37 protein-coding genes (1 of these 37 only partly in view) are annotated in these 43,801 nt (G+C 62.0%); 17 read left to right on the top strand and 20 right to left on the bottom strand.

All coding sequences use genetic code 11. The features are described 5' to 3' along the window. Nucleotides 1–1,753: 1,753 nt before the first annotated feature. The gene (locus tag AC0L25_RS16285) at nucleotides 1,754–2,452 is read right to left on the bottom strand and encodes a corrinoid protein (RefSeq protein WP_095494578.1); all 699 of its coding nucleotides are present in this window, start codon (nucleotides 2,450–2,452) and stop codon (nucleotides 1,754–1,756) included. Between the two features lie 269 nt (nucleotides 2,453–2,721). On the opposite strand from AC0L25_RS16285, the gene AC0L25_RS16280 reads away from it, so the two are divergent. The 6 genes from AC0L25_RS16280 to AC0L25_RS16255 all read left to right on the top strand — a co-directional run bounded on the left by AC0L25_RS16280 (nucleotide 2,722) and on the right by AC0L25_RS16255 (nucleotide 9,909). Beyond that, on the top strand, nucleotides 2,722–4,296 hold the full coding sequence (locus AC0L25_RS16280) for a trimethylamine methyltransferase family protein (protein WP_473596434.1): 1,575 nt from the start codon (nucleotides 2,722–2,724) through the stop codon (nucleotides 4,294–4,296). 137 nt (nucleotides 4,297–4,433) lie between these two features. Beyond that, nucleotides 4,434–5,216, top strand: coding sequence for a hypothetical protein (locus AC0L25_RS16275; RefSeq protein WP_473596433.1), 783 nt, complete (start codon nucleotides 4,434–4,436; stop codon nucleotides 5,214–5,216). 20 nt (nucleotides 5,217–5,236) lie between these two features. Next, nucleotides 5,237–5,908 (top strand): hypothetical protein, encoded by a 672-nt coding sequence (locus AC0L25_RS16270; RefSeq protein WP_473596440.1) that lies wholly within the window; start codon nucleotides 5,237–5,239, stop codon nucleotides 5,906–5,908. Between the two features lie 200 nt (nucleotides 5,909–6,108). After that, nucleotides 6,109–7,200, top strand: coding sequence for a hypothetical protein (locus AC0L25_RS16265; protein WP_473596432.1), 1,092 nt, complete (start codon nucleotides 6,109–6,111; stop codon nucleotides 7,198–7,200). Between the two features lie 94 nt (nucleotides 7,201–7,294). Further along, a complete protein-coding gene (locus tag AC0L25_RS16260; RefSeq protein WP_473596431.1) occupies nucleotides 7,295–7,855 on the top strand; it encodes an RNA polymerase sigma factor in 561 nt (186 codons plus the stop codon). Nucleotides 7,856–7,857: 2 nt separating this feature from the next. Then, nucleotides 7,858–9,909, top strand: coding sequence for a vWA domain-containing protein (locus AC0L25_RS16255; RefSeq protein WP_473596430.1), 2,052 nt, complete (start codon nucleotides 7,858–7,860; stop codon nucleotides 9,907–9,909). Between the two features lie 148 nt (nucleotides 9,910–10,057). Here the strand turns inward: AC0L25_RS16255 and bmt are convergent, their stop codons facing one another. Continuing rightward, the gene (bmt, locus tag AC0L25_RS16250) at nucleotides 10,058–11,074 is read right to left on the bottom strand and encodes a betaine--homocysteine S-methyltransferase (protein WP_473596429.1); all 1,017 of its coding nucleotides are present in this window, start codon (nucleotides 11,072–11,074) and stop codon (nucleotides 10,058–10,060) included. Nucleotides 11,075–11,256: 182 nt separating this feature from the next. Next, entirely contained in the window at nucleotides 11,257–12,099 is an 843-nt protein-coding gene (locus AC0L25_RS16245; protein ID WP_473596428.1) for a helix-turn-helix domain-containing protein, read from the bottom strand. Between the two features lie 241 nt (nucleotides 12,100–12,340). On the opposite strand from AC0L25_RS16245, the gene AC0L25_RS16240 reads away from it, so the two are divergent. The 3 genes from AC0L25_RS16240 (at nucleotide 12,341) to AC0L25_RS16230 (ending at nucleotide 16,175) form a co-directional block, all read left to right on the top strand. Then, nucleotides 12,341–13,342, top strand: coding sequence for a fatty acid desaturase (locus tag AC0L25_RS16240; protein WP_473596439.1), 1,002 nt, complete (start codon nucleotides 12,341–12,343; stop codon nucleotides 13,340–13,342). An 85-nt stretch (nucleotides 13,343–13,427) separates the two neighbouring features. Beyond that, a complete protein-coding gene (locus AC0L25_RS16235; protein ID WP_473596427.1) occupies nucleotides 13,428–14,249 on the top strand; it encodes a phosphate/phosphite/phosphonate ABC transporter substrate-binding protein in 822 nt (273 codons plus the stop codon). Nucleotides 14,250–14,342: 93 nt separating this feature from the next. Then, the gene (locus tag AC0L25_RS16230) at nucleotides 14,343–16,175 is read left to right on the top strand and encodes a hypothetical protein (RefSeq protein ID WP_473596426.1); all 1,833 of its coding nucleotides are present in this window, start codon (nucleotides 14,343–14,345) and stop codon (nucleotides 16,173–16,175) included. A 12-nt stretch (nucleotides 16,176–16,187) separates the two neighbouring features. Here the strand turns inward: AC0L25_RS16230 and AC0L25_RS16225 are convergent, their stop codons facing one another. The 5 genes from AC0L25_RS16225 to AC0L25_RS16205 all read right to left on the bottom strand — a co-directional run bounded on the left by AC0L25_RS16225 (nucleotide 16,188) and on the right by AC0L25_RS16205 (nucleotide 24,127). After that, entirely contained in the window at nucleotides 16,188–17,507 is a 1,320-nt protein-coding gene (locus AC0L25_RS16225) for a M24 family metallopeptidase (RefSeq protein ID WP_473596438.1), read from the bottom strand. 25 nt (nucleotides 17,508–17,532) lie between these two features. Next, a complete protein-coding gene (locus tag AC0L25_RS16220; protein ID WP_473596425.1) occupies nucleotides 17,533–19,098 on the bottom strand; it encodes an ArnT family glycosyltransferase in 1,566 nt (521 codons plus the stop codon). A gap of 220 nt (nucleotides 19,099–19,318) precedes the next feature. Next, on the bottom strand, nucleotides 19,319–21,904 hold the full coding sequence (locus AC0L25_RS16215) for a GcvT family protein (protein WP_473596424.1): 2,586 nt from the start codon (nucleotides 21,902–21,904) through the stop codon (nucleotides 19,319–19,321). After that, entirely contained in the window at nucleotides 21,901–22,386 is a 486-nt protein-coding gene (locus AC0L25_RS16210) for an endonuclease domain-containing protein (RefSeq protein WP_473596423.1), read from the bottom strand. Before AC0L25_RS16210 ends, AC0L25_RS16215 begins: the two co-directional genes overlap by 4 nt. Nucleotides 22,387–22,549: 163 nt before the next feature. Beyond that, nucleotides 22,550–24,127, bottom strand: coding sequence for a trimethylamine methyltransferase family protein (locus AC0L25_RS16205; RefSeq protein WP_473596422.1), 1,578 nt, complete (start codon nucleotides 24,125–24,127; stop codon nucleotides 22,550–22,552). Nucleotides 24,128–24,365: 238 nt separating this feature from the next. Here AC0L25_RS16205 and AC0L25_RS16200 point away from each other — a divergent pair, with 238 nt between their 5' ends. Then, complete coding sequence (locus tag AC0L25_RS16200) at nucleotides 24,366–25,526, top strand: MFS transporter (RefSeq protein ID WP_473596421.1); 1,161 nt, start codon at nucleotides 24,366–24,368, stop codon at nucleotides 25,524–25,526. A gap of 25 nt (nucleotides 25,527–25,551) precedes the next feature. Here the strand turns inward: AC0L25_RS16200 and AC0L25_RS16195 are convergent, their stop codons facing one another. After that, complete coding sequence (locus tag AC0L25_RS16195; RefSeq protein ID WP_473596420.1) at nucleotides 25,552–26,088, bottom strand: hypothetical protein; 537 nt, start codon at nucleotides 26,086–26,088, stop codon at nucleotides 25,552–25,554. A gap of 136 nt (nucleotides 26,089–26,224) precedes the next feature. Here AC0L25_RS16195 and AC0L25_RS16190 point away from each other — a divergent pair, with 136 nt between their 5' ends. Both AC0L25_RS16190 and AC0L25_RS16185 read left to right on the top strand, forming a co-directional pair. Further along, nucleotides 26,225–28,294, top strand: coding sequence for a prolyl oligopeptidase family serine peptidase (locus AC0L25_RS16190; RefSeq protein WP_473596419.1), 2,070 nt, complete (start codon nucleotides 26,225–26,227; stop codon nucleotides 28,292–28,294). Nucleotides 28,295–28,502: 208 nt separating this feature from the next. Further along, entirely contained in the window at nucleotides 28,503–29,882 is a 1,380-nt protein-coding gene (locus AC0L25_RS16185) for an aspartate aminotransferase family protein (protein WP_473596418.1), read from the top strand. 199 nt (nucleotides 29,883–30,081) lie between these two features. On the opposite strand, the gene AC0L25_RS16180 is transcribed toward AC0L25_RS16185, so the two are convergent. Beyond that, nucleotides 30,082–30,387 (bottom strand): hypothetical protein, encoded by a 306-nt coding sequence (locus AC0L25_RS16180; RefSeq protein WP_473596417.1) that lies wholly within the window; start codon nucleotides 30,385–30,387, stop codon nucleotides 30,082–30,084. Nucleotides 30,388–30,459: 72 nt separating this feature from the next. On the opposite strand from AC0L25_RS16180, the gene AC0L25_RS16175 reads away from it, so the two are divergent. Together AC0L25_RS16175 and AC0L25_RS16170 are read left to right on the top strand one after the other, a co-directional pair. Beyond that, nucleotides 30,460–30,609, top strand: coding sequence for a hypothetical protein (locus tag AC0L25_RS16175; protein WP_473596416.1), 150 nt, complete (start codon nucleotides 30,460–30,462; stop codon nucleotides 30,607–30,609). A gap of 278 nt (nucleotides 30,610–30,887) precedes the next feature. After that, nucleotides 30,888–31,763, top strand: coding sequence for an SMP-30/gluconolactonase/LRE family protein (locus AC0L25_RS16170; RefSeq protein ID WP_473596415.1), 876 nt, complete (start codon nucleotides 30,888–30,890; stop codon nucleotides 31,761–31,763). Nucleotides 31,764–32,131: 368 nt separating this feature from the next. Here the strand turns inward: AC0L25_RS16170 and mmsB are convergent, their stop codons facing one another. Both mmsB and AC0L25_RS16160 read right to left on the bottom strand, forming a co-directional pair. Next, complete coding sequence (gene mmsB, locus AC0L25_RS16165) at nucleotides 32,132–33,016, bottom strand: 3-hydroxyisobutyrate dehydrogenase (RefSeq protein WP_473596414.1); 885 nt, start codon at nucleotides 33,014–33,016, stop codon at nucleotides 32,132–32,134. 21 nt (nucleotides 33,017–33,037) lie between these two features. Beyond that, the gene (locus tag AC0L25_RS16160) at nucleotides 33,038–34,204 is read right to left on the bottom strand and encodes an isobutyryl-CoA dehydrogenase (RefSeq protein WP_473596413.1); all 1,167 of its coding nucleotides are present in this window, start codon (nucleotides 34,202–34,204) and stop codon (nucleotides 33,038–33,040) included. Nucleotides 34,205–34,356: 152 nt separating this feature from the next. Here AC0L25_RS16160 and AC0L25_RS16155 point away from each other — a divergent pair, with 152 nt between their 5' ends. Together AC0L25_RS16155 and AC0L25_RS16150 are read left to right on the top strand one after the other, a co-directional pair. Then, a complete protein-coding gene (locus AC0L25_RS16155) occupies nucleotides 34,357–34,971 on the top strand; it encodes a dimethylsulfonioproprionate lyase family protein (RefSeq protein ID WP_473596412.1) in 615 nt (204 codons plus the stop codon). Beyond that, nucleotides 34,971–36,440 (top strand): cobyric acid synthase, encoded by a 1,470-nt coding sequence (locus AC0L25_RS16150; RefSeq protein WP_473596411.1) that lies wholly within the window; start codon nucleotides 34,971–34,973, stop codon nucleotides 36,438–36,440. The genes AC0L25_RS16155 and AC0L25_RS16150 overlap by 1 nt, the downstream gene beginning before the upstream one ends. Here AC0L25_RS16150 and AC0L25_RS16145 read toward each other — a convergent pair. The 4 genes from AC0L25_RS16145 to AC0L25_RS16130 form a co-directional block, all read right to left on the bottom strand. Beyond that, nucleotides 36,437–36,859 (bottom strand): VOC family protein, encoded by a 423-nt coding sequence (locus AC0L25_RS16145; protein ID WP_473596410.1) that lies wholly within the window; start codon nucleotides 36,857–36,859, stop codon nucleotides 36,437–36,439. The genes AC0L25_RS16150 and AC0L25_RS16145 overlap by 4 nt on opposite strands. A 116-nt stretch (nucleotides 36,860–36,975) precedes the next feature. Beyond that, a complete protein-coding gene (locus AC0L25_RS16140) occupies nucleotides 36,976–37,809 on the bottom strand; it encodes a helix-turn-helix domain-containing protein (protein WP_473596409.1) in 834 nt (277 codons plus the stop codon). 98 nt (nucleotides 37,810–37,907) lie between these two features. Beyond that, nucleotides 37,908–38,078, bottom strand: a complete 171-nt coding sequence (locus AC0L25_RS16135) for a hypothetical protein (RefSeq protein WP_084831397.1) — start codon at nucleotides 38,076–38,078, stop codon at nucleotides 37,908–37,910. Between the two features lie 52 nt (nucleotides 38,079–38,130). Then, complete coding sequence (locus AC0L25_RS16130; RefSeq protein WP_473596437.1) at nucleotides 38,131–38,916, bottom strand: TSUP family transporter; 786 nt, start codon at nucleotides 38,914–38,916, stop codon at nucleotides 38,131–38,133. A gap of 206 nt (nucleotides 38,917–39,122) precedes the next feature. On the opposite strand from AC0L25_RS16130, the gene AC0L25_RS16125 reads away from it, so the two are divergent. Next, nucleotides 39,123–39,554 carry a TerB family tellurite resistance protein gene (locus AC0L25_RS16125; RefSeq protein WP_473596408.1) on the top strand — a complete coding sequence of 144 codons (432 nt, stop codon included), beginning with the start codon at nucleotides 39,123–39,125 and terminating at the stop codon, nucleotides 39,552–39,554. 22 nt (nucleotides 39,555–39,576) lie between these two features. Here AC0L25_RS16125 and AC0L25_RS16120 read toward each other — a convergent pair whose 3' ends face one another. The 4 genes in view from AC0L25_RS16120 to AC0L25_RS16105 are tightly spaced (at most 21 nt apart) and all read right to left on the bottom strand, a layout consistent with a single transcriptional unit that may run on beyond the window. Next, nucleotides 39,577–41,220: an ABC transporter ATP-binding protein gene (locus AC0L25_RS16120; protein ID WP_473596407.1), complete on the bottom strand. Its 1,644-nt coding sequence runs from the start codon at nucleotides 41,218–41,220 to the stop codon at nucleotides 39,577–39,579. Further along, nucleotides 41,217–42,086, bottom strand: a complete 870-nt coding sequence (locus tag AC0L25_RS16115) for an ABC transporter permease (RefSeq protein ID WP_473596406.1) — start codon at nucleotides 42,084–42,086, stop codon at nucleotides 41,217–41,219. Before AC0L25_RS16115 ends, AC0L25_RS16120 begins: the two co-directional genes overlap by 4 nt. Beyond that, nucleotides 42,083–43,030: an ABC transporter permease gene (locus tag AC0L25_RS16110; protein WP_473596405.1), complete on the bottom strand. Its 948-nt coding sequence runs from the start codon at nucleotides 43,028–43,030 to the stop codon at nucleotides 42,083–42,085. The genes AC0L25_RS16115 and AC0L25_RS16110 overlap by 4 nt, the downstream gene beginning before the upstream one ends. Before the next feature lie 21 nt (nucleotides 43,031–43,051). Then, on the bottom strand, nucleotides 43,052–43,801 hold the 3' portion of the coding sequence (locus AC0L25_RS16105) for an ABC transporter substrate-binding protein (protein ID WP_473596404.1). Its footprint extends 729 nt past the window's final position; the window shows 750 of its 1,479 coding nt (coding positions 730–1,479); the start codon falls outside the window, past its right edge; the stop codon is at nucleotides 43,052–43,054.

The following is a 43,801-nucleotide window of genomic DNA, read 5'->3' as shown; positions in this document are numbered from 1 at the left end:
CGATCCACCGAGGCGACGAAAAAGCCAATCCGCCGCAGCAAGGATAACGCTCGTGCCCTAAGTTAGCGCCTATGGGACTAGAGCCCGCCTACAACCCAATTCTGATAAACTGCGGGCAGCCAGTCACCGCATAGCTTGGCGTCGTCAACGTCCCTACGCCCGTGAAATAATGGCAGATGAACCCGTCCGTTGGATCCTTTTCATCGTGGTAGAGAACTGCGGTTGACGTAATCAGCAACCCGCCAATGGTCACCGCTGCAGTTAAAACTATCAGTATAGCCAGACCGGCGATTGCTCTGCCCATTTTAGCCCGACACCCACCTAAAGCCGATCGGCCCGCGCATGGCGGGAGTGCAGGTTTTAACCTCACCGATCGAAACCGACTTCATCACAATGAACGGCGACAATCTCAACAAGTCAGTGCATGACCGGCGCATCGGAATTCTGCTGGATCGAATAGATGTGTTGGCTGGGAAATAGCACAATTAGGCGCTCCGCGAAGGTAATCGCTGAGGCTGAGTGCGCCGAACGCGCCGCAAAGACGGCAAGATTGAAATCGCTTCGCATGGCAACTCAGGGTGACCTGAAGGTTTCGTTCCCGGAGGAGCTCGATTGCTCGCTGCTTGTCGCGGCACTGACTCGATGCGAATCATTGGGGCCAGCCTTTCAACCGTCTCAATGATGGCTTTGGCAAGGGCTTCGCTTTCATGGACAGGCTCGGAACCGAATAGCAACAAAACTGCTTCCTCGCTCGGCAACACGCCGGCTGGGCGGACCTGTTCAATAGCCCATGCGAACCAGTTTGAAGGCCGCCCAGGCGCTGCGGATGTTCTCTTGGACTCCATGCTAGCCCACCATGTCACGCAGCGGCTTCTTGCGGGTCTCAGCCAAGATGTTGCTAATATGCGGGACAACGCTCTTCGCTCTAGCGGGGCCGGCCCAGCGGCTTGGTTGCGAGGGGGACTGGCAGCTGGAGGCCGCTGGGCCTTGACCACCAGCGAGCTTAAGAGGAGGCGCTGTGCTGGCTGACCAAAACTTGCGCTCAAGGCAACGGAATAGCATCATTCGAACGAACACTGTTCGTCAGTATGTTCCTCATGCCGAACATCCGGAGGGCGGTCAATCTGCTCAACGGCAGGCCAGCGACTAAATGGAGCCGCATTTTGCCGCCATGTCGAGAGGCTGACGAACCTATTGTTTCGGTCGGCAGGGGCTCATGGTCGGGGAGATGATGATGCAGCACCTCGCCAAGGTTCCGCTTGTCGAACGTCTGGCCACAACGGGGCAGGTAGGACGGCCCGACAGCCAATCGGGGGTGACCAGCGGGCGCCGGGCTAACCAGCGGGCAATTGGGTCCGTTCGGCGTGAGCTGTGGGCCTATCCCCCCGCTTAGCCCCTGCAGATCGGACCGATCGGCTCCGCTCAGAGGAGGAGCGCGGGCTTCTCCTTGTCAGTACGATGCGCCAGATAAGGGGAGGCCGGCACCGCTTGGGGGGCGTTGGGGTAGATTGCCTTGTAGGGCGCCGGCCGGGCGGCGTTGGGGTCCGCCGCACGAATAAGCTAACAGAGGTTGGGACCTTGGGTATGGCGTGATCGCGGAAGTACCGTGCTTCCAATAGCTAGCCGGCCAGCGCCATGCCGACGGCAATGCCGATGCCGATCGAGAAATCCAGTGGCGAGCTTGCCGCCGAGGTCAATGGGACAAAGGCGCCGAGGGCACCGCGCCAGTTCCCTCGGGAAATTGGCTAAAAGCTCAGGCCGACGCGCGGACGTTGTGCTTGCGCTTCATGAAGTCCTTGGCGGTCTCGACCGCCACGGCCGCGTCGCGGCAGTAGGCGTCGGCGCCGACGGCTTTGCCGAATTCCTCGTTGAGCGGTGCGCCGCCGACCAGCACGACATAGTCGTCGCGGATGCCCTTTTCCTTCATCGTGTCGATGACGACCTTCATGTAGGGCATGGTCGTGGTCAGCAGCGCCGACATGCCGATGATGTCGGGCTGGTGCTGTTCGATGGCGTCGAGATATTTTTCCACCGCATTGTTAATGCCGAGGTCGATGACATCGAAGCCTGCGCCCTCCATCATCATGCCGACAAGGTTTTTGCCGATGTCGTGGATGTCGCCCTTGACGGTGCCGATCACCATCTTGCCCTGCTTAGGCGCGCCGGTGGCGACGAGCAGCGGACGCAGGATGAACATGCCCGCCTTCATCGCATTGGCGGACAACAGCACTTCCGGCACGAACAGGATGCCGTCGCGAAAATCCTCGCCGACGATGCGCATGCCTTCGACCAGTGCCTCGGTCAGCACCTTGTAGGGCGCCCAGCCGCGCTCGAGAAGGATGTTGGTGCCTTCCTCGATCTCTTCCTTCAGCCCGTCATAAAGATCATCGTGCATCTGCTGCACGAGTTCGTCGTCGGAAAGCTCGGAAAGGATGATCTCGTCGTCGGCCATTTTTAATCCAGCTCCTTGCCGCAGATGCAATTGCGGGGCCTCAAATATCACGTCAATACCTAACCCGCTACAGGCTTGCGTCCATAGCTGATTTGCGACTTCCCGCAAAAGGAAAGCGACTGCAAATCTATTGGAATTCTTGTCGATTTTGCGACAGGCGTTGGCGCTGGCGAGCCGTTTCGAATAGGGTGCATGGCTACGATCCGGCCAGAAGCCGCGATATGCGGCCGTAATAATTGCGCCAGAACAAAAGTCAGGGAAGAACGATCATGAGTGAGAACGCGCCGGTCGACCAGGAAGCGTCAAACGCGCGGCGCGGACGCGCCGCCAGCGGTGGTGCCGCTGCCCGGCGGGCAGCGCGCTCGGGTGGCGGCCCCGGCACCCAGCTCACCTACATCAAGCGCAAGATCAACGTCTATGAGGTGCTGGACGAGGAAGGGCTGGCGCTGATCGAGAAGAACACCGACACGGTGCTCGAGGAGATCGGCATCATCTTTCGCGACGACGCGGAGGCGCTGCAGCTGTGGAAGGAGGCCGGCGCCGATGTCAAGGGCGAGCGCGTGCATTTCCCGAAGGGGCTCTGCCGCTCACTTTTGAAAACCGCGCCGTCCATCTATACCCAACATGCCCGCAATGCCGAACGTTCGGTGCAGATCGGTGGCAACGCCACCGTCTTCGCCCCGGTCTACGGCCCGCCCTTCGTGCGCGACCTCGATGGCGTCAGGCGCTATGCGACGATCGAGGATTTCCGGAATTTCGTAAAGCTCGCCTATATGGCGCCGTCGATCCATCATTCGGGCGGCACAGTGTGTGAGCCGGTCGACGTGCCGGTCAACAAGCGCCATCTCGACATGATCTACAGCCACATCAAATATTCGGACAAGCCGTTCATGGGCTCGGTCACTGCGCCGGAGCGCGCCGAAGACACGGTTGCGATGGCCAAGATCGTGTTCGGCGACGATTTCGTCGAGAACAACACGGTGCTGACCAGCCTGATCAACGCCAATTCGCCGATGGTGTTCGACGAGACCATGCTGGGTGCGCTGAAAGTCTATTCGCGCCACAACCAGGCCTGCATCGTCACGCCGTTCATTCTCGCCGGCGCGATGAGCCCGGTGACGGTCGCCGGCACGCTGACGCAGGTTCTAGCCGAAGTGCTGGCCGGCGCGTCGTTCACGCAGCTGATCCGGCCGGGCGCACCGGTGCTGTTTGGCACCTTCGCCTCGTCGATTTCGATGCAGTCGGGCGCGCCGACCTTCGGCACGCCGGAGCCGTCGCTGGTCTCTTATGGTGCGGCGCAGCTCGCCCGCCGGCTTGGCCTGCCGTTCCGCACCGGCGGCTCGCTGTGTGCTTCGAAGATACCGGACGCGCAGGCGGCTTATGAGAGCGCTAACACGCTGAACTCAACGATCCTCGCCGGCACCAATTTCGTGCTGCACTCGGCCGGCTGGCTCGAGGGCGGGCTCGCCTCCTGCTACGAAAAGTTCATGATGGATATCGACCAGCTCGGCATGACGCAGAAGTTCTCGGAAGGCGTCGACCTGTCGGAAAACGGCCAGGCGATGGATGCCATCCGCCAGGTCGGTCCGGGCAGCCACTATCTCGGCTGTGACCACACCCAGGCCAATTTCCAGACCGCCTTCTACCGTTCCAACATTGCCGACAACAATTCCTACGAGCAGTGGCTGGCCGAAGGCGAAAAAACCGCACCGCAGCGCGCCAACGAACTCGCTCGCCGCTGGCTGGAAAGCTATGAGGCGCCGCATCTCGATCAGGGCATCGACGATGGGCTAAAGGACTTCATCGGCAGGAAGAAGGCGTCGATGGCCGACGCCTTCACCTGAAAGGAGCCCGAGTCAGGCGGGGCTAAAGTCGCCAACATCATCCACAAGGAAGTCTGGCGGAGCGCCTTCTCCGACCCGGACAGGAAGCGATGATTTGCGCGTCGCGGGTGAGGACGAGCGGCGAGGGAACGGTGCCAATGCCTTTCAATCCAACCAGGCGAAACCGGAACATTGGCACGCCGAAGCAGGGCCATGGGCAAAACAACTGCATGATCGTTCCCCGACCGTGGACATCGGCTGGATGGTGTGCGGCGCAGCTCAATCCTGGCCAGACGCTGCGCAGGACGGTGAATGGCAGGGACGTAACGCTCATTGTCGAAAAGACGAGCGGTGGGTGTGTTCACGCATGCTCGGTCGAAGATGTTGTCTTCCTTCTCTCTCATGTTCCTCTCGCTGACTGGGCCGGGCTGGAAACATTTGTCTTGCGCCAACCGACGCGAAAAGCGCGGGTACTCAGACCGGCGTGGGGGCGGATGTTTTGTTATGCCGATCTTGGTTTCCGCGGATCCTCGATCGAAAAAAGTGGTCCGGCCTTATTTTTGGAAGCCTGTAATGTAGGCGACACCATCAAATGGTCCACATCGCTGGACCCTGAGGATGCGGCAGAGTTGGACAGACTTCGTTTGGACGGTCACAAAATCAGCCGGGTTGGGAAGAAGCATCTCGTTTCCACCTCACTCGATTCAGTGCGAGCCACGCAGCTCTATCGCACCCTTCTGCATGAGATCGGCCACTGGGTTGATTGGCTTGGAAAAGTGGAAGCGCCGTTCGCCCAAGGTGAGGACTACTCAACACTTTATGACCGCTATTTTGCCCGGCCCAAAGGTGAAGTAGAGGCGTTTGCGCACCGCTACGCCGATAATTTGCGTGAGACGCTTGAGAAAAGGGGAGTAATCCCGTTTTCAAGGATCGAAGGGTGACAGAGTTCCTTGAGCGCAGCATGGTCGAAACCATCGCGGCAGCGCTTTCGGCCTCCGGCCTCATGCTTCGCGGCGGCTTCAATTTTGCAGGTGGTGAAGAAACACCCTCCGGTCTCTCCGGCGCTGCCGCCAAATCCGTGCTGCTGGTGGGGCAGGCAGGCGCCGCGCCATGGCCGCATTTGCTGCGCTGGAAGGAAAGCCAATCGCGGACTATCGCCAATCCGGTCGACACATGGTCGCGCGAAGTGATCGACGCAGTGGCGAACGACTTCGGCGCGCGTGCCGTGTCACCGTCCGACAGGCCGTATCTGCCGTTCCAGCAATGGGCGATGCGGGCGGAAGGGCTGAAGCCGTCGCCGCTCGGCATCCTCATGCATCCCCAATACGGGCTCTGGCACGCCTATCGCGGCGCGCTGCTGTTCGAGGTCGAAATAGCGCTTCACGAACCCCGCGGCGTGATTCACCTTTGCGACACATGTGTCGACAAGCCTTGCCTGAAATCCTGTCCCGTCAACGCGTATTCTGCGGATGGTTTCGCGTATGAAACTTGCCTGGCGCATGTGCGTGGGCAAAACGGCGCGCCTTGCCGAACCGGCGGCTGTCTCGACCGCAACGCCTGTCCCTACGGCACGGCCTATCGCTATCCCCCAGAGGTTCAGGCTTTTCATATGGCGGCGTTCGCGCGTCTGTAGCGTCGCCAAATGCCGCACAAATGTTGAATGAGGCTGCCTCATTACGACTTGCCCTGTTGGCCTGCGCGGATATGAGCGCCACTGGAAGCGATTGGCGACGCTGTTCAGTGAAACGTTGGGCTAGCTCGCCGGAGCCGGCGACATAGTCTCGAAACATAGCTCCTGAATACCGGCGGCAGTCGTTTTGATCAGGGGGCATGATGCGGGTTTCTCTCACGAGCAAGGTTCTAGGCTTTTGCCTGTTGACCGGCGCCATGGTCCTGCCAGCCTCCGCCGATCAAGCAAGATGTTCCTGCCGGAACCTGCGCAGCGTTCAGGAAGAACTTAAGAACGCCGAGTATGAAGCGATGTTCTTCGCCGATATGGCGGCGAAGCTCAAGGCGGTTGAGGATCCGCTGATCGAGGCGCACAAGAACCCGACCCATCCCGATTCAGACGTTAACATCCAGGACCGATCGTCCAGGGCGCGCGCCGAAATCATGCGCACGTTCAAGCTTCCTCACAACCCGGCCTACGGCTACTCGGGTCCTTTGACTGTGGACATGAAGTTTGGCAGCTGCGAGCAGAAGCCGGCCGATCTCGAGGCACTGCGCGCCGGCTCGCAGTGCAAGGAAATCGCCGACATCACGCTGGCTCACGAGGCCGCGCACAGGGAGAGATGCGCAAGGGAAACCGCTGCGGTCTATTGGGACAGATTGCCCAGTCAGATCGCCGCCGAAGAAGCCGAACGCTATCGGGCGCAGGCCAACGCCATGCGGGCGCAACTCAAGCGCATCGTGGATGAGGGGACAATCACCGTGGAAGCGAAAATGGAGCCCCGGGTCAAGGGTCCACAGTTCGATGTCACTTATTCCTATGTGATGCCGTCGATCGAGATGGAGGGCAAGAGCTCGCCTGGGTCGGACAGTTGGACGGTGAACGGAAAGGGCAAACAATCCGGCAAGATCAAAAACATGAAGATTGGCGGCATGACCTGCAAATCGAGCGGACAGCTCAACGACGACATCGATATGGCGCTGGATACGGATGGCCTTGTTATGAACCTCAAGAGCAAGTCGACAGGCCGACCCGGCGACATAAAGGTTAACTGCAGGGGCGGTTACGGCATGTCGATGCGTCCTCAAGGCGAAGTCGGCAGCGGCGAGGTGTTTGCAGCAGAACGCTTCGAGAGCGAGGCGGATATCTCGCAAGATGTCAGCACAATGCCGTTTGCCAACATCGTGACACAGGGCGGCATGTCGGTCAGCGGCAAGCACACAGTCATCGTGCGCCTGGTCTGTCCCGGAGAGTGAGGAGCACCCATGGTTGGTGTTCTCGAAGGCGGTTTGTCTTTTTCTTTCGACCACCCCAAGGAATCGCCGCTAGCCTTCGTCCAACAGGCAAATGATGGCGATGATGCTGGATGAAAGCGAAGCCTCCGACGCCGAGTTGATCGGGCGGGCGAAGGGCGGAGACAGGCGGGCTTTCGGCAAATTGCTCGAAAGGCACTATGATTTCGTCTATCGCGCCGCATATCGCTGGTGCGGGAAGAAGGCCGACGCCGAGGATATCGCCCAGGAAGTCTGCGTCCGGCTCGGCCGGGCGATCCGCGACTATCATGGCAGCGGCGCCTTCACCACCTGGCTCTACACCATGACGCTGAATGCGGCACGCGACATGATGCGCAAGACCGTCCGCGAGACGATCAAGACCGAAGCCTACGGAGCTTACGAGCTGATCTCGGGAGAAGCCCCGGCCGAGCCCGAAGATCCAGCTGAGGCGCTTTGGGCGGCGGTGCGGACGCTACCGGGCAAGCAGCGCGACGCGGTGCTGCTCGTCTATGGCGAAGGGCTGAGCCACGCACTCGCTTCCGAGGCGATGGGGATCTCGGAGACGACGGTTTCCTGGCACATCCATGAAGCTAAGAAACGGTTGAAGACGCTCATGCTTTCAGCCGGGGAAGTGTGATCATGGTCGACGACAATGAACTTAACAGGCTGCGCGACATTGCAGCACCGGCACCGGGTACCGACGCGAAGGCGCGTGCCTTAGAGGCCGCCATGCGGGCTTACGACCTGGACGAAAAAACTTCACCTGCCGCCCAAGGATCGGCGAAAGGGCTTCGTCTCACAGAGCGAGCACAAAAGCTCTGGAGCGAAATCATGCAAAAGAAACTCTTCGCCACGCCGGCCATTGCCGGGCTCGTCGCCCTGCCGATAGCCGGATACGCCACCATCTATCTGCTGCAGGAACAGCCGTTCCCTTCCGGTGGCGACGAGAAGATCGCCGAAACGCTGGCCGACAAACCAGTGGCTAGGAAGAAAGCCGATGTCGACGCCGAAAGCCGCGTCGCAGTCGAGGCGCTTGAGCCGGCATCGCCGCCGAAGTCAGAATCGGCTGCCGCCGGCGGCCTGGCAAGGCAAGGTGCGCTGACCAGCAATGCGCCTCCGCCGGCGTCGAGCGGCGAGTTCGCACAGGACGGCGGCGCAAGCGCCCCCGCGCTCAATGGAATGGCCGGCACAACGGCCGAGTCCAAACTGATGGTGCAACCGCCTGCCGCTATGCCGGCCGACCAGATGCTGCCGCAGGAGCAAAACCGCGACCGCATCGAGGATTTTAGGACCAATCCGGTGCGTGCCGCGCTCGAAGACCCCGTGTCGACCTTCTCGATCGATGTCGATACTGCCTCCTATTCCTTCGTGCGGCGTTCGCTCAGGGAAGGTATTGTGCCGCAAGCCGACACGGTCCGCGTCGAGGAGATGATCAACTACTTCCCCTATGACTGGAAAGGTCCGGACGTTGCCTCGACGCCGTTCAACTCAACCGTCAGCGTCATGCCGACGCCGTGGAACGAGCACACCAGGCTGATGCATGTCGCCGTCAAAGGTTTCGACGTGAAGCCGGCCGAGCAGCCCAAGGCCAACCTGGTCTTCCTGATCGACGTTTCGGGCTCGATGAACGAGCAGGACAAGCTGCCGCTCCTGCAGTCGGCATTCCGGCTTCTGGTCAACAAATTGGGGCCCGACGACACGGTTTCGATTGTCACCTATGCGGGTGACGCCGGCACTGTCCTCGAGCCAACCAAGGTCTCGGAGAAGGACAAGATCCTCAATGCCATCGACACTTTGACGCCCGGCGGCAGCACGGCCGGCGAGGCGGGCATCAGGCAAGCCTACTGGATGGCGCAAAAGTCCTTCGTCAAGGATGGCGTCAACCGGGTGATGCTGGCCACGGACGGCGACTTCAATGTCGGCCAGACCGACGACGAGGATCTGAAGCGATTGATCGAAAAGGAGCGTAAGACCGGCGTGTTCCTGTCGGTGTTCGGTTTCGGTCGCGGCAATCTGAACGATCAGATGATGCAGACCATCGCTCAGAACGGCAACGGCACCGCCGCCTATATCGACACTTTGGCCGAGGCGGAGAAGGTGCTGGTCGAGGATGCGTCCTCGACGCTGTTCACCATCGCCAAGGACGTGAAGATCCAGGTCGAGTTCAACCCGCAAAAAGTCTCCGAATACCGGCTGATCGGCTACGAGACCCGCGCCTTGAACCGCGAGGATTTCAACAACGACCGCGTCGATGCCGGCGAGATCGGCTCCGGCCATTCGGTCACTGCGATCTACGAGATCACGCCGAAGGACAGCGGCGGCGAGCAGATCGATCCGCTGCGCTACGGCCAGGCGTCGGTGAACAATGGCGGCGTCGCCAATGCCGACGAATATGCCTTCGTCAAAATCCGCTACAAGCTGCCGAACGAGGAAGCCTCGAAGCTGATCACGACGCCGGTGACATCAGCCAACGAAGTGGCTGATTTCGACCAGGCCAGCACCGACCAGCGTTTCTCCGTTGCCGTCGCGGCCTTCGGCCAGAAGCTGCGCGACGAGGATGCGACCGCAAAGTTCGGCTACGGCAAGATCCTGGAGATTGCCACTGCCGCCCGGGGAGCCGACCCGTTTGGGTACCGGTCGGAGTTCCTCTCGCTTGTGCGCCTTGCCTCTGCGCTTGGCGGTAACCGGTAGTGACGATACGGCCGGTTTTCTTCAGATGGGATCGTTCTGGTAGGGGAAACCGACCCACGGGCGGTGAGGCAGGCCGGCGAGGGAAACCTTGCCGGCCTTTCATTATTTGCAATTTCGATATCGATTGTGACGAGTAGCCGATAGACCGTCAGGCGCGGCTGCGCCGGCGCTCGCGGCGGGCTTCGCTGGTCTCGACTGGGTTGACTGTCGCCTGCTTGTTGCGCATCGGGCCGATGCGCTCGACGATTTTCTCGACGGTCGGGCGATCCGACCTGGTGTGCGCGTCGAGCGCCTTGCGCATTGCGGCCAGGTGGGCGAACGAGGTGCCACAGCAGCCACCGACGATTTTGGCGCCGGCATCGACGGCCAGCCTGACATAGTCGGCCATCAGTTCGGGCGTGCCGGAATAGTGGATTTCGGCGCCGCGAAATTCCGGAATGCCGCAATTGCCCTTGACGATCACCGTCGCCTCCGGCTTCGCCTCGGTCATGTCGAGCAGTGAAGCGAGAATGTCGGAGGCGCCGACGCCGCAATTGGCGCCGACACCGAGCGGCGCCTGCGGCAGCCCGTGGGCGACGCCGTGGATGTCCTTCGGCAATAGCCCCATCATGGTGCGGCCAGCGGTGTCGAAGGAGCCGGTGTAGGTATAGGGCAGGCCGACGCGGATCGCTGCTTCGGCTGCGGCGCGGATTTCGTCCGGCGCCGACATGGTCTCGATCCAGGCGACTTCGGCGCCGCCGGCCTTCAGGCCCTCGATCTGTTCGGCAAAGGCCTCGACCGCCTCGTCATAGGTCATGGCGCCGAGCGGCACCAGCAACTCGCCGGTCGGGCCGACCGAGCCCGCCACGATGACCTTGCGGCCGGCTTTATCGGCGACAGCGCGGGCGATCTCGGCGGCGCGCTTGTTCAGCGCATGCACGCGGTCCTGCGCATGGTGCAGCTTCAGCCGGTGGCGGGTGCCGCCGAAGGAGTTGGTGAGAATGATGTCGGCGCCGGCATCGACGAAGTTCTGGTGCAGGCTGGTGATGGTGTCGGGAGCCGTCTCGTTCAGCAACTCTGGAGCCTCGCCGGCCTCGAGCCCCATAGCGAACAGATTGGTGCCGGTGGCGCCATCGGCAAGCAGAACGCCCTTTTCGGCAAGCAGCGCGTCAATTAGATTGGTCATTGAAAATACGCCTTCCGGGGATTCCAAGCAGACTTCGCTCCCGCTACGTCTGCTTACGTTGTTGTATTGCCGCAGGTTCTCGTCGCAAAACCGCGAGGCACTTTTGCGGAACCTGTTTAGTTGAGATAAGGATATAAAGAAATCTTTATATGGCGTCAATGTTCGGCGCGGTAAACAAGCCGTCAAAATCGCATCTCCGCCAGCTTTTGCGTGAACCTGGCCGCCTCATGCGCGTTGATGTCGGCGGCGCGGATCAGATTGTCGAAATGGCTGGTCAGCGTGCGGACCGGCTGGGTCGCGTTCAGCACAAGATACATGTCGCCGACATAGATGGCGGCGCGATAAGGCCCAAAAATGGTGTAGGGGATCGAATAGCGCATCCGCCCGTCATAGAGAAACAGGCGGAAGGTGGGATAAAGGTCGTCGAGCAGCGTCGCCATGTGAAGAAGCTGCTGGTGGCGGTCGGCCTCAGGGAAACGGTCCCAGACGCCCAGTCCGCGCGCAAAGATCTCCAGCGTGTGGCGCGGCATGCAGACTTCCATGTCGGTTTCCGGCCGCCGGTTGTAATCGATGCGGTACTGCGTCTCGCCGGCCTGGGCCTCACGGCTCTTGTTGGCGATACCGGCCTCGTAGTCGACGAGCGCTTCGGTGCGCAGAAGATCGGGAATGCCGGCTGGCACGTAACGGATTTTCGTGCCGGCGGCCTCGGCATGCCATCTGGCCAGCAGCGTGCGGTCGAAGCCGTCGGGCGCTTCCTCGATCTCCAGGCTCTCGCGGATTTCACCGGTGACGCCTTCGTCCTGGCTGAGGCCGAGCAGCCAGTCGAGCGACACCTTGAATTCGGCGGCTATGTTGAGCAGCGTTTCGGCGCGGGGAAGGCGTGTCGAGGCGCCGGACAGCAGCTGCGAAAGCGCCGAACGATCGATGCCCACCGCCGTCGCGAAGGCGGACTGGTTCAAGTCGGATCTTGTCAGGAGCATTTTCAGGCGCTCCCGAAAGATCGTCGATAGGTCGCGTTTGTCCAAATCGCCATTCCGGCCGTTGGGAGGAAAAGATTTCGCCGAACCCGCTAAAGCGGCGCTTTAGGCGTAAATGAATCCTCGAGTTCGTTTACAATAGATAACACCTGCGAATGAAAATGCGCAATCGCAACATTTTGTGCGCTTTGTCGCGTTGCAGCATCTCAATGCTCCTGACACAATACTGTCAGGAATCAAAAACGATTCCGGCGACTGGAAGGGGCAGTGGTCGATCCCCATGACGAGCATGAATGACAGACGACGCAATGCACCGGCCATCGAGTGGCCGACCGTGTTTCTCGCGTTTTTCTGTTACGGCACCTGGCTCGCAGCCGGCCTGTTCCTGTGGCCGTCCTATCCGCTGCTGGCGCTCGTCGTTCTGGCCTTGATGGCCGCGCTGCAATCCTCGCTGGCGCACGAAGTCCTGCACGGCCATCCGACCCGCAATGCACAGCTCAACGAAGCTTTCGTCTTCCTGCCGATCGGTCTCGTCTGGCCGTTCCGTCGGTTCAAGACCATCCATCTGCGCCATCATGCCGACGAACGGCTGACCGATCCGCTTGACGATCCTGAAAGCTACTACAAGGCGCTATGGCACCATGACGAATTGCCGCCGGCGATGAAGTTCCTGCTGAAGATCAACAACACCATGATCGGCCGCCTCGTGCTTGGCCCGTGGCTGTCGTGCACCGGCTTCTTCATCGACGATGCCAAGCAGATGCTTGCCGGCGACAAGGTGATCCGCAAGGCATGGCTGCTGCACGCCATCGGCCTCGCCGTGGTGCTGCCGGTCGTGCAGTTTGGTTTCGGCATTCCGCTGTGGCTCTACGTCCTGGTGCCGGTGTGGCTCGGCCAGTCGCTGATTTCGATCCGCACCTTCGCCGAGCACCAGTGGTCGGAGCATCCGGAAGGCCGCACGGTGATCGTCGAGCGTTCGCCGCTGTCCTTCCTGTTCCTCAACAACAATCTGCATTTCGTCCATCACAAGAGCCCGACGGTGGCCTGGTACCGGCTGCCGAAGCTGTTTGCCGACCGCCGTGACGAGTGGTTGCGGATGAACAATGGCTACGCCTATCCGAACTATTTCGCGCTGCTCAAGGCATATGCGTTCAAGGCGAAGGAGCCGATCGTCCACCCGGTGCTGCGGCGCACGCCGGAACCGGGACGGGCGTTCAAGCCACGCGTCAGGGCGCGCAGCCTCAATGGGCTTGGCAGCGCGCCGGTACCCGCCGAGCCGCCGAAGGAATGAATTTGCGACGGTGCAAAGCGGCGCTGTTCAGTCGCCCGGCGTTCATGATCTTGTCAAGCTCCAGGCATAACGGTCAAATCCCGGCATGAGCGAGTTCGTTGCCGCCTTGCCGATGTATGACTGGCCGGAAATGCGGGACGAGGTCGATGCCCAATGGGCGCGGCTGCGCGACGCTTTTCGGCAAAAAGGCATCGACGCGCCGGAGACCATCGCCCGCCTCAATGGCGACCTGCCGCCAGTGCCAGGCGGTATCCGCGATGCCGCTGGAAAGGTGATCGCGCCCGATCCTGCAACATTGCCGCCGGACGAACTGGATTTTTACGGGGTTTGGCTGCATCCGGCGCTGCTGTTCGCGCAGACCTGCTGGGGACCGATGGAACTCGGGCTGGCGACGCATGTTCAACTGATCGGCCAGCCGCGTTACGATGCACTCGAGGGCGGGCAGGGTGAACTTTATTCAAGCGTGCTCGTGATGCGGGCAGGTGAAGCGCCAACGGTCGGCTCACCGTCCGATGGCAGCCCTCTCATCCCGCTCGATATCCTGCGTGGCAAGCACTTCACCTTCAACAGCCTCGATTCCATGTCGGGGATCATCGCGCTAACGCGTGACCTGGGGGCGCTGGGCGAAAGCCTGGACATCTTCTCAGAGCGCAGTGAAAGCGGAGGCCACCGGGCCTCGATCGTCGCCATTGCCGAGGGCAAGGCCGATGTCGCGGCCATTGACTGCCAGAGCTGGGCGCTGGCGCGGCGCTTCGAGCCTGCGGCGGACGCGGTGGCGGTCGTCGGTTGGACAAGGCGGCGCAAGGGCCTGCCGTTCATCACCGCCAGAACGACGCCGGAGCCGGTCAGGAACATCCTGGTCGACCTGCTGACCTCTCCCGGAGCCGTCGGCACAACCGTTCGCTAACTCTGATTGGCAATGGACCCGGGCCGGGGCTGATCTTTACGCGACCGTCACCATGTGCGTGCAACCTGCGCGCGACTTCGCGAGGACAGCACCATGGCCGTGGCAATCATTCAGCGATGGACATTTCGGACAGTGCTGCTGGTCCTGGGGCTGGCGGCACTGCCATGCCTGCTCCTGCCGCAGATCGCCATCGTCGCGGCGATCAGCATCGTCGGCATCCCGCTCGCCCTGCTGATGGCGCTGATCCCGCCGGTGTTCCTGTTCCTGCTGTTGACATGGGCAATCAGCTTCGGGGTTCCGGCCCGATTAACCTGGTTTACGAGCCCGCTGATCACGGTGGCACTGCTTGCGGTGCCACCTTTCATGATCAACAGGTCAATGGACCGGACCACGATGGCGCTGGTATCGGGCGACAACGACCGGATCGTGCGGCCGTTCCGGTCCGAGACGCTGGCGGTTCGCTCCGACCGGACAGCCTTCTGGACAAAGACCCAGACCCGCTGTGACGATTTCTGCATGCGTGCGCTGCTGACACGCAGCGCCCGGCGTATCATGGTATTGAATTATCCCGCGGAGATGCCGGAGCCGGACTTTTCCTCCATCGCCCGAACCTTCCACATAGAGCGCCGGGCGTCATGTCCGCCAGTCGAGCTTGCCGATGTCCGCCTCCTTGATCTCGAAAAGAGTCCCGCGGCGGGGAACGCACCCAAGGCTTCGGAGCGCATGCGGCTCGAAATCGCCAAGGGCAATTGCCTGATCGAATCCGAGGCGCCACTTGCCGAAGCCGACACGGTGATCAGCGCCGGGCAGATCAAGCGTGGGGTGAACGACTACCAGGCGGGGCTCAATCCGACCGCCGACACGATGTCGGTCTACCGCATCTCTGTGCACAACAAGGACGGAGCAACCTTCTCCGAGGTATACCGATGGACGGGCGTTGCTTCCTACCGGCTGCTGCCGCTGCTTTTACCAAGCTATGTGACCGGCTATCAGTTCGATATTCGCATCGGCTTCCCGAGAATGCTCGACCTCACCCACATCGTCCAATTCGCCGACCGGCCCGATTGGAGCGCGTTCGTAACTGGCACGCTTGGCATGGACCTTACCCTGCCAGCAGTCGACGACTCGAACGATGCAGCCGCGGTCCTTGCCGTAAAGCTCAGTCAGCCAGGCCCCGTCGACGCCGTCACCAACTCGCTTGCCAATGATTTCTTCGACAGGCTGCGCGGCAGGCGGACTGCGTCGCAGGCCGCTGTCGACCTCGCCACAGCAGCCCTAAACGACCGCAGGCTGGGCGTTCCGGACAGCGTCTTCGCAGCAGCGAAATATGCGAAGGACGTGGCGCCCGAGAGCATGGCGCGGCTTGCCGACGCGCTTTTCGCGCGGCTTTTCGAACTGGATATCAAGGTCAGCAAGTTCGGTAACATCGAAGCACCGCAAGCTGGGCGCCTGGCCATAGCTATCCAGTACCTGCCCGATCAAGTGATCCCGGAGCATCGTGCCGATCTCGAAAGGCTGGCAAAGGATACACCCCGGCGCGTCGCCGCTTTTCAGGCTTTGACCAGGCTTTCCGTGTTCGGCGCCGATGCCATCCCGACAATGCTCTATCTGATCGACGACGCGGCGTTGCAGCCGCTCGACAACGGTAATTTCTGGCAGCATTCCTATCTGGCCGGAGTGCAAAGCCTCTGCCAACTCGGCGAGCGAGGCGCTCCCGCCATCGAGCCATTTCTGGAGCGTATCCGGGCGGGGATCATCCCGCTGCATGCCAGCTATGGCGACCTGGCTATCAACACGTTGGCCGGCATGGGCGCCGACAAGGGTACGCTCCTGCAAGCCTTTCCGGCCAAGGATCGGAACTCCAATCGGGCGCGGTTCGACCGCGTTTTCGACAAGGCCAGGCGGAAAATCGACTGCGGCTACTGAGCCTTCCGCCCTTCAGCCGCCGAGCAGCCGCTCGTCGAGTGGATAGGTCGAAAGCTGCTCGTTGCCGGTTTCGGTGATCAGGATCTGCTCCTCGATCTTGACGCCCTCGCGTCCGCCAAGCCGGCCGATATAGCTCTCGACGCAAAGCACCATGCCTGACACGAGCACGCCGTCGGGCGTGTCTTCAGTCCAGTCGATCGCATGCGGCAGCGTCGGGTATTCGTCGGCCAGGCCGACGCCGTGATAGAGCACGCCGTAGCGCGTCGGGAAACAATCTCCGGGCGGCACCGCCGAGCGTTCGACAAGGTCGCGGAAGGACATGCCCGGCTGCATCAGGCGCGTGTTGTGGGCGATCTGGTCGGCGGCGATGCGAAACAGGTCGCGTTGCTCGTTGGACGGCTCGGTGTCGCCGCAGAGCCAGGTGCGCGACAGGTCGGCGCAGAAACCGTAAGGGCCGATCAGGTCGGTATCGAAGGCGACGAGATCGCCGGCTTCGATCGTTCTCGACGAGCATTCCTGGAACCAGGGATTGGTGCGCGGGCCTGACGTCAAGAGCCGGGTTTCGACCCATTCGCCGCCACGTGCAATGTTGCCGCGGTGGAGTTCGGCCCACAATTCGTTTTCGGAAATTCCTGGCGTCAACGCTGCTTCCATCTCGCCCATCGCCGCCTGGCAAGCGACGATCGACCGGCGCATGGCCAGGATTTCGTCGGGCGATTTGATCAGACGTGCATTTTCCATCAGCGCTTCGCCATTGCCGATCGAGATGCCGAGGCGGGCGAGTTCTTCGACGCCCTCGGGATTGATGTGATCGACGGCGATGCGGCTGATACCGCCGCCATGCTCCCTCACCAGATCGGCGATGCCGGCCGCCCAGCGGCGGACTTTTTGTTCGGTCAGTTCGCCGCTGTAGAGATACATCCACGACACTGCCGGCCGCACCTCGTCGACGACGCCGGAGTGGTCGGAAAGGTGCTCGCAGGAAAAATAATCGAACAGCACCACCGGGCCTTCGGTGGCAACGAAACAATGTCTTGTCGGATTGTGCGCGACCCAGAGCTGCATATTGGTCGAGTCGGTCGCATAGCGGATGTTGATCGGATCGTAGAGCAGGGCTCCCGCATAGCCGCGGCGCTTCAGCTCGGCGCGGACGCGGTCGAGCCGATACTGACGCATAGTGGGCAGGTTGGGGGCAGCAATGCCGGCGGCTTGCCACTCGGCTTCGGCCAGTGCGCCGTAGCCAAGCACATGCTGGTTAAGTTCAGCGGCCTTCCGCCGCGACTTCAGGCGCAACGCATCGATGGAGCCTGCTTCGTCCGGCTCGAACGGCATGATCCTGCGGTGACGAGGAGGCCGATCAGTCGGGTTCCTGTCCACCCTCGGCTCCTTTGCTAACGCCTTCCTCGGGCGCTGTGGCTTTTTCCGCAGCCATTCTCTTCAGTCTTATATACGCGCCGGGCTGGGCAGACTTGTCGGTGCTGGGCAATAGCGGAACCATGATTTGCTTTGGCTGGCCGTCTGGTTCATAGCCCGCTTTTTTGAGCTGCTCCAAAATGACCGGCCGCGGATCGTCGCGGTCAAGCCAGACGAGTACGGCCGGCTGTTGCACCAGCCTGTCGAAATTCGGCACTTCCTGGTCAAGCGCGACTAATTTTTCGTCGACCAGCCGCAGATTTCCGACCCATGCACCGTCGGATATTGCGGTTTTCACCGGCCCGTCGGCAGTCAGCTGGCGATAGAGGGCCGGGTAATCCACCCGGATCATCCGCGAGAGACCACTGGTCCCGTTTATCTGGAAGTACCAAGTGGCGGGCGCGAGCAGAGCGGCGATGATCGCTCCGGCCGCGATCACCAGGAGCTGGGCGTCCCTGCCACGTGGTGAGAGCCGTTCCATATAGGCGGCCATCGCCAGCGGCAAGATGACCAGGACGGGGACCAGCCAACGGGCCTTGACCTCGGTCACGCCGGTGGCCAGCACAAGTATCGCCAGCATGGCCAAACCGAGCGCCAAGGTACGCCACAAGAGAACTTCCCTGGCCGGAGCTTTCGGTTGACGATCGGAGAAACGAAATCCCGTCAGCGCGAAAGCCAGCGCGGAAACGAGCACCGGCAAGACAGCGAAATTGAAGGTCCCCATGATAAACTTGCCGGCGCCGGTGGCCGCGGCCGTCATGCGCCCCTGCTGTAGGTCTATTCCGAACTTCTCGCCTCTCGCCAGCAAATCAGCAGGATGCATGAGGCTCCAATATGTGGTTGGCGCCAGCACCAATATCGCGACGGCAACGCTGATTGCGAATTTCGGATCGAGGATCGCGCCGCGCAACTCGCGCAGCGACAACACCGCCGCAACAAGCGCTGCCACCAGGAATACGTCGTTGTATTTGGCAAGAATTGCCGCAGCCGTTGCCAAGCCAAACACCGCATAGGCGATCACGCTTCGCCGCTCGATCAGATAAGCCATCGCGAGCAGGAGCAGCGCGCAAAAGCCGACAACGGCGACCGAATGCGACAAGGCCCGCTGCGATTCCCAGGCGATTTGCGGGATTGTGAAAAGTCCCAGCATGGCCGCCGCTGCCGTCGCTTTCGTGTAGCCGAACCGCCGCATGGCGGCGAACACACTGCAGGCGGCGAGGAACAGCACGGAGTATTTGACGAGCTTCAGCGTGAAAATATTGGTGCCGAAAATTTGCGCGGCCAGCCAGTTGATCCATGTGTAGAGAGGCGGTTGCGAGCCACCATATCCAGCCCAAAGATATGGAAGATAAATCAGTTGCTCCGCGTCATCGACGCCGACGCCAGTTCCTGCCCACGTGGCCAGAACGGACAGTATGACGGTTTGCAAGGCCAAATAAGCGGCGACCATGACGATCGCCGCCGGGAAGGGGCCTATCCTGCTCTCGGCAAGCCATTCGTCCCATTTCATCGAATACTTCAACGAGTTCTCATCGCCCGTGCCAGTTGCCGCCGGCTCCGCTAGCACGAAGACCATGCCCCGCACAATGTGGCAGCCCTGATCGCTTCCGGGGCGGCGGGCTTCAAGTCGAATCGTACCGCCGCTCTAGCTTTTTGTCTGGGCATCGGATTTCTCCAAAGTCGGTCGCACCCCGGGCCCTGCCCGCGGCAAGGCCTTTGCGTCCGGTGCTCTAGGTCCGCATCTTCTCGCCGCTCGGGTCGAAAGGCGGCTCGACATTGATGCGGGCCGGGCGCCGGCTTCCGAGGATTTCGATCTCGAACAGTCCGGCGCTCTCGTCCCCGGCTAACGCGGCTGGCACATAGCCTTGCGCCATCGATTTCTGGACGTAATGGGCATAGCCGCCGGAGGTGACCCAGCCGACCACGCGCCAGTCGCCATCGACGATGCCGCGCACGGCCGAGGCGCCTTCAGCGGCCTTGGAGCCGCGCACTTCCTTGCCGGCTGTATCGAAACGCGGCGCGCCATAGCCGTGCGGCTTTTCCACCGTGCCGTAGTCCTTGCCGCCGACCTTGGCCCAGATCGGTTCGTCGCCCATGACATCGGCGTCCGCGGCATCGACGATGAAGGAGACGCGGCGCAGTTTTGGCCCTTCTGCCTGCTCCCTGGCTGCCGCTTCGCGTCCGATGAAGTCGTTCTTCTCCAGCTTGACGAAGCGGTCCATCGCGCCTTCGAACGGTCCGTAGATCGGGCGCAGTTCGCGGAACCAGGTTGGGAAATTCTTTTCCAGTCGCATCGAGAGCAGGGCGCGCATGCCGAAATCGAGAAGACCAAACTCTTCGCCGGCGTCCTTGATCGCCTTGTAGACCAGGCGCTGGTAGGCCGGCGCCATCCAGATCTCGTAGCCGAGGTCGCCGGTATAGGTGATGCGATTGACCATGCAGGGCGCGCCGCCGACCGCCATCTCGCGGAAATCCATGAAGCGGAAAGCCTTGGTCGAGATGTCGACATCGACCAGCTTCTGCAGCAGGTCGCGTGATTTCGGCCCGGCGATCGACAAGCCGACCAGCGTCTGGTCGAAGCGGTGAATGCGGACCTGTGACGCCCTTGGACCATCCTTCGGCAGGTGCTTCTCGAACCAGCGCATATGATACTTCTGCGCCGCCGACGAGCTCCAGATCATGAAGCGCTCTTCACCCGCCTTGGCGATGGTGAAGTCGCCGATGAGCCTGCCGAATTCGTTGAGCATTGGGGTTAGCACGATGCGGCCGGTCTTCGGCATGCGGTTGGTCATCAGCCGGTTGAGGAAATCCTCGGCTGCCGGCCCGGAGACTTCATATTTGGCGAAGTTGGCGATCTCGGTGACGCCGACCTTCTCGCGGGTGGTGCGCACTTCCTCGCCGATCGGCCCGAAATCGTTGGAGCGATGGAACGAAACGATGTCCTTCGGCTCCGTGCCTTTCGGTGCGAACCAGAGCGGGGTTTCGAGGCCCCAGCTATCGCCCATGACGGCGTTGTTGGCCAGCATCGTGTCGTAAAGCGGGGTTGTCTGGGCCGGGCGTGCCGCCGGCAGTTCCTCGTTGGGAAAGCGGATGGAAAAGCGGCGCGAATAGTTTTCGCGCACTTTGGCATTGGTGTAGCGCAGCGTCGCCCATTCGCCGAAGCGCGCGACGTCCATGCCCCAGACGTCGAAGCCGGGATCGCCATGAACCATCCAGTTCGACAATGCCAGCCCGACTCCGCCGCCCTGCGAGAAACCGGCCATGACGGCGCAGGCGCACCAGAAATTGGTCAGGCCCTGCACCGGGCCGACGAGCGGATTGCCGTCCAGCGCAAAGGTGAAGGGACCGTTGATGATCTGCTTGATGCCGGCCTTCTCAATGCCGGGAAAATGCTTGAAGCCGATTTCGAGCGACGGCGCGATGCGGTCGATGTCGGGCTGCAGCAATTCGTGGCCGAAATCCCATGGCGTGTTGACCGGCGACCACGGCTTGCAGGCCTTTTCGTAGGTGCCGAGCAGGATGCCGTTGCGCTCCTGGCGAGTGTAGATCTCGCCTTTGAAGTCCATCACGCCGATCATCTCGCGGCCGGTCGACCTGTTGAATTCCTCGACTTCCGGCATCGGCTCGGTCAAAAGGTACATATGCTCCATGGCCAGCAGCGGCAGCTCGACACCGACCATGCGGCCGATTTCGCGCGCCCACAGGCCGCCGCAATTGACGACATGCTCGGCCTTGACCGTGCCTTGCTCGGTGACGACGTTCCAGGTGCCGTCGACCTCTTGCGTCAGCTCGACGACGCGGTTGCGCAGCACGATCTCGGCGCCGAGCTTCCTGGCGGCCTTGGCGTAGGCGTGGGTGGTGCCGGAAGGATCGAGATGGCCTTCGACCGGATCCCACATGGCGCCGACGAAATTCGTCTCGTCCATCAGCGGGAACATCGCCTTGGCCTCGGACGGCGTGATCAATTCGGTGTCCATGCCGAGATAGCGGCCCTTGGCGTGGGCAAGGCGCAGGAAATCCATGCGCTCGGGCGTGTCGGCCATCATCACCCCGCCGGTCAGGTGCAACGAACAGGATTGGCCGGAAAGCTCTTCGATCTCCCTGTAGAGCTGCACCGTATAGGCCTGCAGCTTGGCGACATTGGGATCGCCGTTGAGTGTATGGAAGCCGCCCGCCGCATGCCAGGACGAGCCGGAGGTGAGCTCCGAGCGCTCGATCAGCATGATGTCGGTCCAGCCGGCCTTGGCCAGATGGTAGAGCACCGAGCAGCCGACGACACCACCGCCGATGACAACCGCTTTTGCATGAGATTTCATAAAGTTAGGTCCGTTTTTAAAGAGATTGAATCGAGTGAGCGGAGCGTGAAAACAAAGCGGAGGTCGGATACACCGATGTTTTCGGCCAGCCTGCCGTCAAGCGCGGCTAGGAGGGTTTCACAGACGGAAGTACGATCTTTCAGGACGTCATGGCTCCAAAGACGCAGGATCGAATAGCCTTGGGCGCGCATGAAATCGTCGCGGCGGCGATCATATGAGCTGCCCGCGTGTTGGTGTCCGTCGACCTCAACAACAAGCCATTTTTCGCGGCAAGCAAAGTCTGCAAAAAAGGGGCCGATGGAGAACTGACGCGTAAAGCGGTAGCCGCCGAGCTTGCGCGCCTTTAGTTCAAGCCAAAGCAGTGCTTCCGCCTGATTGCCCGCTTGCCGAAGGTTACGCGCTCGCTTCGTTGTCCCTGTTTTGCGGCGACTGCGCGTTTCATGAACGGCTTCCCCCACTCCGTCGCCGCTTCGCGGCGCCACCTCTCCCCCCTCCGGAGGGAGAGGAAGGGTGCCAGCCGGAATCGCTTCGCGCCCTTCCTCTCCCCCGTCGATCGGGGAAGAGGTGTCGAGCGTAGCTCGACGGAGTGGGGGTCGACCGTTCATCAAATCCATACGAATGATCAGTTCATCAACGATACAATCATCAAAAATCGGTCGGCGCGCCGCCTTCGGAGCGGCGTTTGTCGACGAAGGCGTTGAGCTCCTCGCGGATAGCCGGGTCCATGTAAGGCTCTTCATAGGAGGCCAGCCGTTCCTTCCACACCCGATTGGCTTTTTCGATAGCCGTCGGCGATCCGGCTTCCGCCCAGGTCTCGAAATTGCGCCAGTCGGAGATGATAGGCGAATAGAAAGCGGTCTTGTAGCGGTCCTGGGTATGCTGGGTGCCGAAGAAATGGCCGCCCGGACCGACGGACTGGATGGCGTCGAAGCCGAGGGCCTCTTCGGAGAGGTCGAGCGGGGTCAGGAACTCGGCCACCATCTGCAGCAGATCGATGTCCAGAATGGTCTTCTCGTAGGAGCAGCGCAGGCCGCCTTCCAGCCAGCCGGCCGCATGCATCATTAGATTGCCGCCGCCTTGGATGGCGCCCCACAGCGAGAACACGCTTTCATAGGCGGCCTGTGCGTCGACCGTGTTGGCGGCGCAGGTGTTGGAAGTGCGGTAGGGGATGTTGTAGCGGCGGGCGAGCTGGCCGCCGACCAGTTGCGCCTTCATGTATTCCGGCGTGCCGAAGGCCGGCGCGCCCGACTTCATGTCGACGTTGGAGGTGAAGCCGCCATAGCCGACGGGCGCTCCCTTGCGCACCATCTGGGCGAAGGCAATGCCGGACAGCGCTTCGGCATTCTGCTGCACCAGCGCGCCGGCGATGGTCACCGGCGCCATGGCGCCCGACAGGGTGAACGGCGTTACGATGACGACCTGGCCCTTGCTCGACATCTGGATGATGCCTTCCATCATCGGAACATCGAGCTTGAGCGGCGAATTGGTGTTGATGATGGTGAACACCGATGGCTCTTCAAGAAGCTGTTCGTCGCTGATGCCGCGCGCGATCCTGGTGATCTCGATGCCGTCGACATTGCGCTCCTTGCCGAGCGAATAGATGTGGAACACCTTGTCGGTGAGCACGCTCAGATCGCGGATGCATTCGAGGTGCCGGACGGACGGATGGATATCGATCGGCTCGACCGGATAGCCGCCTGTGCAGTTCAGGATGTTGTGCATCTGCGCAAGCTTGAGGAAGTTGCGGTAGTCCTGCTGGTTGCCCGGCCGGCGTCCACGGTCGATGTCGGAACAATTGGGTGCCGACGCCATCATCGAGATGATCAGATTGTCGCCGCCGAAGCGGACATTGTGCGCCGGATTACGGGCATGGATGGTGAATTCCGACGGGCAGTGGGAAACCAGCTCGAGGATCAGGTCGCTGTCGAAGCGCACCCGCTCGCTGCCTTCGCGGACATCCGCGCCATGCGCCTTCATGATGCGCCTCGCCTCGTCGTGCAGCACGTCGACGCCGATTTCCCGCAGCACGCGCAGCGAGGCGAGGTGGATCGTTTCCAGCTCGTCGTCGGAAACCAGCTTCGTCGGCGTCAGCGGGATTTTCAGCTGACGGAAAGGCGGCTGCTCGAACGCCGCCGATCCGCCGGCGCGCTTTCCCGCGCGGCCGCCGCGACGGGCGCGGTCGTTTGCCAATGCCGGTTCGGCGGGATGAAGGGCGGCGGTCATAATAGTCCTCGTACGCTGCGACAGTGCGGCGGCATAATGGACCGCCGGCCGTCCCGCCATTGCGGAGGCGGCGACCACTAGGACGAGGGAAGCGACATGGCAGTTCCCGGGCTGGAGGCAGCCGACTGGATCATCGGGCTTTTGATCTCCTCCTGCTGGCGCAAGCGGTTTTCGTCACCGGTGCTTCCCGGCACGCTGCCGAAACGCTAATCGTGCAGGTTTCCTATTGGTGCGGATCATGGACCTGGCGGAACAGAACAGCGACGAGACAATGCAGTGGGCGGCGATCACCGGCGTGATCGCCACCGTTTCGGTGTTCGCGATCGCGCAAGGGCTGAGCTATCCCCTGTTGAGCTTCATCCTTCAGCGCCAGGGCGTCTCGCCGGCCATGATCGGCCTGTCGGCAGCAATGACGCCGGTCGGCTTTATCGTCTCGTCGCCGCTCATCCCGGCGCTGGCGCGCCGGTTCGGGGCAGGGCGCACGGCGCTCACCTGCGCAGCCCTTTCCGCGATCATGCTGGCGCTGATCGGCTGGACGCAAAATGTCTATCTATGGTTTCCGCTGCGCTTCCTGATTGGCGTGGTGACCAATCCGCTCTACGTGCTGAGCGAGATCTGGGTGATCGCGCTGGCGCCGCCGTTGCGCCGCGGCCGCGTGATGGGGGTCTATTCCACAGTCATTTCGGCTGGCTTCGCCGCCGGCCCGCTGTGCCTGCTTGCCGTCGGCACCGAAGGATGGCCGCCGTTTCTCGTCGGCATCGCCGCATTCGTCTTTTGCGGCGCCTGCCTGGCGCTGGTGCTGCGGCGGCTGCCGAAGGTCGATGAGACCGGGCACCAGGTTTCGGTCATGGGGTTCATGCCGATGGCATGGCTGCTGTTGTCGGCGGTTGTCGTGGCCGCCGGTTTCGAACAGGCGGTGCTCGCACTGCTGCCGGTCTACGGAGCGCATTACAGCATCGAGGAAACCCGCATGTCGGCGCTGCTGTCGATGATGATCGCCGGCAATATCGTCATGCAGGTGCCGCTCGGCCTGCTGGCGGAACGGCTGACGGCGCGTCTGGTCCGATTTATCTGTGTATCGCTAACGCTGCTCGGATGCGTGCTGTTGCCGGTTCTCATCGAGACGCCGCTGATCTGGCCATGCGTCTTTATCTGGGGTGCAGTCTCCTACGGCATCTACACGATGTCGATCATCGAGCTCGGCGAGCGATTCACCGGCTCGGCACTGGTCGCCGGCAACGCCGCCTTCTCGCTGATGTGGGGCGTCGGCGGCATCGCCGTGCCGCCGCTGGCGGGCGGCGCCATGGATATTCTCGGTGCGGACGGCCTGCCGATGACGCTGGGCGCGATTTGCCTGGCGCTGGCGATGGTAACCGTCATTCGAAGGCGGATGGTGTAAGATACCTACCGTAGTGCTGGGGTCCTCAATCGCCTTGCCGCCTGAAGACTGCCCAGAGATCACAGTCGGCGTGGCGTTCTTCGGGATGCGTCTTGTGCAGCAATTCCCGAATCTCACCAGCGCGATTAAAATCGTCTATCAGCCCAACACAGGATAGCTCTTCATTGGCGAAGACGTCGGGGAAACCACCGCAATTGGTCAATGCGCTGATGTCGACGTTCTTGTCGAGCAGATCATAGCCCATGAAGGTGAACTGGTCCCAACCGAATGAGCGCAGGTCCGCCGAAGGACTTCGGATTACGCCAAGGATGTTAAGGTTGCTCGTATCGGTCAATTGCGAAAGCAAAAACTCCAGATCCTCGAAGAAACTCAGCATAAAGTCTTCATTCACGATGTAGGGCCAGTAGCTATCTTTTATCTCCCCAAGCGCCGTCGGGCACAGCATGCCGTCAAGTGAGACGACCTCGGTCAATTGGGTGAGGCCCGACCACTCCATGTATTTGTCCCATCCCGTGCCGTGGGATGGATCAAACTTCTCGGTCGCAATGTACAGACGTTGCATGAGGTTCCTCGCAGTCCATGCAGAGAGCCTTAGTCATGGCAATCTCCGACCATTCGTATTTACGTGTTCCAGTTGAATGTCGGTAGCGCCATGCCGATGTTTGTGGCACCGAGCGTGACCAATTTTCGGAGACCACATGACCAAATCAGCCACAAGCAGGCAGCCAAGTTCGGCGGCCGAGGATCCCTTTCTCTGGCTGGAGGACAGGACAGGCAAGGAAGCGCTCGACTGGGTTCACCGTCAGAACGAGATCACATTAGGTGAATTGCAGGGCGATCCGTCCTACCAGGCCTACTTCCAAACCGCACTCGACCTGATGACCGCTGAAGACAACATTGCGGTCGGGTCTGCACTCAACGGCCACGTCTATAATTTCTGGCAGGACAAGACCAATGTGCTCGGCATCTGGCGGCGCACGACGGTTGCTTCCTACAAGACCGAGAAGCCGGATTGGGAGACGATCATCGACTTCGACAGTCTGTCCGCGAAAGAGGGCGTGAAATGGGTGTTCAGCGGCGCCACCCGGCTTTACCCCGATTTCAGCCGCTGCCTGCTCAGCCTGTCGCCGGATGGTGGCGATGCCAGTGAGATGCGCGAATTCGACATCGACACCAAGTCCTTCGTCGAGGGCGGCTTTCGCGCGCCCGCCTCGAAGTCGGGCTTCAACTGGCTTGACAAGGACACGGTCATCGTCTCGGCTGCCTTCGAAGAGGACGAAAAAACCCAGTCCGGTTATCCGCGCGTGGTCAAGCTGTGGCAGCGCGGCACCAGGCTGGAGGATGCGACGCCGATCTTCGAGGCGCAGAAGCAGGATCTCGCCGCCGGCGGTTCCCTCGAGTTCGACGGCGACAAGCGGCATCTGTTCCTGACCCGGACGCTCGACTTCTTTGCCTCGCACAGCTTTCTGCGTCTGCCTTCCGGCGAAAACAGGCGCATCCCGCTGCCGAATAACGTTACCGACACGGCGCTGTTCAGGGATCAGCTCGTCTTCGGGGTACGCAGCCCGTGGACGGCGCCGGACCGCACGCTGTGCAACCCTGACGGCCTCTATTCGCTGGACTTCGCGCGCTGGATCGAAACCAATGCGCTTGGACCTGTCGAAACCGTGCTCGAGCCGGCGGATCGTGTCTCGATCGCCGGCATCGCCCGCACGCAAGACCGGTTGTTCATCAATCTGATGGACAATGTGCGTGGCAAGGTTGTCGCCTGCCAACGCAGCGGCAGCGGCTGGTCGCTGCAGCCCGTGGCGCTGCCCGAAAACGGCAGTGTCGGCATCAGCCATGCCGAGCGTTTCGGCTCCAGTATCTCCTTCTCCTTCACCGATTTCCTGACGCCGAGCTCGATCATCTGGTCGGACGACAATGCTGGCACGCTAAAGACGGTGAAATCGCAGCCGGCGCGTTTCGATGCGTCGTCGCTGGTCTCGGAACAGTTCGAGGCACGCTCGAAAGACGGCACAGAGATCCCTTACTTCGTCGTCAGGCGGCGCGATCAGAACGGGCCGGTGCCAACGCTGCTTTACGGCTATGGCGGCTTCGAGGTGCCGCTGCTGCCCGGCTATGCCGGCGTGCGCGGCCGGCTGTGGCTGGAAAAGGGCAACGCCTATGTGCAGGCCAATATTCGCGGCGGCGGCGAGTTCGGCCCGAACTGGCATCAGGCCGCGCTCAAGGCCAATCGCCAGAATGCCTTCGACGATTTCGCCGCGGTTGCGCAAGACCTGGTCAAACGCGGCATCGCCACGCCGGCGACGCTCGGCATCCAGGGCGGCTCGAATGGCGGCCTGCTGACCGGCGTTTCGCTGACCCAGCATCCGGAGCTTTTCGGCGCGGTGATCATCGACGTGCCGCTGCTCGACATGCTGCGTTACACGGAGCTGCCGCCCGGCGCATCCTGGATGGCCGAATATGGCGATCCGGCGAAGCCGGAAGAGGCGGCCTGGCTCGCCGCCTATTCGCCCTATCAGCATGTCGAGACCGATGCCGCCTATCCGCCGGTGCTGCTGACGACATCGACGGCTGACGACCGCGTCCATCCCGGCCATGCGCGCAAGATGGCCGGGCGGCTGCAGGCTGCCGGCCACACCAAGACGCTATTCTTTGAAGAGACCGAGGGCGGCCATGGCGGGCGCGGCGATCGCCGGCCGCAAGCAGCACAGGCGGCGATGAAGTATATTTTCCTGCAACGTGCGCTGAACGGAACGGCTTGAACTGATCGCGTCAGACGGCCTAAGGTGCAGCCCATGGGCCGGATGAGGACATGCTGCGCATTTGGGGTGGCGGTGACGCCGTCGCCGCGCACGCTTCGCGCCGAGCTTTTGCGGCTTTGCGCCCGCATCGGCTATTCGCCGCCCGTTTTCCTCTGACGAATCCGCCCCGGCTGCTATTGCCGGATTGGTTCAAGAGGAAAGATCAGACATGACTTACCAGAATTATTCGCTGAAGCAGCTTCAGCAGATCGATGCTGCGCATCACCTTCATCCGTTTACCGACCACAAGGAGATGCGCGACGCCGGCTCACGCATCATCACCCACGCCAACGGGCCGTTCATCTACGATTCCGAAGGCACGGAAATCCTCGACGGCATGGCCGGGCTGTGGTGCGTCAATGTCGGTTACGGCCGCGATGAGCTGGCCGACGCGGCTTACGCCCAGATGAAGGAACTGCCCTACTACAATTCCTTCTTCAAATGCTCGGCCCCGACGCCGGTGCTGCTGGCCAAAAAGCTGGCGGAACTGGCGCCGAAGCACGTCAACCAGGTGATCTACGGCTCGTCCGGTTCGGAGGCCAACGACACGGCGCTGCGCCTTGTCCGCCACTATTGGGCGCTGGAAGGCAAGCCTGAGAAGAACCGCATCATCTCGCGCAAGACGGCCTATCATGGCTCGACCATCGCCGGCGCGTCGCTGGGCGGCATGGAGCCGATGCACAAGCAGCTCAACGGCGCGGTTCCCAACATCGTCCATGTGATGATGCCTTATGCCTACGAGCTGGCTCTGCCCGGCGAGAGCGACCATGATTTCGGCCTGCGCGCGGCCAAGGCCGTCGAGGACGCTATCCTCGAAGCCGGCGCCGACAAGGTTGCCGCCTTCATCGGCGAGCCGGTGATGGGGGCAGGCGGCGTGAAGATACCGCCGATGAGCTATTGGCCGGAAGTGCAGCGCATCTGCCGCAAATACGATATCCTCCTGATGCTCGACGAGGTCATCACCGGCTATGGCCGCACCGGCGAGTGGTTCGCAGCTCAGACCTTCGATATCGAGCCCGATACGATCACCACCGCCAAGGCGCTGACCTCCGGCTATCAGCCGCTGTCGGCGTTGCTGGTCGGTGACCGCATCGCCGCGACGCTGGTCGAGAAGGGCGGCGAGTTCAATCACGGCTATACTTATGCCGGTCACCCCGTGGCCTGCGCCGTGGCGCTGAAGAACCTCGAGATCATGGAGCGGGAGGGTTTGGTCGATCGGGTCAAGAACGACACCGGACCCTATTTCGCCAAGGCGCTGCAGGAGCATATCGGCGGTCACGAACTGGTCGGCGAGGTGCGCTCGATCGGACTGATGGGGGCGATCGAGATCGTGAGGGACAAGGCGACCAAGGAGCGCTTCCTGCCGGCCGGGAGTGCGGCGGTGCTTGTCCGCGATCACGCAATTGCCCAGGGCATGATGCTGCGCGCCACCGGCGACACGATGATCCTGTCGCCGCCGCTGATCTGGACGCGCGAGACGATCGACATGGCCTGCGAGCGCATCGCCAAGGCGCTTGATCAGGCGCAGGCGGATTTGCGCAAGCGGTAAGACAAAACGATCGTCGGGCGTCCTGCAGCCGGACGCCCGGCGTTTGAATGCCGCATTCTGCCGAAGAGCTCGCCAGGCGAGGATCGGCCGTGAGGCGGCAACCAGGTTCCTACACCCTGAAGGAGCCGCTCACCAAGGGCGCTACAAGGCGATCGCTGCGTCAATCGCCGCGATTTACCTTGTCCGTCAGGCCCTGTGTTTACCTGCCCTGGTTTTCGACCGTTGCGTCGGTGCTGCCACGCTGGGCGTTTGCGCCGTCGCTCTGTTGCTCGGCCCACCCACCGGGACCGGTCGGAAAGCTCGGCTCTCCTTCCGCTTCTAGGCTCTCGTGGAACTCAGTGGAAGGTCTTCCCGGGTATTCGCGGCCACTCGACAGGTGCCCTTGATGAGCGGGATGGAGCGATGCGTCATCATTGCGGGCATGGGCCGGCGGTTCGGCATAGGCTGCCGTAGCAAACAGCGATCCGGCACCGATGAAGAGTGCAAATGCGAGAACGTGCTTCATTGTGCTGTCCTCCAATATTTGGAATCAAGATGCAGGTAGGGCCCATCCAGGCTGTGTGAAGGGCAGCTTGGAATGAAATCGATCAAGAAGGCAGCACCTGCACATCCCCGGCATGGCTTGCCCGATTTCGGCAATATCGACGATCCAAGCCTTGAGCCGATGATGCTTTCGGCGAATCGCATCGGCCGTCCGCGCAAGGCGACGGGCTGGCGTTTCGATTAGACGTCGCTTTCGAACACCAGCCTCTCGCGCGCCGCCCGAGTACAGCGTCACGGGATGTGCGGAGTGCATTTCATCCGCAGTACGGCTCCAAGCACAGTTGACCTTGGAACTGCCATTCATCTGGGGAATTGTAAAGTTGGCGAGGCTAAGCAGAAATTGCTTGGCAAACGAACTTGTCAGAGCAATCGAAGCTTCAATCATAAGCCTGCAAGGTCGCCTGTGCAATTTGCGGTTGCTCTTTACGTAATAGGTCAAAAAAACAACATAGGGAGGCTATCATGATCAGGATTCAGTCAGTTCTATTTTCTATTCTACTACTAGGAGTGGCAGGGTCACCGGCGACAGCGGAGGAGGTCTGGTCGCTTGACGGCTTTAAGGCCCCCGAGAGCGTCCTCTTCGATGCAAAACGGAACGTCTTCTACGTTTCCAACATTGTTGGCGAGCCCGCCGGCAAGGATGGGGTCGGATACCTTTCGAAAGTTTCGCCTGACGGAAAGTTGCAGGCAGCCGAATGGGTCACCGGGTTTAATGCGCCCAAGGGATTGGTGATGAAAGGCGATACGCTTTTCGTCACCGACATCGATCGGCTCATGGCCGTCGACGTCGAGAGCGGTCAGATCACCGGAACGTGGCCCGCAGAAGGCGCTCAGTTCCTCAATGATCCCGCCGTCGACGAGGCGGGTCGCGTCTTTGCTTCCGACATGCTGGCGAACAGGATTTATGTTCTGGACAATGATGCTCTCACCGTCTGGCTGGAGAGCGAGGATCTCCTGCATCCGAACGGTCTGCGCGTCGAAGATGGTCGCCTCCTCGTCGCCGGCTGGGGTCGCGATATCCAGCCGGATTTTTCGTCCAAGACACCCGGCCATCTGATCGCGATCGACCTGAACACGAAGGCTATCTCTGACGTCGGGTCCGGCGAGCCTGTTGGAAATCTGGATGGTCTAGAACCGGACGGAGCAGGAAATTGGCTTGTTACGGATTGGGTCGCAGGGGCGCTCTTTCGCATTCATCCGGACGGAAAAGTCGAGCAACTGATGGACCTCAATCAAGGCAGCGCCGATCTGGAATTCCTGGAAGAAAAGAAGCTGGCAATCATCCCGATGATGATGGACGGCAAACTGGTCGCGACTCGATTGGGTGGAGCAACTTGAGAAGAGGCTCCCATAGTCGGTTCCCCGCGCCGAAGAGCGCTATGACTTGCGCCATCGAAGGGCCGCATCAGCGGCCCTTTTCACATCTGTGCCAGCTCTTGCGCGGTCTTGTTCCGAAACGCAAAAACCGCGCTCCATCGGGAACGCGGCTTTGCCAGATACGCATGGCGCTTCGCTAACAGAACACTTGCGAAACTTACGGGCTCCGGTACGCGAGACCTGATCCGGAGCGCCGGGCGGATGCGATATGCCGCCTCGCACTCCGTTCTACAGGGACATCGTTACCGGGTGGTTATCGATAGTTTAAGCAAATCTAAATTTCCGATGTTTCTTTGCCGGAAAACCGAAAGGCCTGTCGAGTTCGAGGCTTATGCCGGAGTGCCGCGCAGGAAATTTATAATGCCGGAAAAATCCGCAGCGGCATGTCCCTGGGCGTTGAACAGCGCATAAAGCTGGGCGGCCTCGGCGCCCAGCGGCGTCACCGCACCGGCGCTTTGCGCGGCTTCCTGCGACAGCTTCAGGTCCTTCAGCATCAGTGCCGCGGCAAATCCCGGCCTGTAGCCATTGTTGGCCGGCGATGTCGGCACCGGACCAGGCACCGGGCAGTAGGTGGTCAGCGACCAGCACTGACCGGAGGAGTTCGAGGCGACGTCGAACAGCGCCTGATGCGACAGGCCGAGCTTTTCCGCCAGAACGAAGGCTTCGGCGACGCCGATCATCGAAATGCCTAATATCATGTTGTTGCAGATCTTTGCCGCCTGTCCGGCGCCGTCATCGCCGCAATGGACGATACGGCCGGCCATCGGCTTGAGGATTGGTTCGGCTTTGGCGAAGGCTTCCTTCGAGCCGCCGGCCATGAAGGTCAGCGTGCCGGCGGCGGCGCCGCCGGTGCCGCCGGAAACCGGCGCGTCGATCGACAGCAGCTTATGTTTGGCGGCAATGGCGTGGGCTTTTCGTGCCGATTCGACGTCGATGGTCGAGGAATCGATGAACAGCGCGCCTTTTTTCGCCTTGGGCGCCATGTCCTCGTGGACCGACAGGACATGTTTGCCGGCCGGCAGCATGGTGATGACCACATCGGCCTCTTTCACTGCGGCAACGGCATTGGCCATGATGACGACACCATGCTCCTTGGCGATGACGAGATTCTCCGGCATCAGGTCGAAGCCGTGCACGGCATATCCAGCCTTGACGAGATTGGCGGCCATCGGGTTGCCCATGTTGCCGAGGCCGATGAAGGCGATGGTGGTCATCGTTTTCTCCTGGTTTTGCCGTCAGCGGCCGATCAGGGCGCGTGCGATGATGACGCGCATGATCTCGTTGGCGCCTTCGAGAATCTGGTGAACGCGCAAATCGCGGACCAGCTTCTCGATGCCGTAGTCGTGCAAATAGCCGTAGCCGCCATGCAGTTGCAGCGCGTCGTTGGCGACATTGAAGCCGATGTCGGTGACGAAGCGCTTGGCCATCGCCGACCATTTCGAGGCATCCGGGGCCTTGCGGTCGAGCTTCGAGGCGGCGGCGTAGAGGAAGATCCGTGCCGCCTGCAGCTCGGTCTCCATGTCGGCGAGCTTGAACTGTAGCGCCTGGAACTGGTTGATCTTGGAGCCGAAGGCCTTGCGCTCCGCGGTGTAAGCCAGTGCCTTGTCGAGCGCCGATTGCGCGCCGCCCAGCGAACAGGCGGCGATGTTGAGCCGGCCGCCGTCGAGCCCGGCCATGGCGATGCCGAAGCCGGCGCCTTCGACTGAGAGCAGGTTTTGTGCCGGCACCTTGCAGTCCTCGAAGACGACCTGGCGGGTCGATTGCATGTGCCAGCCCATCTTGTGCTCGTTGGCGCCGAAAGACAGGCCGGACGCATCCTTCGGCACGACGAAAGTGGAAATGCCCTTCGGCCCGTCGGCGCCGGTGCGCGCCATGACGATGTAGATGTCGCTGTCGCCGGCGCCCGAGATGAACTGCTTGACGCCGTTCAGCACATAGTCGCCACCGCTTTTCACCGCGCGCGTCTTCAGCGCCGCTGCATCCGATCCCGAACCCGGCTCGGTCAGGCAATAGCTGGCCAGCCATTCCATCGAAGTCAGCTTCGGCAGGAAGCGTTGGCGCTGCTCGTCACTGCCGAAGCGGTCGATCATCGAGGCCACCATGTTGTGGATCGAGATGAAGGAGGAAAAGGCCGGATCGGCGCGCGAAAGCGCCTCGAAGATCAGCACGGCGTCGAGCCGACCGAGCGCCGAGCCGCCGACATCGTCGCTGATATAGATGCCGCCGAGGCCGAGCGGGCCTGTCTCGCGGATCACGTCTGCCGGAAAATGCTTGTTGCGGTCCCAGTCGAGCGCGTTCGGCGCGACGCGGTCGGCGGCAAAGGCCTCGGCCATCTCCTGGATGGCGCGCTGGTCCTCGTTGAGTTCGAACTGGCTGGTGCCCGCATCGACAGCGGCGTCCATGGCGTGCTCCCTGATGTTGTCGGCCGGCTGGCCTGTCGTTTTTGGCTTTGCGCGCCGTCCAATCTAGACCAATGATGCCGCCGCGCAAGCCGACCATCTCCATCCAACCATCTGGGGAGCGGCTCTGCGCCAACGCGTGTGTGGAGCAAGGCGTGACGCCAAATTTCGATGAACTGCTCGAACGTTTCCATGCCTGTCTCGAAACATTCGATGATGCGCTGGTACGCGATGCCGTGGCCCGGATCGGCTGGGCCATGCCGGCGCGTCGGGTCGAGCCGCATCCGCTCGCCTGCCTGCGCCAGCTCGACCGCATCGCGGAGCTCGCTCCGGCAAACGCCAAGCCGCTGGCGCGGCTGCTTGCGGAGCGTCGCGGCGAACTGCGCTGGCGGCAGACCTACAGCGAGGCGGATTTCGGCAAGACTTTCATCGACAATTACGGCTGGCTGGAAGTCTTCGGCACGCGCGGCCATTTCGTCAACGACGAGGTCGCGGCCGGCTTGCTGATCCTCGGACCTGATATCGTCTACCCCGATCATCATCACGTCGCCGAGGAGATCTACATTCCGCTGACCAGCGGCACCGAATGGCGCATGGGCGAAGGCGGTTTTCGCAGGCGCGAGGCGGGCGAGGTGATCCACCACGCCTCTGATGTCAGCCACGCCATGCGCACCGGCAAGGAGCCGCTGCTGGCGCTCTACATCTGGCGCGGCGGGCCGCTGGCGGCAAAATCGACGATCACCGGCACCGTTTCACAGGGCAGGAATTAATGGCCAAGGCGATCATGCTGCAGGGCACCGGCTCCGATGTCGGCAAGACGGTGCTGGTCGCGGGCCTGTGCCGCGCGGCCAGGAAACGCGGGCTGCAGGTGCGGCCGTTCAAACCGCAGAACATGTCGAACAACGCCGCCGTCGCCGATATTCCGGGCGACAAACTTGGCGGTGAGATCGGCCGCGCCCAATGGCTGCAGGCGATCGCCTGTGGCGTTGCGCCCTCCATCCACATGAACCCGGTGCTGCTCAAGCCGCAGACTGATATCGGTGCGCAGGTAGTGGTGCAGGGCAAGGTGTTCGGGGAGGCGAGGGCACGCGACTACCAGGCGCTGAAGGGCCGGCTGATGGATGCCGTGCTGGACTCCTGGGCAAAGGTCGGCGAGGGCGCCGATCTGGTCATTGTCGAAGGCGCCGGCTCGCCGGCCGAGATCAATCTCAGGAGCGGCGACATTGCCAATATGGGCTTTGCGACGCGCGCCAACGTGCCGGTGATCCTCGTCGGCGACATCGATCGCGGCGGTGTCATCGCCACAGTCGCCGGCACCCATCTGATCCTGCCGGAAGAGGACCGGCGCATGATCGTCGGCTATCTCATCAACAAGTTCCGCGGCGATGTCTCGCTGTTCGACGACGGCATCAAGGCGATCGAAAGATTCACCGGCTGGCGCTGTTTTGGCGTCGTGCCGTGGCTGAAGGCGGCGGCGCGGCTGCCCTCGGAAGATTCCGTTGTGCTCGAACGGCTGGCGTCCGGCGAGAGACGGGCGCTGAAGGTCGCGGTGCCGATGCTTTCGCGCATCGCCAATTTCGATGATCTTGACCCGCTCAAGGCCGAGCCGCAGGTCGAGGTGGTGTTCGTGCCGCCTGGCCAGCATCTCCCCGAGGATGCCGGGCTGGTGATCATTCCCGGCTCCAAATCGACGATCGGCGATCTCCTGAGATTTCGCGAGAATGGCTGGGACCGCGACCTGCTCGCCCACCGCAAGCGCGGCGGCCACGTGGTCGGCATCTGTGGCGGGTTCCAGATGCTCGGCCACGTCGTGCGCGATCCCGACGGCATCGAGGGCAGCGTGACCGAGACCACAGGGCTTGGCCTGCTCGATGTTGAAACGGTGATGGAGCCGGAAAAGACGGTGCGCAATGTCAGCGCGCGCTCGGTGCAATTCGAACTGCCGCTCGAAGGCTACGAGATCCATCTCGGCCGTACCACCGGTCCGGATACGCTGCGGCCGTCCGCCGTCATCAACGGCGTCGATGACGGCGCCATCTCCGCCGACGGCAAGGTATCGGGCACCTATCTACACGGGCTGTTTTCCGCCGACGCTTTTCGGGCGAAATTCCTGGAAAACCTTGGCGTGAAAGGCGGCGGCACCGATTATCGCGCCGAGGTCGAACAGGCGCTCGACGAGGTCGCAGCCGAGATGGAGACCCACCTGGACTGCGACGCCATTTTTGGCCTGGCGCGTTAGCTGGCGGGCTCGGCAGCCTTCGGCCAGTAGGTGCCGAACGACCAGACATTGCCTTCCGGGTCGCGGCAGATGAATTCGCGGCTGCCATAATCGCGGTCGGTGAGCTCTTCCAGTATTTCGGCGCTGGCCTTTTTTGCCCTGGCATAAGCGGCATCGGCATCGTCGACGGCAACATAGATCGATCTGCCACCACCCGGGCCCGGTGCACCGATCATCTGGCCAAACTTGTCGTCGCGTGCAGTGCCCAGCATGATCATCGAGGAGCCGAAAGTCAGTTCGGCGTGATGGACAATGTCGCCTTCGCCGTAGCGGGCATGAACGGCAAAGCCGAAGGCTTCACCCAGCCAGTCGATCATCTTGGCGGCATTGCGGTAGCGCAAGGTCGGATAGAGCCTGGGCGGTTCGACTGACATGGTCATGGCGATCTCCTTCAATTGGATTGTCGATAACCCAGTCTGGGCGAAGGCTGTTCGCACGTCTTGAAGAAATGTTACCACGTGCGCCCCATTGAGCGTCGCAAGAGGCGTTTCAGAACTTATGCCTGGGCGGCAAGCATCGTCGGCGTTTCGCCGGCAAGATCGCGGAATTCGCGCACCAGATGCGCCTGGTCGGCATAGCCGCAATCGGCGGCGATATCAGCCCAATCGGATTTGTCCTGCCTTGAAAGACCGAGCGCCCGGTTGAAGCGGACGATGCGCGACAGCGTCTTGGGGCCGACGCCGATCGCATTGGAAAATTTTCCCGCAAGATGCTTGCGGCTCCAGCCCAGCCTGTCGGCAAGCGACGAGACGCGAATGCGGCCGCCCGAGACGATGATCCGGTCATAGGCCCAGGCGATTTCGGACTGCGTTTCTCGGGCTTTGGCCAGCCGTTCGGCGACGAACGTCTCGGCGATGGCAAAGCGTGTCCTCCAGTCGCGCGCATTGCCAAGCCTTTCGCGCAGCGCGATGCCTTCAAGTCCGAGCACATCGTCGAGGCCGACCATGCGATCGGTCAGTTCGCTCATCGCAAGGCCGAAGAAGCGGCGGGCGCCGAGCGGGGTGAAATTGACCTGGACGCAGCAGGCGCCACCGAAGGATTCGATCACCACCGGACCGGCAAAAAGGCCGGCGGCGAAACTGGCGAAGCGGTCGTTGTCGCCCGGATCCTTGCCGAGTCCGATGGCGAAGGGTTCGGCAAAGCTGATGACCAGCGGCACGGTCAGCGATGCATATTCGACGTTCCGGAAACGGCCCGGTGCCGTTTCGCGATAGCCGCAGATGTCGGTGACCGCGCCCCGGAGGCAAGGGCCGGACACACGCCGCACCATCTCGAACCGGTCGAGGCCGGGATTTTCATGTCGGCTGCCGTCTTCGCTCTCGGCGGGCATGAGCTTTCCTTCGCCCAAGGAGTCTAACAGACCAGCCCTCAAAATCAAAAGCGCCCGGCTTGTGGCCGGGCGCTCCGAGTTGCCTGAGATTTGAATACTTAAGCGCCGCGAACCAAGCAGCCGCCAGCAAGCACAATATAAGCGATGAGGACGATCCACACCGCGGCCAAGGGAATGAACGCAAAAACGCCGAGAGCGGCGAGAAGGCCGATGATGGCGATAACAAGGGATATGATGAAAACAAGCTGCGTAGGCGCACTGAGATTCATGTGTGGCTCCTCCGACATGATTCGTACAACTGCATAGTATCAGTCGCGCCGTTCACACACCAATCAGCGTGCGCAGCGGGTTCGCCGGATCGGCCAGCAGCTTGATGGCCAGCGCCAGGCAGACGATCACCAGCAGCGGCTTGATCAGTTTTGCGCCATTGCGGATGGCGAGGCTGGCGCCGACACGGGCGCCGAGAAACTGGGCGACACCCATCATCAGGCCGATCTTCCAGTAGACGACCCCGGCAGCAGCGAAGACGATGAAGCCGCCGATGTTGGAGGCGAAGTTGAGCAGCTTGGTATGCGCCGTCGCCTTGAGCACGCCGTAGCCGGCAAGGGTGACGAAGGCGAGCATGTAGAAGGAACCGGCCCCCGGCCCGAACAGGCCGTCATAGAAGCCAACAATCGGCACCAGGATCAGCCCGAACAGGAAAGGCGACAGGCGCCGGGCGCGGTCGACGTCACCCATGTTGGGCTTCAGGGCGAAGTAAAGGGCGATGGCGATCAGCAGGATCGGCAGAAGAGCCCGCAACAGGTCGCCCGGCACGAATGTCGCCAGCAAGGCGCCGAGAGCACTGCCGGCGAGCGCCAACAGGGCCGAAGGCAATTGCCGGCGCAAATCGACATGGCCCTTCGCAGCGTAGTGGATGGTCGCCGAGCCTGAGCCGAACATGCCCTGCAGCTTGTTGGTTCCCAGCGCCTCGACCGGCGAGAAGCCGGCGAGCAGCAGTGCTGGAATGGTGATCAAGCCGCCGCCGCCGGCAATCGAATCGACGAAGCCGGCAGCGAAGGCGGCGGCGCCGAGGATGACGACGGTCTGGGTGGCGAGATCGAACATCGGATGGTTGCGGGAGGGGACTTCCGGCCAGCAGGAAAATATGGCGCGTTCGACCACAGCCGACCCGTTTGCGCAAGGCCGATTCCGCGCTACCTATGCCAAGCGCGCCGCGACGCGCTTGGCTCTTTTGTTTTATGCATGTCGTTGTCTCAAACCGCCGCGCACTTTTGAGCTACATGCATTTGACGAATCGGAAAGGAACGCTGATGGCATTCGCATTGCTTGACCAGATACGCGCTGTCTTCGACGGCGACCCCGGCGTGCGCAAGGTTGCGGACGATCCTGTGCTGTCGGCGGAACTGCTGATGCTGTTTCGCATGATCCTGGCCGACGGCACGGTCAGCGAGAGCGAAATGGCCGCCTTCAGGCGCATCTGCCGGGAAGCCTTCGGCATTCCGGAAACCAGCATCGACAGCGTCATCGAATATCTCAACGAGTTCGGCTACGAGACCAACAGCTCGCAAGCCATCGCGCAGTTCCGTGACCTCGACGTCGAGAGGCGCAGCCTGCTTGCCCGCCATATGGCCGAGATCGCCAAGGCCGATTCGCAACTTGCCGGGACCGAGATGCAGCTCTTGCGCCGCACGCTCGACTTGCTCGACATCAGCCCGGCCGATGTGGTGAAGGCCGAAGAGTAAGCCTCTCTGAACGGTCGGCTGTTCAGCCCTGTTCCTGTAACCGCCGAGCAATCGCGCGGTGCAGGTCTGGGGCGGCAGCGACCAGCGCCTTCGCGGCTTCGGACTGCGGATGGTCGAGAACCTCGCTCGTCCTGCCGCGCTCGACGATCTTGCCGTCATGCATGATCATCACCTGGTCGGTGATGGCGCGGGCAACGGTCAGATCGTGGGTGATGAACAGATAGGCAACGCCTAGCTTCTGGTTGAGCTCGGCGAACAGGTCGAGAATCTGGGCGCGGATCGAGACGTCGAGCGCCGAGACCGGCTCGTCGGCGACGACCAGTTTGGGGCGGGTGATGATGGCGCGGGCGATCGACAGGCGCTGGCGCTGGCCACCCGAAAACTCGTGCGGATATTTGTCCATGTCGCGTGGGCTGAGGCCGACCTCGTGCAAGGCCTTTGCCACCATCTCGCGCCGCTCCGTATTCGTCGGCTTCTTCTCCAAGACATGCAGCGGCTCGGCGACCAGTTTTTCGACCTTCTGGCGCGGATCGAAGGAGCCGTAAGGGTCCTGGAACACCACCTGCATGTCGCGGCGCGCCGGCTTAAGCTCCGCCTCGCCCTTGCCGACGATGTCTTGCCCACGAAACCGGATCGTTCCCGATGTCGGCCCGTCCAGCGCCAACACCATGCGGGCAAGCGTGGACTTGCCGCAGCCGGAACGCCCGACCAGCGCCACCGACTGGCCGGGATCAATCGAGAACGAGACATCGTCGACGGCGCGGATCGGGGCCGCCCGCTTCAACAGCGATTTGCGGCGTCCCTGATAGTCCCGCGTCACGCGGTCTACCTGAAGAAGAGGTTTGGCAACCTGGAGCAGGGGGTTGTCTTGGCCGACCTCGTGTGTTCTGGCACGCGCCGGCACATGCGTCGAGGCCTGCGCCAGTTGTCGCGTGTAGGGATGAAGCTGTTCTGACAAGGTACGCGCCGTGTCGCCGGCCTCCATCACTTCGCCGTGGCGCAGGATGGTGATGCGCTCCGCCATTTCGGTCACCACCGCAAGGTCGTGCGAGATCAACAGCAGGCCCATGCGGTTTTCTGCGACCAGGTCGCGCAACAGGTCGAGGATCTGCGCCTGCAGCACGACGTCGAGCGCCGTCGTCGGCTCGTCGGCGATCAGCAGCTTGGGTTTCAGTGCGCAGGCAATGGCGATGACGACGCGCTGGCGCTGGCCGCCGGAAAGCTCGTGCGGATAGCGCGACAGCGGGAATTGCGCTGAGGGCAGGCCGACCCGGTCGAGCATTTTTCGCGCGCGGTCCTCGGCGTTGGCACGGCTTGCCCTGGTGTGCCAGCGTATGCCTTCAGCGACCTGCTCGCCAATGGTCTTGACCGGGTTCAGCGCCGTCATCGGCTCCTGGAAAACCATGCCGATATCGTCGCCGCGCAACGCGCACATCTGGTCTTCGTTGGCCGCGAGGATGTCGATGCCGTCGAAGGTGACGCGCCCGGTAGCGCGCGCCGCCCAGGGCAGAAGCCGCATCACAGTCAGCGCGGTAATCGACTTGCCTGAACCGGATTCGCCGACCAGTCCCATCACCTCGCCGGGCGCAACTGAGAGCTCGACATCCCTCAGGATCGGCGTGTCGCCGATCGTCAGCGACAGTTTCTCGATTTCGAGCAGGCTCATCGCTGCCGCCGCGACCGGGGATCGAGGATGTCGGCAATACCGTCGCCGAGCAGGTTCAGGCCAAGCACGGTGATTGCGATCGCCATGCCTGGAAAGATCGCCATCCACGGCGCCGCCACCATGCGGGTCTGCGCATCGAACAGCATCCGGCCCCAGCTCGGCATCGGTGGCTGTGTGCCGAGCCCGACATAGGAAAGCCCGGCTTCGGCCAGGATGCCGAGCGCGAACTGGATGGTGCCTTGCACCAGGAGCAAAGTGACGATGTTGGGCAGCACATGCTCCAGCGTGATCAGTGTTTTGCCTTTGCCGGCGGCGCGCGCGGCGAGGATGAATTCGCGCGGCCAGATCGCCAGCGCACCGGCCCTGGCGACACGGGCGAAGACCGGGATGTTGAAAATGCCGATGGCGATGATGGCGTTGAGCGCGCCCGGCCCGAAGATGGCGGTGATCATGATCGCCGACAGCAGGGCAGGGAAGGCGAAGACGAGATCGTTCAGCCGCATCACCACTTCGTCGACGATGCCGCCGCGCGCCGCCGCAAGTGCGCCGAGCGGCACGCCGACACCCATGCCGATACCGACCGCCACCAGCGCCACAGCGATCGAGTTGCGGGCGCCGACCATGATCATGGAAAGAATGTCGCGGCCGAAATGGTCGGTGCCGAACCAGTGGGCCGGCGAGGGTGCCTGGGTCTTGTCGGCGATGACCAGCCTGGTGACGTCAAAAGGCGTCCAGAAGAACGAGACAATGGCGACCGCTGCCACCACTATGGTGATGAAGAAGCCAGCGAGGAACGAGCGGTTGGTGAAGGCCTTGACGAGAATGTCGGCAAAATTTTCTTCTGGGATGTCGAAGCGCAGCGTCATTGGCGGCTTCTCAGGCGCGGATCGACGACCGCATAGGAGAGATCGACGAGCAGGTTGACCGCGATGACGGCGGCGACCAGCAGCATGACGACGCTTTCGACGACGATCAGGTCGCGCTGGGTGATCGCCTGGAACACCAGCCGGCCAAGGCCGGGCAGGTAAAAGACGTTTTCGATGATGATGGTGCCCGCGAGCAGAAAGGCGAATTGCAGGCCGAGAATGGTCAGCACCGGGATCATGGCGTTGCGCAGCGCGTGCCGCCACAGCACCGCGCGATAGGGCAGGCCCTTGGCGCGGGCGGTGCGGATATAGTCCTCGTTCAGCACTTCGATCAGCGCCGAGCGGGTGACGCGGGCGAGGATCGCCGCTTGCGGCAGAGCGAGCGCGATCGCCGGCAGGAACAGCGATTTCAGCGCCGGCCAGACGCCGGCGCTCCAACCGGGAAAACCGCCTGATGGCACCAGCCGCAGCCAGACGGCGAACAGGTAGATCAGCATCAGCGCGAACCAGAAGTTCGGCACGGCGACGCCAAGCTGGGCGGCACCCATCGCAATCGTGTCGCCTGCCCGTCCGTGCCGGCCGGCGGAAAACAGCCCGACCGGAATGGCAATGATGGTGGACAGCGCCAGCGCAATCAGCGCCAGCGGCAGCGAGACGACGACGCGCTCGCCGACCAGGTCGATGACCGGTACCGAATAGGTGTAGGAACGGCCGAAATCGAGACTCAGCAATCCGCCCGCCCAGTGCAGATAGCGCGCGGGAAGAGGCGCGTTGAGACCCATCTGGTTACGCAGCAACTCGATCTGGTCGGCGCTGGCGTTCATGCCCAGCATCAGCCGCGCCGGGTCACCGGGAATGATCTCCAGCACGGCGAAGACCACCATCGAGGCCAGAACCAGCGTGATCAGCGCGACGGCAAGGCGCTTGAGGAGATAGGCAGTCATGGTGGAAGGACCGCTGCTGCCTCACTCCGTCCACTTCACTTTGGTCAGGTCGTTGGCCTGGATCGGGGCGTTTTCCCAAAAGCCCTCGAGCTTGGCGTCCCAGACGCCGGCTTTCGGCAATTCGTAGAGGAAGCCGACCACGGCATCATCGGCCAGTATCTTCTGCGCCTCGCCCAGCAGCGTCATGCGCTTGGCCTCGTCGGAGGTGTGGTTCAGATCGGCGATGATCTTGTCGAACATCGGATTGTCGTAGTTGAAGTAATAATCCTTGCGCGAATAGATATCGATGTCGTTGGGCTCGGTGTGGGAGACGATCGTCAGGTCGTAGTCCTTCTTGGTGAAGACCTGGTCCAGCCACTGCGCCCATTCCACGGGCACGATTTCCAGCTGGATGCCGACGTCGCGAAGCTGCGACGCGATGATCTCGCCGCCAAGCCGCGCATAGGAAGGCGGCGGCAGTTTCAGTATCACCTTGAAGCCGTTCTCCAGGCCGGCTTCCTGCAAGAGTTCCCTCGCCTTCTCGACATTGTGCGGGTAGAGGCCGGTGAGGTCGACATAGGCCTTGTTGGCGGGCGACATGTGCGAGCCGATCGGCACACCCAAACCGGCCGAGGCGCCGTCGATGATCGCCTTGCGGTCGAGCGCAAACGAGATCGCCTGCCTGACCTGCAGCTTATCGAAAGGTGGCTTCTTGTTGTTGATCGCAAGGATGGTTTCGCCCTCGGTCGAGCCGATCACCACCTTGAAGCGCGGATCGCCCTGGACCTGGGC

This window comes from Mesorhizobium sp. WSM4813, from assembly GCF_055811555.1.
Note: the sequence above shows the minus strand (reverse complement) of the source record. Positions and strands in the feature narration are given on the sequence as shown.

Bases quoted from the DNA above. Each gene is read 5' to 3' on its own strand.
- AC0L25_RS16120 (WP_473596407.1), bottom strand. From the start codon at position 41,220: ATGAGCCTGCTCGAAATCGAGAAACTGTCGCTGACGATCGGCGACACG.
- AC0L25_RS16175 (WP_473596416.1), top strand. From the start codon at position 30,460: ATGAAATCGATCAAGAAGGCAGCACCTGCACATCCCCGGCATGGCTTG.
- AC0L25_RS16280 (WP_473596434.1), top strand. From the start codon at position 2,722: ATGAGTGAGAACGCGCCGGTCGACCAGGAAGCGTCAAACGCGCGGCGC.
- AC0L25_RS16180 (WP_473596417.1), bottom strand. From the start codon at position 30,387: ATGAAGCACGTTCTCGCATTTGCACTCTTCATCGGTGCCGGATCGCTG.
- AC0L25_RS16130 (WP_473596437.1), bottom strand. From the start codon at position 38,916: ATGTTCGATCTCGCCACCCAGACCGTCGTCATCCTCGGCGCCGCCGCC.
- AC0L25_RS16170 (WP_473596415.1), top strand. From the start codon at position 30,888: ATGATCAGGATTCAGTCAGTTCTATTTTCTATTCTACTACTAGGAGTG.
- AC0L25_RS16115 (WP_473596406.1), bottom strand. From the start codon at position 42,086: ATGACGCTGCGCTTCGACATCCCAGAAGAAAATTTTGCCGACATTCTC.
- AC0L25_RS16235 (WP_473596427.1), top strand. From the start codon at position 13,428: ATGAGCGAGTTCGTTGCCGCCTTGCCGATGTATGACTGGCCGGAAATG.
- AC0L25_RS16265 (WP_473596432.1), top strand. From the start codon at position 6,109: ATGCGGGTTTCTCTCACGAGCAAGGTTCTAGGCTTTTGCCTGTTGACC.
- AC0L25_RS16255 (WP_473596430.1), top strand. From the start codon at position 7,858: ATGGTCGACGACAATGAACTTAACAGGCTGCGCGACATTGCAGCACCG.
- AC0L25_RS16200 (WP_473596421.1), top strand. From the start codon at position 24,366: ATGGACCTGGCGGAACAGAACAGCGACGAGACAATGCAGTGGGCGGCG.
- AC0L25_RS16215 (WP_473596424.1), bottom strand. From the start codon at position 21,904: ATGAAATCTCATGCAAAAGCGGTTGTCATCGGCGGTGGTGTCGTCGGC.
- AC0L25_RS16160 (WP_473596413.1), bottom strand. From the start codon at position 34,204: ATGGACGCCGCTGTCGATGCGGGCACCAGCCAGTTCGAACTCAACGAG.
- AC0L25_RS16150 (WP_473596411.1), top strand. From the start codon at position 34,971: ATGGCCAAGGCGATCATGCTGCAGGGCACCGGCTCCGATGTCGGCAAG.
- AC0L25_RS16190 (WP_473596419.1), top strand. From the start codon at position 26,225: ATGACCAAATCAGCCACAAGCAGGCAGCCAAGTTCGGCGGCCGAGGAT.
- AC0L25_RS16140 (WP_473596409.1), bottom strand. From the start codon at position 37,809: ATGCCCGCCGAGAGCGAAGACGGCAGCCGACATGAAAATCCCGGCCTC.
- AC0L25_RS16270 (WP_473596440.1), top strand. From the start codon at position 5,237: ATGGTCGAAACCATCGCGGCAGCGCTTTCGGCCTCCGGCCTCATGCTT.
- AC0L25_RS16145 (WP_473596410.1), bottom strand. From the start codon at position 36,859: ATGACCATGTCAGTCGAACCGCCCAGGCTCTATCCGACCTTGCGCTAC.
- AC0L25_RS16230 (WP_473596426.1), top strand. From the start codon at position 14,343: ATGGCCGTGGCAATCATTCAGCGATGGACATTTCGGACAGTGCTGCTG.
- AC0L25_RS16240 (WP_473596439.1), top strand. From the start codon at position 12,341: ATGAATGACAGACGACGCAATGCACCGGCCATCGAGTGGCCGACCGTG.
- AC0L25_RS16220 (WP_473596425.1), bottom strand. From the start codon at position 19,098: ATGAAATGGGACGAATGGCTTGCCGAGAGCAGGATAGGCCCCTTCCCG.
- AC0L25_RS16225 (WP_473596438.1), bottom strand. From the start codon at position 17,507: ATGCCGTTCGAGCCGGACGAAGCAGGCTCCATCGATGCGTTGCGCCTG.
- bmt (WP_473596429.1), bottom strand. From the start codon at position 11,074: ATGACCAATCTAATTGACGCGCTGCTTGCCGAAAAGGGCGTTCTGCTT.
- AC0L25_RS16110 (WP_473596405.1), bottom strand. From the start codon at position 43,030: ATGACTGCCTATCTCCTCAAGCGCCTTGCCGTCGCGCTGATCACGCTG.
- AC0L25_RS16285 (WP_095494578.1), bottom strand. From the start codon at position 2,452: ATGGCCGACGACGAGATCATCCTTTCCGAGCTTTCCGACGACGAACTC.
- AC0L25_RS16205 (WP_473596422.1), bottom strand. From the start codon at position 24,127: ATGACCGCCGCCCTTCATCCCGCCGAACCGGCATTGGCAAACGACCGC.
- AC0L25_RS16185 (WP_473596418.1), top strand. From the start codon at position 28,503: ATGACTTACCAGAATTATTCGCTGAAGCAGCTTCAGCAGATCGATGCT.
- AC0L25_RS16135 (WP_084831397.1), bottom strand. From the start codon at position 38,078: ATGAATCTCAGTGCGCCTACGCAGCTTGTTTTCATCATATCCCTTGTT.
- AC0L25_RS16195 (WP_473596420.1), bottom strand. From the start codon at position 26,088: ATGCAACGTCTGTACATTGCGACCGAGAAGTTTGATCCATCCCACGGC.
- AC0L25_RS16125 (WP_473596408.1), top strand. From the start codon at position 39,123: ATGGCATTCGCATTGCTTGACCAGATACGCGCTGTCTTCGACGGCGAC.
- mmsB (WP_473596414.1), bottom strand. From the start codon at position 33,016: ATGACCACCATCGCCTTCATCGGCCTCGGCAACATGGGCAACCCGATG.
- AC0L25_RS16260 (WP_473596431.1), top strand. From the start codon at position 7,295: ATGGCGATGATGCTGGATGAAAGCGAAGCCTCCGACGCCGAGTTGATC.
- AC0L25_RS16275 (WP_473596433.1), top strand. From the start codon at position 4,434: ATGCCTTTCAATCCAACCAGGCGAAACCGGAACATTGGCACGCCGAAG.